This is a genomic window from Mycobacterium gallinarum (assembly GCF_010726765.1).
In the GTDB taxonomy this organism is placed as follows: domain Bacteria; phylum Actinomycetota; class Actinomycetes; order Mycobacteriales; family Mycobacteriaceae; genus Mycobacterium; species Mycobacterium gallinarum.
The window spans coordinates 5,745,611-5,802,530 of the sequence record NZ_AP022601.1 but is presented as its reverse complement, the minus strand read 5'-3'; the positions used below and the strand labels follow the sequence as shown (position 1 = coordinate 5,802,530).

54 protein-coding genes (2 of these 54 cut by a window edge) are annotated in these 56,920 nt (G+C 66.1%); 30 read left to right on the top strand and 24 right to left on the bottom strand.

From position 1 onward, the window contains the following. The 4 genes from G6N42_RS31010 to mbp1 form a co-directional block, all read left to right on the top strand. Positions 1-12, top strand: partial view of a hypothetical protein gene (locus G6N42_RS31010; RefSeq protein ID WP_174262188.1) — the end only. 156 nt of this gene lie to the left of the window's left edge; 12 of the gene's 168 nt are visible here — the last part of the coding sequence; the start codon falls outside the window, past its left edge; the stop codon is at positions 10-12. Between the two features lie 81 nt (positions 13-93). Beyond that, on the top strand, positions 94-1,110 hold the full coding sequence (locus G6N42_RS28650; protein ID WP_163736087.1) for a DNA topoisomerase IB: 1,017 nt from the start codon (positions 94-96) through the stop codon (positions 1,108-1,110). Between the two features lie 76 nt (positions 1,111-1,186). Then, on the top strand, positions 1,187-1,384 hold the full coding sequence (locus tag G6N42_RS28645) for a hypothetical protein (protein ID WP_163736084.1): 198 nt from the start codon (positions 1,187-1,189) through the stop codon (positions 1,382-1,384). Between the two features lie 103 nt (positions 1,385-1,487). After that, positions 1,488-1,724 carry a microaggregate-binding protein 1 gene (mbp1, locus tag G6N42_RS28640; RefSeq protein WP_163736082.1) on the top strand — a complete coding sequence of 79 codons (237 nt, stop codon included), beginning with the start codon at positions 1,488-1,490 and terminating at the stop codon, positions 1,722-1,724. A 63-nt stretch (positions 1,725-1,787) separates the two neighbouring features. Here mbp1 and usfY read toward each other — a convergent pair whose 3' ends face one another. Together usfY and G6N42_RS28625 are read right to left on the bottom strand one after the other, a co-directional pair. Next, positions 1,788-2,096 carry a protein UsfY gene (gene usfY / locus G6N42_RS28635; RefSeq protein ID WP_163736079.1) on the bottom strand — a complete coding sequence of 103 codons (309 nt, stop codon included), beginning with the start codon at positions 2,094-2,096 and terminating at the stop codon, positions 1,788-1,790. A gap of 184 nt (positions 2,097-2,280) precedes the next feature. Continuing rightward, a complete protein-coding gene (locus G6N42_RS28625) occupies positions 2,281-2,652 on the bottom strand; it encodes a hypothetical protein (protein WP_163736075.1) in 372 nt (123 codons plus the stop codon). 155 nt (positions 2,653-2,807) lie between these two features. Between G6N42_RS28625 and G6N42_RS28620 the strand changes: the two genes are divergently transcribed. Continuing rightward, positions 2,808-3,398, top strand: a complete 591-nt coding sequence (locus G6N42_RS28620; RefSeq protein WP_163736072.1) for a restriction endonuclease — start codon at positions 2,808-2,810, stop codon at positions 3,396-3,398. Here G6N42_RS28620 and lat read toward each other — a convergent pair. Both lat and G6N42_RS28610 read right to left on the bottom strand, forming a co-directional pair. Next, positions 3,395-4,744 (bottom strand): L-lysine 6-transaminase, encoded by a 1,350-nt coding sequence (gene lat / locus G6N42_RS28615; protein ID WP_163736069.1) that lies wholly within the window; start codon positions 4,742-4,744, stop codon positions 3,395-3,397. The two genes, G6N42_RS28620 and lat, sit on opposite strands and share 4 nt — an antisense overlap. 52 nt (positions 4,745-4,796) lie before the next feature. Next, positions 4,797-5,249: an Lrp/AsnC family transcriptional regulator gene (locus tag G6N42_RS28610; RefSeq protein WP_163736067.1), complete on the bottom strand. Its 453-nt coding sequence runs from the start codon at positions 5,247-5,249 to the stop codon at positions 4,797-4,799. A gap of 30 nt (positions 5,250-5,279) precedes the next feature. Here G6N42_RS28610 and hglS point away from each other — a divergent pair, with 30 nt between their 5' ends. The 5 genes from hglS to nei2 all read left to right on the top strand — a co-directional run bounded on the left by hglS (position 5,280) and on the right by nei2 (position 14,220). After that, a complete protein-coding gene (gene hglS / locus G6N42_RS28605) occupies positions 5,280-6,482 on the top strand; it encodes a 2-oxoadipate dioxygenase/decarboxylase (RefSeq protein ID WP_163736063.1) in 1,203 nt (400 codons plus the stop codon). Beyond that, on the top strand, positions 6,479-8,053 hold the full coding sequence (gene amaB / locus G6N42_RS28600; protein ID WP_163736060.1) for an L-piperidine-6-carboxylate dehydrogenase: 1,575 nt from the start codon (positions 6,479-6,481) through the stop codon (positions 8,051-8,053). Before hglS ends, amaB begins: the two co-directional genes overlap by 4 nt. 123 nt (positions 8,054-8,176) lie before the next feature. Next, positions 8,177-8,818, top strand: coding sequence for a TetR/AcrR family transcriptional regulator (locus G6N42_RS28595; protein ID WP_163736055.1), 642 nt, complete (start codon positions 8,177-8,179; stop codon positions 8,816-8,818). 32 nt (positions 8,819-8,850) lie between these two features. Further along, a complete protein-coding gene (locus tag G6N42_RS28590) occupies positions 8,851-13,455 on the top strand; it encodes an ATP-dependent helicase (RefSeq protein ID WP_163736051.1) in 4,605 nt (1,534 codons plus the stop codon). Positions 13,456-13,461: 6 nt separating this feature from the next. Then, positions 13,462-14,220, top strand: coding sequence for an endonuclease VIII Nei2 (gene nei2, locus G6N42_RS28585; protein WP_163736048.1), 759 nt, complete (start codon positions 13,462-13,464; stop codon positions 14,218-14,220). A gap of 3 nt (positions 14,221-14,223) precedes the next feature. On the opposite strand, the gene G6N42_RS28580 is transcribed toward nei2, so the two are convergent. Together G6N42_RS28580 and G6N42_RS28575 are read right to left on the bottom strand one after the other, a co-directional pair. Then, positions 14,224-15,327: a fatty acid desaturase family protein gene (locus G6N42_RS28580; protein ID WP_163736045.1), complete on the bottom strand. Its 1,104-nt coding sequence runs from the start codon at positions 15,325-15,327 to the stop codon at positions 14,224-14,226. 28 nt (positions 15,328-15,355) lie between these two features. Next, a complete protein-coding gene (locus G6N42_RS28575) occupies positions 15,356-16,405 on the bottom strand; it encodes a ferredoxin reductase (protein WP_163736042.1) in 1,050 nt (349 codons plus the stop codon). 69 nt (positions 16,406-16,474) lie between these two features. Here G6N42_RS28575 and G6N42_RS28570 point away from each other — a divergent pair, with 69 nt between their 5' ends. Further along, positions 16,475-17,158, top strand: coding sequence for a TetR family transcriptional regulator (locus G6N42_RS28570; protein WP_163736039.1), 684 nt, complete (start codon positions 16,475-16,477; stop codon positions 17,156-17,158). 30 nt (positions 17,159-17,188) lie between these two features. Beyond that, positions 17,189-17,974, top strand: coding sequence for an enoyl-CoA hydratase/isomerase family protein (locus G6N42_RS28565; RefSeq protein WP_163736036.1), 786 nt, complete (start codon positions 17,189-17,191; stop codon positions 17,972-17,974). Here the strand turns inward: G6N42_RS28565 and G6N42_RS28560 are convergent. The 3 genes from G6N42_RS28560 to G6N42_RS31515 are packed head-to-tail and all read right to left on the bottom strand — an operon-like array spanning position 17,943 to position 19,988. After that, complete coding sequence (locus G6N42_RS28560) at positions 17,943-18,713, bottom strand: SDR family NAD(P)-dependent oxidoreductase (RefSeq protein WP_163736033.1); 771 nt, start codon at positions 18,711-18,713, stop codon at positions 17,943-17,945. The two genes, G6N42_RS28565 and G6N42_RS28560, sit on opposite strands and share 32 nt — an antisense overlap. Before the next feature lie 4 nt (positions 18,714-18,717). After that, positions 18,718-19,614, bottom strand: a complete 897-nt coding sequence (locus G6N42_RS28555) for an NAD(P)H-binding protein (protein ID WP_163736029.1) — start codon at positions 19,612-19,614, stop codon at positions 18,718-18,720. Between the two features lie 29 nt (positions 19,615-19,643). Continuing rightward, on the bottom strand, positions 19,644-19,988 hold the full coding sequence (locus tag G6N42_RS31515; protein ID WP_163736026.1) for an RNA-binding protein: 345 nt from the start codon (positions 19,986-19,988) through the stop codon (positions 19,644-19,646). A gap of 552 nt (positions 19,989-20,540) precedes the next feature. Here G6N42_RS31515 and G6N42_RS28545 point away from each other — a divergent pair. Next, positions 20,541-22,397, top strand: a complete 1,857-nt coding sequence (locus G6N42_RS28545) for a glycoside hydrolase family 2 protein (RefSeq protein WP_163736022.1) — start codon at positions 20,541-20,543, stop codon at positions 22,395-22,397. Here the strand turns inward: G6N42_RS28545 and G6N42_RS28540 are convergent. The 3 genes from G6N42_RS28540 to G6N42_RS28530 are packed head-to-tail and all read right to left on the bottom strand — an operon-like array spanning position 22,389 to position 26,484. Continuing rightward, positions 22,389-23,249: a pseudouridine synthase gene (locus G6N42_RS28540; protein ID WP_163736019.1), complete on the bottom strand. Its 861-nt coding sequence runs from the start codon at positions 23,247-23,249 to the stop codon at positions 22,389-22,391. The genes G6N42_RS28545 and G6N42_RS28540 overlap by 9 nt on opposite strands. Further along, positions 23,246-24,985: a glycerol-3-phosphate dehydrogenase/oxidase gene (locus tag G6N42_RS28535; protein ID WP_163736016.1), complete on the bottom strand. Its 1,740-nt coding sequence runs from the start codon at positions 24,983-24,985 to the stop codon at positions 23,246-23,248. Before G6N42_RS28535 ends, G6N42_RS28540 begins: the two co-directional genes overlap by 4 nt. 56 nt (positions 24,986-25,041) lie before the next feature. Continuing rightward, positions 25,042-26,484, bottom strand: coding sequence for an NAD(P)H-quinone dehydrogenase (locus tag G6N42_RS28530; protein WP_163736013.1), 1,443 nt, complete (start codon positions 26,482-26,484; stop codon positions 25,042-25,044). 79 nt (positions 26,485-26,563) lie between these two features. Here G6N42_RS28530 and G6N42_RS28525 point away from each other — a divergent pair, with 79 nt between their 5' ends. Beyond that, positions 26,564-27,037, top strand: a complete 474-nt coding sequence (locus G6N42_RS28525; protein WP_163736009.1) for a gamma-glutamylcyclotransferase family protein — start codon at positions 26,564-26,566, stop codon at positions 27,035-27,037. 91 nt (positions 27,038-27,128) lie between these two features. Here G6N42_RS28525 and G6N42_RS28520 read toward each other — a convergent pair whose 3' ends face one another. From G6N42_RS28520 to G6N42_RS28510, 3 genes are all read right to left on the bottom strand, one after another. Further along, complete coding sequence (locus G6N42_RS28520; protein WP_163736006.1) at positions 27,129-28,016, bottom strand: type IV toxin-antitoxin system AbiEi family antitoxin domain-containing protein; 888 nt, start codon at positions 28,014-28,016, stop codon at positions 27,129-27,131. Between the two features lie 189 nt (positions 28,017-28,205). Then, on the bottom strand, positions 28,206-29,375 hold the full coding sequence (locus G6N42_RS28515; protein WP_163736003.1) for a M20 family metallopeptidase: 1,170 nt from the start codon (positions 29,373-29,375) through the stop codon (positions 28,206-28,208). Next, positions 29,372-30,553 (bottom strand): M20 family metallopeptidase, encoded by a 1,182-nt coding sequence (locus G6N42_RS28510; protein WP_163736000.1) that lies wholly within the window; start codon positions 30,551-30,553, stop codon positions 29,372-29,374. The genes G6N42_RS28515 and G6N42_RS28510 overlap by 4 nt, the downstream gene beginning before the upstream one ends. A gap of 56 nt (positions 30,554-30,609) precedes the next feature. Between G6N42_RS28510 and G6N42_RS28505 the strand changes: the two genes are divergently transcribed. Beyond that, entirely contained in the window at positions 30,610-31,404 is a 795-nt protein-coding gene (locus G6N42_RS28505) for a purine-nucleoside phosphorylase (protein ID WP_163735997.1), read from the top strand. Here the strand turns inward: G6N42_RS28505 and G6N42_RS28500 are convergent. Continuing rightward, positions 31,350-32,468 (bottom strand): AbrB family transcriptional regulator, encoded by a 1,119-nt coding sequence (locus G6N42_RS28500; protein WP_174262187.1) that lies wholly within the window; start codon positions 32,466-32,468, stop codon positions 31,350-31,352. The two genes, G6N42_RS28505 and G6N42_RS28500, sit on opposite strands and share 55 nt — an antisense overlap. 88 nt (positions 32,469-32,556) lie before the next feature. On the opposite strand from G6N42_RS28500, the gene G6N42_RS28495 reads away from it, so the two are divergent. Together G6N42_RS28495 and G6N42_RS28490 are read left to right on the top strand one after the other, a co-directional pair. Further along, on the top strand, positions 32,557-33,021 hold the full coding sequence (locus G6N42_RS28495) for a MarR family winged helix-turn-helix transcriptional regulator (protein WP_163735993.1): 465 nt from the start codon (positions 32,557-32,559) through the stop codon (positions 33,019-33,021). After that, positions 33,018-34,658, top strand: a complete 1,641-nt coding sequence (locus G6N42_RS28490; protein WP_163735989.1) for a phospho-sugar mutase — start codon at positions 33,018-33,020, stop codon at positions 34,656-34,658. The genes G6N42_RS28495 and G6N42_RS28490 overlap by 4 nt, the downstream gene beginning before the upstream one ends. A gap of 13 nt (positions 34,659-34,671) precedes the next feature. On the opposite strand, the gene G6N42_RS28485 is transcribed toward G6N42_RS28490, so the two are convergent. Continuing rightward, the gene (locus tag G6N42_RS28485) at positions 34,672-35,550 is read right to left on the bottom strand and encodes an FAD-binding protein (protein ID WP_232076403.1); all 879 of its coding nucleotides are present in this window, start codon (positions 35,548-35,550) and stop codon (positions 34,672-34,674) included. A 672-nt stretch (positions 35,551-36,222) separates the two neighbouring features. After that, positions 36,223-36,846: a uracil phosphoribosyltransferase gene (gene upp / locus G6N42_RS28480; protein ID WP_163735985.1), complete on the bottom strand. Its 624-nt coding sequence runs from the start codon at positions 36,844-36,846 to the stop codon at positions 36,223-36,225. A gap of 48 nt (positions 36,847-36,894) precedes the next feature. Between upp and G6N42_RS28475 the strand changes: the two genes are divergently transcribed. Further along, a complete protein-coding gene (locus G6N42_RS28475; RefSeq protein ID WP_163735983.1) occupies positions 36,895-37,191 on the top strand; it encodes a hypothetical protein in 297 nt (98 codons plus the stop codon). Between the two features lie 2 nt (positions 37,192-37,193). Further along, complete coding sequence (locus G6N42_RS28470; RefSeq protein WP_163735979.1) at positions 37,194-38,288, top strand: C40 family peptidase; 1,095 nt, start codon at positions 37,194-37,196, stop codon at positions 38,286-38,288. 13 nt (positions 38,289-38,301) lie between these two features. On the opposite strand, the gene G6N42_RS28465 is transcribed toward G6N42_RS28470, so the two are convergent. After that, the gene (locus G6N42_RS28465; RefSeq protein WP_232076402.1) at positions 38,302-38,739 is read right to left on the bottom strand and encodes a hypothetical protein; all 438 of its coding nucleotides are present in this window, start codon (positions 38,737-38,739) and stop codon (positions 38,302-38,304) included. On the opposite strand from G6N42_RS28465, the gene G6N42_RS28460 reads away from it, so the two are divergent. From G6N42_RS28460 to satS, 3 genes are all read left to right on the top strand, one after another. Then, complete coding sequence (locus G6N42_RS28460; RefSeq protein WP_232076401.1) at positions 38,738-39,076, top strand: hypothetical protein; 339 nt, start codon at positions 38,738-38,740, stop codon at positions 39,074-39,076. The genes G6N42_RS28465 and G6N42_RS28460 overlap by 2 nt on opposite strands. A gap of 33 nt (positions 39,077-39,109) precedes the next feature. Beyond that, complete coding sequence (locus tag G6N42_RS28455) at positions 39,110-39,952, top strand: MlaE family ABC transporter permease (protein WP_163735971.1); 843 nt, start codon at positions 39,110-39,112, stop codon at positions 39,950-39,952. A gap of 110 nt (positions 39,953-40,062) precedes the next feature. Beyond that, positions 40,063-41,319, top strand: a complete 1,257-nt coding sequence (gene satS / locus G6N42_RS28450; protein ID WP_163735968.1) for a protein export chaperone SatS — start codon at positions 40,063-40,065, stop codon at positions 41,317-41,319. Positions 41,320-41,328: 9 nt separating this feature from the next. Here satS and G6N42_RS28445 read toward each other — a convergent pair whose 3' ends face one another. Genes G6N42_RS28445 through G6N42_RS28435 form a run of 3 tightly spaced genes read right to left on the bottom strand, consistent with a single transcriptional unit; the run spans position 41,329 to position 44,193 of the window. Further along, the gene (locus G6N42_RS28445) at positions 41,329-42,414 is read right to left on the bottom strand and encodes an adenosine deaminase (RefSeq protein ID WP_163735965.1); all 1,086 of its coding nucleotides are present in this window, start codon (positions 42,412-42,414) and stop codon (positions 41,329-41,331) included. Position 42,415: 1 nt separating this feature from the next. Beyond that, the gene (locus G6N42_RS28440; protein ID WP_163735961.1) at positions 42,416-43,732 is read right to left on the bottom strand and encodes a thymidine phosphorylase; all 1,317 of its coding nucleotides are present in this window, start codon (positions 43,730-43,732) and stop codon (positions 42,416-42,418) included. Between the two features lie 38 nt (positions 43,733-43,770). Next, positions 43,771-44,193: a cytidine deaminase gene (locus G6N42_RS28435; protein ID WP_163735958.1), complete on the bottom strand. Its 423-nt coding sequence runs from the start codon at positions 44,191-44,193 to the stop codon at positions 43,771-43,773. Positions 44,194-44,436: 243 nt separating this feature from the next. Here G6N42_RS28435 and sdhC point away from each other — a divergent pair, with 243 nt between their 5' ends. The 4 genes from sdhC (at position 44,437) to G6N42_RS28415 (ending at position 47,921) form a co-directional block, all read left to right on the top strand. Beyond that, on the top strand, positions 44,437-44,865 hold the full coding sequence (gene sdhC, locus G6N42_RS28430) for a succinate dehydrogenase, cytochrome b556 subunit (RefSeq protein ID WP_163735955.1): 429 nt from the start codon (positions 44,437-44,439) through the stop codon (positions 44,863-44,865). A gap of 68 nt (positions 44,866-44,933) precedes the next feature. Further along, positions 44,934-45,353 (top strand): succinate dehydrogenase hydrophobic membrane anchor subunit, encoded by a 420-nt coding sequence (locus G6N42_RS28425; protein ID WP_163690651.1) that lies wholly within the window; start codon positions 44,934-44,936, stop codon positions 45,351-45,353. A 22-nt stretch (positions 45,354-45,375) separates the two neighbouring features. Beyond that, positions 45,376-47,130 carry a succinate dehydrogenase flavoprotein subunit gene (sdhA, locus tag G6N42_RS28420; protein WP_163735951.1) on the top strand — a complete coding sequence of 585 codons (1,755 nt, stop codon included), beginning with the start codon at positions 45,376-45,378 and terminating at the stop codon, positions 47,128-47,130. Then, positions 47,130-47,921 carry a succinate dehydrogenase iron-sulfur subunit gene (locus G6N42_RS28415; RefSeq protein ID WP_163735947.1) on the top strand — a complete coding sequence of 264 codons (792 nt, stop codon included), beginning with the start codon at positions 47,130-47,132 and terminating at the stop codon, positions 47,919-47,921. Before sdhA ends, G6N42_RS28415 begins: the two co-directional genes overlap by 1 nt. Here the strand turns inward: G6N42_RS28415 and G6N42_RS28410 are convergent. Further along, positions 47,893-49,011 (bottom strand): AI-2E family transporter, encoded by a 1,119-nt coding sequence (locus G6N42_RS28410; protein ID WP_163735944.1) that lies wholly within the window; start codon positions 49,009-49,011, stop codon positions 47,893-47,895. The genes G6N42_RS28415 and G6N42_RS28410 overlap by 29 nt on opposite strands. Before the next feature lie 63 nt (positions 49,012-49,074). On the opposite strand from G6N42_RS28410, the gene G6N42_RS28405 reads away from it, so the two are divergent. Beyond that, positions 49,075-49,683, top strand: a complete 609-nt coding sequence (locus G6N42_RS28405; protein ID WP_163735941.1) for a carboxymuconolactone decarboxylase family protein — start codon at positions 49,075-49,077, stop codon at positions 49,681-49,683. Here the strand turns inward: G6N42_RS28405 and G6N42_RS28400 are convergent. Then, entirely contained in the window at positions 49,613-50,569 is a 957-nt protein-coding gene (locus G6N42_RS28400) for a sigma-70 family RNA polymerase sigma factor (RefSeq protein ID WP_163735938.1), read from the bottom strand. The genes G6N42_RS28405 and G6N42_RS28400 overlap by 71 nt on opposite strands. 113 nt (positions 50,570-50,682) lie before the next feature. Between G6N42_RS28400 and G6N42_RS28395 the strand changes: the two genes are divergently transcribed. The 3 genes from G6N42_RS28395 to G6N42_RS28385 form a co-directional block, all read left to right on the top strand. Next, complete coding sequence (locus G6N42_RS28395; RefSeq protein ID WP_163735936.1) at positions 50,683-52,191, top strand: APC family permease; 1,509 nt, start codon at positions 50,683-50,685, stop codon at positions 52,189-52,191. 8 nt (positions 52,192-52,199) lie between these two features. Further along, positions 52,200-53,063 carry a universal stress protein gene (locus tag G6N42_RS28390; RefSeq protein WP_163735933.1) on the top strand — a complete coding sequence of 288 codons (864 nt, stop codon included), beginning with the start codon at positions 52,200-52,202 and terminating at the stop codon, positions 53,061-53,063. A 164-nt stretch (positions 53,064-53,227) separates the two neighbouring features. Then, on the top strand, positions 53,228-56,920 hold the 5' portion of the coding sequence (locus tag G6N42_RS28385) for an Ig-like domain-containing protein (RefSeq protein ID WP_232076400.1). 657 nt of this gene lie beyond the right edge of the window; only the first 3,693 of its 4,350 coding nucleotides appear in the window; the start codon lies at positions 53,228-53,230; the stop codon falls past the right edge of the window.

Here is a 56,920-nt window from a genome sequence, read left to right as displayed (position 1 = left end):
ATGATGCAGTGATGCCGCAGATGAGCCTGTCCAGCGTGGTCGGTGATTCGCCATGGTCCACGTCCCTTACCCTCGCGTGGTCGTCCGCCAAACATGCGGCTTCGTCGTAGCGATCTCCGTGGCCCCGGACTGCGCCGAGTCCGGCGCGGCCGCGGGTTCTCCTTTTACGACGCCAACGGTGCGTCGATCACCGATGCCACGACGCTCGAGCGCATCAAAGGGCTTGTGATCCCTCCGGCTTGGAAGAGGGTGTGGATCTGCCCTCATCCCAACGGCCACATCCAGGCGGTGGGAACAGACGCCGCAGGCCGGCGCCAGTACCTCTACCACCAGAAGTGGCAGCAGGACCGGAACGAGGAGAAATTCGACCGGGCCCTGGACATGTCGGCGGCGCTACCCGACATGCGGCGCCAGATCGCATCGGACCTGAGCGGGCGGGGGCTCACCCGCGATCGGGTGATCGCTCTGGCGCTGCAACTGCTCGATCTCGGCTACTTCCGTTCGGGGTCAGAACAGTACGTCGAGGAGAACAACTCCTTTGGCCTCGCGACGTTGCTTTGCGAACATGTGACGCTGCAGAGTGGCGCGGTTGAGTTCGACTATCCGGCCAAGAGTGGCGTTCGCCGCACCCTGCTGATCGAGGATCCTGAGGTCGTCAGGTCGGTGCGTTCGCTGATGCGCAGACCGCATCGCGGCGAGCGGTTGCTGGTGTGCCGCAACGGTTCCGGGTGGACCGACCTGCACGCCGACGATCTCAACAGCCGGTTCAAGGAACTCGTCGGCGACGAGTACACCGTCAAGGATCTACGCACTTGGCACGGCACGGTGCTGGCGGCGGCGGCATTCGTGGACGCCGATCCGCCGGAGAACAAGTCCGTGATCAAGCGCGTGGAATCGGCGGTCATGAAAGAGGTCGCCGAGGAACTCGGCAATACCCCGGCGGTGGCGCGCCGCTCTTACGTGGATCCCCGCGTCGTCGAGGGGTATGAATCTGGCCTGACTATCGCGACCGCCGCCAAGCGCGCCGCGAAGACCCGAGCCCCAGCCAAGCGGCAAGAGATTCTGGACCGCAGCACCGCACGGCTGATCCGCAAGGTCGCAAAGAGCTAGCGCCGGGGCCGTAGGAGACCAAAAACTCAAGCACCAAATCGTTTTCGGATCCGGGACGAGGGTATCCTCGAGCATCATGCGCGACGATCAAGACCTCCCCTACGACATTCCCGATGCCGACGCCGCCGACCAACTACGGCCGGTGAGCGAGCCGGGTCTGGACGAGGAAGCAACTGCCGAGCCGCCAGGCGAATTGCCCCTCGAGGCCGCCGCCGCCGACTGGCAGGAACAGCTGGAAACGGTTGACATCGACCCCGAAGACGATCGCGTTTAGCGTCCACAGGCCCGGGTAACCCTTGGATCGCGGGGCGATCCCCGCGGCCCCACGCTCAAGAAGTGGGCTGGACCGATTCCACTACATAGCGGAAAGGCAACGTATGACTGAGAAGAACAGTGGCCCCGAAGAAGGCATCAAGGGCGTCGTCGAAGGCGTCAAGGGCAAGGCGAAGGAAGCTGTCGGCACCGTGACCGGCCGTGACGACATGGTCCGCGAGGGCGAAGCCCAGCAGGACAAGGCCGACGCCCAGCGGGACGCCGCCAAGAAGGAAGCCGAAGCTGAATCCGCACGCGGCGGAGCCAAGGCAGCCGAGGAGCGTCAGAAAGCCGAGCAGTAGCCTCAAATTCTCCACGGAAAAGGCCCCAGCCAACCGGCTGGGCCTTTTTCGCTTTCGTGCGTCCTAACTACTTGGTCGCTGACGCAGGGCATCGGGATGCTCTGCGTACCAACGGTCTTCGATTCGCCGCACCCTCAGGTGCTCGATCATCAGCCATCCGCCGCCGGCGACGAATCCGACGCCGGCGAAAGAAGCCAGCATCAGCCCGACGTCATGGTGCTTGGTGGCGAATGCCGCCAGGCATGAGACGAACAGCACCAGGGCCACTCCTATCAGGATGAGCCCCGGCATGATTTTGTTGTCTTTCATTGACTCCCCGGCATGCGGGCGTGTGGTTCGCGCATGGTCGACGGGATCCTTTGGGCCTTTCATCGGTACTCCTCTCTAGGCATACCTGTGGCCGCCCTAAATGGGCTGATTCAACGGTAGAACTACCCGGCTCCGCTGTGGGAGAAACGAACATCGCAGACATGCTCGGCCATCAACTCGCTGCTGGATGGTGCCGGGCTGGGCTTGAGGCTGCACACGAGTGCAACCGCCGTCAGCGGCTGATCCGTCATCCTCCGAACACCGCAGGTCCGGCCAGCGACGGCAGGCTCATGGTCAGCACCAACAGCATCATCGTCAGCAGGAGCCAGCCGACGCCCTGCCATGCCCACCACGTTTCCTGCCTGCGCCACGTCTGGTACGTGCGGAAGAAGGCGCGCAGCCCGCCGAACAGCAGGATGACGGGTGCCCCGAGGGCAAGCAGAGTTCGCTGGGGTGCCCCGCACGCAACCGTGTCAGCCGTCGCGCCGCTGCAGTTACTCACCCAGACGGCGGCGGTGAACAGGAACGCAATGCCTGCCACCGCGAAAGCCGCGCCGAAACGCACAGCATCACGCACGTTGGCGTCGTCTTGTCGCACACGCTCAGGGCTTTGGTACACGGCCGGACTCTCCCGAAAGTCACCGATGGGAACGGGTAGAAGATTCCCTGCGCGTTGAACTGGTAAACCCGAGATCCGGCGGATCTCGTCCCGGGTCGCGGCGACGGGATCGACGCTTTCGCATATCGGACTGCGTGCGGCGTGGCTGGTAACCGATGTCGGCGCGCGCCCCTACCATTCGCCGCGTGGCGCTGAAGTGGCAATTGCTCGCCGCGGGCTGCCTCGGCGTGGCCGCCTGGATGCTGGGCGTGACGCCGGGGTGGAGCCTGGTGGTCGCCGCGGCGGCTCCGTTGGTCATCGTCGCGGCGCCACACTTCATCCGCGGCGCGATCCACGGCATCAGTACCCCGCATCCACGCGAGGATGTGACAGCCGCGATGTCAGGAACGGAGTTCGAGGACTACGTTGCACGGATCGCGCGGTCCAGCGGGGCGCCGGTGATCATGACGTCGACCACCGGCGACTGGGGCGTCGACATCGTCGTCGGCTGGCGCCCCAATCGCGTTGCCATTCAATGCAAACGACAGGCGCGACCCGTCGGCGCGGGCGCGATCCAGGAGGTCGTCGCGGGTGCGCCGATGCACGACTGCGCCAGCACCATGGTGGTCACGAACCACGAATTCACCCCTGCCGCACGCAAACTGGCGGAGCTTCACGGTTGCGAACTGGTCGGCGGCTCCGATCTGCCCCGCCTGCGGGCGGTCATCCGACGCCTCACAGCGCCCACCACACCGACCGAGGTTTAGCGCAGCGCGTCGCGCACCGCGTCGACCGCGGTGTCGATCTCTGGGCGCGATACCGTCAGCGCGGGCCGGAACCGCACGCTGTCCGGTCCGCTGGCGAGCATGATCACGCCGCGGTCCCACAACTTGCCGATCAGCTCGTCGCGCAGCGCCGCGCTGGGCAGGCTGAAGGCGCACATCAGACCGCGTCCTCGAACGTCGAGCACCAAGTCTGGAAATTCCTCGGCGAGCTCAGCGAGCCGATCGAGCAGGTATCGACCCGCATGGGCGGCCCGGATCATCAGCTGGTCGGACTCGATGACCTCGAGGATGCGCCGAGAGCGCACCATGTCGACGAGGTTGCCGCCCCACGTCGAGTTGATCCGGGAGCTGACCGCGAACACGTTGTCGGGCACCTCGTCGACACGGCCGCCGGCCATGACGCCGCACACCTGCGTCTTCTTGCCGAATGCGACCACATCGGGCGCAACCCCCAATTGCTGGTACGCCCAAGGGGTTCCGGTCATTCCGCAGCCCGTCTGCACCTCGTCGAAGATCAACAGTGCGTCGAATTCGTCGCACAGGTCACGCATCGCTGCGAAGAACTGCGGCCGGAAATGGCGGTCACCGCCCTCACCCTGGATGGGCTCGGCGATGAAGCACGCGATGTCGTGCGGGTGGGCCTCGAACGCCGTTCGGGCCTGGCGAAGCGACTCCGCCTCGAGGGCATCCATGGCTTTATCGTCCAAGCCGGGCCGGGTAAACGGCGCGTCGATGCGCGGCCAGTCGAACTTCGGGAAACGGGCGACCTTGTTGGGGTCGGTGTTGGTCAGCGAGAGCGTGTAGCCGCTGCGGCCGTGGAAGGCGCCGCGCAGATGCAGCACCTTGGAACCGAGGGCGGGGTCGATCCCATTCGCCTCGTTGTGCCTGCTCTTCCAATCGAACGCGACCTTCAACGCGTTCTCGACGGCCAGCGCTCCCCCGTCGACGAAGAACAGGTGAGGCAGCGCCGGGTCGCCGAGCACGCGCGCGAAGGTCGACACGAAACGCGCCATCGGCACCGAGTAGATGTCGGAGTTGCTGGGTTTGTTGACCGCCGCCTGGGCGAGTTCGGCGCGGAAGTCCTCGTCATTCGCGAGCGCCGGATGGTTCATCCCGAGGGCCGACGACGCGAAGAACGTGAACATGTCGAGGTAGCGCTTGCCGGTACGGGCGTCGACCAGGTACGAGCCGGAAGAGCGGTCGATGTCGAGAACGAGGTCCATACCGTCGGCCAGGATGCTGCGGGCCAGCACGTTGTGGACGTCGTCCGGACGGACCAGCGAGGCCGCGGAGACATCTTGGGCAGAGTGCGTCAGGACAGCGGTCATAAGCCCATATTAACAGAAGTTTTACGGTCAAATGACCTATGAGCCGTAACTATTACGGCACGTAGTCGCGCCCGTCGTAAAAAGTCTGTAAGATGACGGTGCTTCGGGTACGTACGTTCGCCGCTGTGCGTATCTGTTGCAGTAAGTCTTCGAGCGCCCGCGGGGTCTCGACACGCACGAGCAGGATGTAGCTCTCCTCGCCGGCCACCGAATAGCACGACACGATCGCGTCGATGTGTTCGAGCCGCGCAGGAGCATCATCGGGTTGAGAGGGATCGAGAGGAGTGATGGCCACGAACGCCGACAGCATCTTCCCGACGGCTTCGGGGTTGATTCTCGCCGTGTATCCCGTCACAACGCCGCGCGACTCCAGTCTTCGGACACGGGACTGGACCGCCGACACCGAAAGTCCAGCGGTTTCCGCGAGGTGCGCCAGCGTTGCGCGTCCGTCGGCCACCAACTCACGCGCCAGCACACGGTCGATGTCGTCGAGCGGTTCGCTCATGGCGGCACTGTATCCGAGCAGAGCCGCAAAATGACGGCACGCGTTCAAACCTGGCAGTTGCGTGCGGAGTTCGCCGCCGCGCTCTCTCGGCTGTACGCCGCCGAGGTACCGATGTACTCGACTCTCGTCGAGGTCAGCGCCGAGGTGAACCGCGAACTGGACGCGACCGAACGGGTGATCGTCGAGCGTCACGGCGCGATCCGGGTCGGCAACCCGCGCGAACTCGCCGACGTCGCGGACCTGTTCGCCGCCTTCGGAATGTTCCCGGTCGGCTTCTATGACTTGCGCGACGCGGGGTCCCCCGTGCCGGTGGTATCGACGGCGTTTAGGCCGATCGATTCAGACGACTTGGAGCACAACCCATTTCGGGTGTTCACCTCGATGCTGGCCACAGCCGACGAAAGGTTCTTCGCCCCTGACCTGCGCATGCGTGTGGAGCGGTACCTCGCCGACAGGCAGCTGTTCGATCCCGCGCTGATCGCCGAGGCGCGGCGCATCGCGTCCGACGCAGGCACCGATCGCGACAGCGCCGACCGGTTCATCGCCGCCGCGGTCGACGCGTTCGCCCTGTCACGTGAGCCGATCGACCGGGCGTGGTACGACGAGTTGGCCCACGTATCCGCGGTCGCCGCCGACATCGCCGGGGTGCGAACCACACACATCAATCACCTGACGCCGCGGGTGCTCGACATCGACGAACTGTACGTACGAATGTCGCGGCGGGGCATCGAGATGATCGATGCGATTCAGGGCCCCCCGCGATGCGACGGGCCCGCCGTGCTGCTGCGGCAGACGTCTTTTCGCGCGCTTTCCGAACCGAGACGTTTCCGCGACGATGATGGGCAGGTATCCGAGGGCACGTTGCGCGTGCGCTTCGGGGAGGTCGAATCGCGCGGCGTCGCGTTGACCGCCGAGGGCAGACGACGCTACGACCAGGCGATGGCTGAAACCGACCCGGCAGCGATGTGGAACACGTACTTCCCCGCCACCGACGAGGCCATGGCAGCCTCGGGCCTGGCCTATTACCGCGGCGGAGATCCGTCGAAACCGGTTGCCTACGAGGATTTTCTACCCGCGTCAGCAGCCGGGATCTTCCGCTCCAACCTCGATTCCGATGCGCACGCCGCAGACGAGGCGGACAGTTCGCAGTACAGCCTGAGTTGGATGGCCGGACAGATCGGCCACCACATCCACGATCCGTACGAGCTCTACGAGAAAGCGGCATCACAATGACGACCATGCAGAAATCCCAGCTGCCAACGGCCGATGCGCTGCGCACCCGCGTACGCGAGGCACTGACGGCCGTGGGCTCACCCGCCGAATTAGGTGAGCCGGGCGGCCACGGAGCCGGGAGGCCGGCGACATCCAGCTCACGCCTGCAGGCCAGCACCCCGATCACCGGCGACGTGCTGTTCACGATCACCGAGACCAGCCTGGAACAGGCCGATGCGGCCATTGCCGAAGCCGCGCAGGCATTTACAACATGGCGGACGACGCCGGCGCCGGTCCGCGGCGCGTTGGTCGCACGCCTTGGCGAGCTGCTGGTCGAGCACAAGGCCGATGTCGCGGCGCTCGTCACTCTCGAGGCGGGCAAGATCACGTCCGAGGCGCTCGGTGAGGTGCAGGAGATGATCGACATCTGCCAGTTCGCCGTTGGACTCTCGCGTCAGCTCTACGGCAAGACCATCGCGTCCGAACGCCCGGGGCACCGGCTGATGGAGACCTGGCATCCGCTGGGCGTGGTCGGGGTCATCACCGCGTTCAACTTTCCGGTGGCGGTCTGGGCCTGGAACACGGCGATCGCACTGGTCTGTGGTGACACGGTGGTGTGGAAGCCTTCGGAGCTGACGCCGCTGACGGCGCTGGCGTGCCAGGCGCTGATCGAGCGCGCGGCCGACGATGTGGGTGCGCCGCGGGAGGTCAGCCGGCTGATCCAGGGTGGCCGCGAGGTCGGCGAGCGCCTGGTCGACGATCCCCGGGTGGCCCTGCTGTCGGCGACTGGTTCCGTGCGGATGGGTCAGCAGGTCGGGCCGCGGGTGGCTCAGCGATTCGGCAAGGTGTTGCTCGAGCTGGGCGGGAACAACGCCGCGATCGTCACGCCGTCGGCCGATCTGGATCTCGCGGTGCGCGGCATCGTGTTCTCCGCCGCGGGCACCGCCGGACAGCGATGCACGACGATGCGACGGCTGATCGTGCACTCGTCGGTCGCCGACGAACTCGTCGGCCGGATCGTGGCGGCCTACCGGCAGCTGCCGATCGGTGAGCCGACGGCCGACGGCACGTTGGTCGGTCCGCTGATCCACGAGACCGCCTACCGCGACATGGTCCGGGCACTCGAGCAGGCACGCGCCGACGGTGGCGAGGTGTTCGGGGGCGAGCGCCACGAACTGGGCGACGACAGCGCCTACTACGTCGCGCCGGCCGTCGTCCGCATGCCCGCGCAGACCGAGGTGGTGCACTCCGAGACGTTCGCTCCGATCCTCTATGTGCTGACCTACGACGAGTTGGACGACGCGATCGCGATGAACAATGCGGTGCCGCAAGGTCTTTCGTCGTCGATCTTCACGATGGACATGCGTGAGGCGGAACGCTTCATGGCCGCCGACGGTTCGGACTGCGGCATCGCCAACGTCAACATCGGCACGTCGGGCGCCGAGATCGGCGGCGCCTTCGGTGGCGAGAAGCAGACCGGCGGCGGGCGCGAGTCGGGCTCGGATTCGTGGAAGGCGTACATGCGTCGAGCCACCAATACCGTCAACTACTCGTCGGAGCTGCCGCTGGCCCAGGGTGTGCACTTCGGCTGAGGCGGCGGCCGCGCGCGAACGTGGGTTACCCGCACAAGAAAAGCGACATTGGCGTGACGCAAGCCCACTCTCGCGATGGCGGGGCTCATGCACTGTTGTACATATGTCAACTAAGATGGCCTGATGGCTGTACCCCGACGGCGGCTGTCTCCCGACGAGCGCCGCGCCGAACTTCTCACCTTGGGCGCCGAGGTGTTCGGGCAGCGACCCTATGACGACGTCCGCATCGACGAGATCGCCGAGAAGGCCGGCGTCTCCCGCGCGCTGATGTACCACTATTTCCCCGACAAGCGGGCATTCTTCGCCGCGGTGCTGCGCGCCGAGAGTGAACGGCTCTTCGAGGCGACGAACACACCGCCCAGCCCTGACCTCAGTCTGTTCAACCAGCTGCGGGAAGGCGTCATCGCCTACCTGCGCTACTACGAGCAGAACCCGAACGTCGCCTGGGCGGCCTACGTCGGCGCAGGCCGCTCCGACCCCGTCCTGCGCGGCATCGAGGACCTCGACAACGACCGCCAGGCCGACCGTATCGTCGCCGGCTTCGGAGGTGACCAGCTGGACTCCAAGGTCGAGCGCGACCTGCGTGTGGTGGTCTACGGGTGGTTGGCCTTCACTCTCGAAATGTGCAGGCAACGGATGATGGACCCCTCGATCGACATCGACGTCGTCGCCGACGCGTGTGCGCATGCCCTGCTCGATATGGTCGCCCGGGTTCCTGGGATTCCCGAAGCGCTGGCAGAAACCGTCGCGGCCGCACGTCCCTGACAGTTGTCGGTGCCCTGCTGCACGATGGCTAGATGAGCACCAGTCCCCTTGCCCGGTTCAGCGGGCTGACCCGCGACTGGTTCACGGGAACATTCGCCGAGCCGACCCCGGCGCAGACGCAGGCGTGGTCCGCCATCGCCGACGGCGACAACACACTGGTCATCGCCCCCACCGGCTCCGGCAAGACGCTCGCGGCGTTCCTGTGGGCGATCGACCGCCTCGCATCCTCAGAGCCCAGGCCCGCGTCAGCAGGCACGAGGGTCCTCTATGTATCGCCCCTCAAGGCGCTGGCCGTGGACGTGGAACGCAACCTGCGGACCCCGCTGACGGGCATCGGCCGCCTCGCCGAGCGCAGCGGGAGTCCCGCACCCCAGATCAGCGTCGGCGTTCGCTCCGGTGACACCACACCCGCCCAGCGCCGCGAGCTGATCACCCGGCCGCCGGACATCCTGATCACCACGCCGGAGTCGCTGTTCCTGATGCTCACCTCCGCGGCCCGCGAGACGCTCACCGAGGTGCAGACGGTCATCGTCGACGAAGTGCACGCCGTCGCGGCGACCAAGCGCGGCGCGCATCTGGCGCTGTCGCTGGAGCGGCTCGACCAGCTACTGAACCAGCCAGCGCAACGCATCGGATTGTCCGCCACGGTCCGCCCGCCCGAGGAGGTCGCGCGGTTCCTGTCCGGTCAGGCGCGCACCACCATCGTGGCGCCGCCCGCGGCCAAGACCTTCGACCTGACCGTGACGGTGCCCGTTCCCGATATGGCCAACCTCGAGAACAACACCATCTGGCCTGACGTCGAGGAACGCATCGTCGACCTGATCGAGACGCACAATTCGTCGATCGTCTTCGCCAACTCCCGGCGGCTAGCCGAGCGACTCACCTCGCGGCTCAACGAGATTCACGCCGAACGCACTGGCGCCGGCGTTTCCATGGAGCACAACCCGAAGGTGGGCGGCGGCTTCCCGGCACAGCTGATGGCCAGCGGCGCGTCGTTGGGCGCCCCGACACTGCTGGCCCGCGCGCACCACGGTTCGGTCAGCAAGGAGCAACGCGCACAGGTCGAGGACGATCTGAAGTCCGGCCGCCTGAAGGCCGTCGTCGCCACGTCCAGCCTGGAGTTGGGCATCGACATGGGCGCGGTTGATCTCGTGATCCAGGTCGAAGCACCGCCGTCGGTCGCCAGCGGGTTGCAGCGCATCGGCCGTGCGGGTCACCAGGTCGGCGAGATCTCCCAGGGTGTGCTGTTTCCCAAGCACCGCACGGATCTGATCGGATGTGCGGTCACCGTAAAGCGGATGCTCAGCGGCGACATCGAGACCATGCGGGTGCCGACCAATCCGCTCGACGTCCTCGCCCAGCACACCGTCGCGGCTTCGGCGCTCGAGCCGTTGGACGCCGACCGCTGGTTCGACGCGGTTCGCCGCAGCGCGCCCTTTGCGACGTTGCCGCGCAGCGCATTCGAGGCAACACTCGACTTGCTGTCCGGGAAGTATCCATCCACCGAGTTCGCCGAACTGCGTCCACGTCTGGTATACGACCGTGATGCGGGGACGTTGATCGCCCGGCCCGGTGCGCAGCGCCTGGCCGTGACGTCGGGCGGCGCGATCCCCGACCGCGGCCTGTTCACCGTCTATCTGGCCACCGATTCGGAAAAGCCCTCGCGGGTCGGTGAACTCGACGAGGAAATGGTCTACGAGTCGCGGCCCGGCGACATCATCTCTCTCGGTGCGACGAGCTGGCGCATCACCGAGATCACCCATGACCGGGTGCTGGTCGTTCCCGCGCCTGGGCAGCCCGCCCGGCTGCCGTTCTGGCGCGGCGACAGCGTCGGCAGACCGGCCGAACTCGGAGCGGCCGTCGGCGCGTTCACCGGTGAGCTGGCCCGACTCAGCCGTGATGAATTCGACGAGCGCTGCCAGACAATGGGTTTCGACGAGTACGCCGCCAACAATCTGTGGCAACTGCTCGACGAGCAGCGTCAGGCCACCACGGTGGTGCCGACGGACACGACGTTCGTGGTGGAGCGGTTCCGCGACGAACTGGGCGACTGGCGCGTCATCCTGCACTCCCCGTACGGATTGCGGGTGCACGGCCCACTCGCTTTGGCTGTCGCCCGGCGGTTGCGCGAACGCTACGGCATCGACGAGAAGCCGACCGCGTCCGACGACGGCATCATCGTGCGACTGCCCGATACCGAAGACACCGCGCCCGGTGCCGACCTCTTCGTCTTCGACGCCGACGAGATCGAACCCATCGTCACCGCGGAGGTCGGCGGCTCGGCACTGTTCGCATCGCGCTTTCGCGAATGTGCCGCCCGCGCACTGCTTCTCCCCCGCCGTCACCCCGGTAAGCGATCGCCCCTGTGGCACCAGCGGCAACGGGCCGCCCAGCTGCTGGACGTCGCACGCAAGTATCCGGACTTCCCGATCCTGCTGGAGGCGGTGCGCGAATGTCTGCAGGATGTGTACGACGTGCCGGCGCTGACGGAGCTGATGAACCGCGTCGCGCAGCGCCGGCTGCGGCTGGTCGAGGTCGAGACGACCACGCCGTCACCGTTCGCGGCGTCGCTGCTGTTCGGCTATGTCGGCGCATTCATGTACGAGGGCGACAGCCCGCTAGCCGAGCGGCGCGCCGCCGCGCTGTCCTTGGACAGCGTGCTGTTGGCCGAACTGCTCGGCCGGGTGGAGTTGCGCGAGCTGCTCGATCCGCAAGTCATCGCTTCGACCGCGAGGCAGTTGCAACATCTCAGCGACGACCGGCAGGCCCGCGACGCCGAAGGCGTGGCCGACCTGCTGCGGGTGTTGGGCCCACTCACGGAGGCCGAAATCGCCGAACGCTGCACCACGTCCGAGGTTGGCGGCTGGCTCGACGGGTTACTGGCCAGCAAGCGCGCGCTGAGGGTGACGTACGCCGACCAGACGTGGTGGGTGGCCGTCGAGGACATCGGGCTGCTGCGCGACGGGGTCGGGGTCGCCGTCCCGGTCGGGGTGCCGACGGCCTTCACCGAATCGGTCGACGATCCGCTGGGTGAACTGCTCGGCCGGTATGCCCGCACCCGCGGTCCGTTCACCACACATGACGCGGCGGCCCGGTTCGGTCTGGGCCTGCGGGTCACCGCGGATGTACTGGGCCGTATGGCGATCGACGGCAGGTTGATTCGCGGGGAGTTCACCGCCGGAGCCGCCCCGGCGGCGACATTCAACACAGCGTCCGATTCCAGCGAGTGGTGCGACTCCGACATCCTGAAAATCCTGCGCCGGCGATCGCTGGCCGCGCTGCGGGCGCAGGTCGAGCCGGTCAGTACCGCCGCCTATGGGCGCTTCCTGCCCGCGTGGCAGCAGGTCGGATCGACCCACAACAGCGGTGTCGACGGACTCGCGGCGGTCATCGATCAGTTGGCGGGAGTGCCGATTCCGGCCTCAGCGGTGGAGCCGTTGGTGTTCGGGCTGCGGGTGCGCGACTATCAGCCGGCGATGCTCGACGAGCTGCTGGCGTCCGGGGAGGTCACCTGGTCGGGTGCGGGACAGATCGGCGGCGGCGACGGGTGGATCGCCTTCCATCCGGCGGATTCGGCACCGATGACGCTCGCGGCGCCGACCGAAATCGAGTTCACGGACACGCACCGCCAGATCATGGAGACGCTTGGCGGCGGGGGCGCCTACTTTTTCCGCCAGCTATCCGATAACCCGGGCGACGAACTGAAACAGGCGCTGTGGGAACTGATCTGGGCCGGCTGGGTCAGCGGCGATACGTTCGCGCCGGTGCGGGCGATGCTGACGGGTCCCCGCCGCTCGTCGGGCCGCCGTGACTCACCGGCCCACCGCCAGCGTCAACGCCCGCCGCGGCTGAGTCGATACAGCGTCTCGCACGCGCAGACGCGCACCTCCGACCCCGTGGTGGCGGGCCGCTGGTCCGCGCTGCCGGCGGCCGAACCGGAGTCGACGGTGCGCGCACATTTTCAGGCCGACTTGCTGCTGGGCCGTCACGGCGTGCTGACCAAGGGCGCCGTCACATCCGAACAGGTGCCCGGCGGCTTTGCCATGCTGTACAAGGTGTTGACGGCATTCGAGGACGCCGGCCGGTGCCAGCGCGGGTACTTCGTCGAGTCCCTCGGGGGCGCCCAGTTCGCGGTGGCGTCGACGGTCGATAGATTGCGGTCCTACCTCGACGGCGTCGACCCCGATCACCGCGAATACCACGCGGTCGTGATGGCAGCCGCCGACCCGGCCAATCCGTACGGCGCAGCGCTGCCGTGGCCCACTCGCGCCACCTCTGACGAAGACGTCGCGCTGGGGGCACTCCCCTCGCAAGCTGGGGCCCCACCCGCTGGCGGGGGACGGCCGGGCCGTAAAGCCGGGGCGCTCGTCGCGCTGGTGGACGGTGAACTGGTGTGGTTCCTCGAACGCGGTGGACGCTCGCTGCTGAGCTTCACCGAGGATGCCGACGCGCACATCGCGGCCGCGGCCGCGCTGGCGGATCTGGTGAGCGCGGGGCGGGTGCAGTCGTTCCTCGTGGAAAAGGTGAACGGCGTGCCGGTGCTCGAACCGGGTGCGGGCGGTCAGCGGGGCGCCGTTCAGGATGCCCTGATCGGTGCCGGCTTCTCACGCACCCCGCGAGGACTCAGGTTGCGGTGACGGCCAATGCCTGAGGGTGACACCGTCTTTCGCGCTGCGACCAAGCTGCGGGAGGCGCTTGCCGGTAAGACACTCACACGGTGCGACGTGCGAGTTCCCAAGTTTGCGACGGTTGATCTGACGGGCTGCGTCGTGGACGAGGTGATCAGCAGGGGTAAGCATCTCTTCATCCGCGCCGGCGATGCGAGCATCCACTCGCACCTGAAAATGGACGGGGCCTGGCTGGTCGGCGGGCAGATCCGCCGTGTGCAGCCCCACAAGATCCGAATCATCCTGGAAACCGAGGATTCCCGCGCCGCAGGTATCGATCTCGGAGTGCTGGAGATTCTCAAACGCGACCATGACATGGACGTCGTCGCCCATCTCGGACCTGACCTGCTCGGCGACGACTGGGAACCGCGTATCGCTCGCGACAACCTGGTGGCCGACCCGCAGCGACCGCTCGCCGAGTCGCTGTTGGATCAGCGGGTGATGGCCGGCGTCGGCAACGTCTACGCCAACGAACTGTGCTTTGTCACCGGCTATCTGCCGACGACACCGGTGGGAGACGTCAAAGATCCGCTGCGCATGGTGCAACGGGCTCGTGACATGTTGTGGCTCAACCGCTCCCGGGTCAATCGCACCACGACCGGCGACACCCGAGGCGGTCGCGACCTCTGGGTCTATGGCCGGGTGGGACGTCCATGCCGGCGCTGCGGCACCCACATACAGTCGGACACCAGCGGAGACCGTGTCTCCTACTGGTGTCCGAACTGTCAGACGTAACGGCTAGCCCGGCAGTGCCAGCTTGAAGATCTTGCGCCAGACCGTAGCGATCTGCCGCGGCAGCGGTCCCGTGTTGTAGGGGATGCCGTAGCGCTTGCAGATCTCCTGCACCTCGGGCGCGATCTCGGCGTGACGGTGTGCCGGGATGTCAGGGAACAGATGGTGCTCGATCTGGAACGACAGGTTGCCGCTCAGGATGTGGAAGAGCTTGCCGCCGGTCAGGTTCGCAGATCCCAGGATCTGACGGAAGTACCACTGGCCACGCGTCTCGGCCTTGGTCTCCTCGATCGAGAACTCCTGCACGTCCTCGGGGAAGTGTCCGCAGAAGATGATCACATTGGACCAGACGTTGCGCATCAGGTTCGCCGTCATGTTCCCGGCGAACACCCATGGCGCGAACGGGCCGGCCAGCAGCGGGAACGCCACGTAGTCCTTGAGGGTCTGTTTCTTGGTCTTACGCCAGATCCCTTCGAGGATCTCGCGCTTGTCGGCGATCGAGATTTCGCCGGCGGTGATGCGTTCGGTCTCCAGTTCATGCAACGCGACGCCGTACTGGAACAGCACCATCAGCAGGAATGCCCACACGGGATTCCCGAGGAAGTACGGCTTCCACTTCTGGTCCTCGCTGATCCGCAGGATCCCGTAGCCCACATCGCGGTCCATGCCGACGATGTTGGTGTAGGTGTGGTGCATGTAGTTGTGCGAGTGCCGCCACTGGTCGGCCGGGCAGGCGGTGTCCCATTCGAAGTTCTTGCCCGCCAACGTCGGATCGCCGGTCCAGTCGTACTGGCCGTGCATGATGTTGTGGCCGATCTCCATGTTGTCGAGGATCTTCGAGATGCCCAGCATCGCTGTACCCGCGAGCCAGAACGGCGGGAAGATGCCGCCGAAGAGCATCGCACGGCCGGCGACCTCCAGACCGCGCTGCGCCTTGATGATCCGGCGGATGTAAGTGACGTCGCGCTCGCCGAGGTCGGCGATCACGCGGTCCTTCAGCGCGTCGAGTTCGCGGCCGAACGCGTCGGCCTGCTCTGGGGTCATGGTGACGGTCTTGCCGCCGACGGTTTTCGAGATGGTCTTCGGTTGTGCGGTGGTGGCTGTAGTCATGGCTTGTCCTTTCTTGTCCGTTTCGGATCTAAAGCGCGATGTCGACGTCGCCGACGGGGGCGGATACACAGATACGCACGTCTTCTGCTTCGCTACTGGATACGGTTCCGGTGATCAGGTTCTTGACGACGCCGCTGCTCTTGCGGCGGGTGCAGCTTCCGCAGATGCCCATCCGGCATCCGCTTTCCGGCGTGAGGCCTGCGGCCTCGGCCTGCTCGAGCAGTGGCCTGCCGTCGTCAGTCAGCTCGACACCGCTGTCGGTGAATGCGATTCGGCCGCCGGTATCGGCCGACGGGGTGAACACAGGTGGGACAAAGCTTTCGGACAACGCGTCCGGGAAGTGCGTCCGGACGGCATCTACGAGTGCCTGCGGACCGCACACGAAGACCGCGTCCGGCTCGGGCATCGCCGCGGCCAGATGGTCTGCGTCGAAATAGCCGGTGAGATCGCCCTGTCCGGCACGGGTGTAACCGTGCAAAACCCGAACGCCGGACATCGCGGCGAGCTCGTCTGCGTAGCAGGCTTCCTGCGCGTTGCGGGCGTAGTGGATGAAAGCGATCTCGCGATCCGATCCCTCGTTGCGCATCGTGCGCAGCATGGACATCACCGGGGTGATGCCGCTGCCGCCCGACACGAACAGAACGCGACGGGGCCGCACCGTCGGGAGCACGAAGTCCCCGCCCACGGAGTCCAGTCCGACGACCAAGCCCGGGCGGGCGTGGTCGCAGAGATAGGTGGACACCAGTCCGCCCTCGTGGCGGCCGACCGTGAGCTCGATATACGGGGAGCCTTCGGCACTGGCCGGAGAGTAGGGACGGGTGCGACGACGGCCGTCGATTTCGACGGTGAGGTTGATGTGCTGGCCGGCCTGAAAACCAGTGAACGCCTGATTCGGTTCCAGCGTCAGCGTGACGCTGCGGGGCGTCTGCCGACGCACCGAGATCACCTTGGCGCGGGCGTCTGACCGCGTCCAGGTCGGGTCGACCAGCTCGGTGTATCGATCCACGCCGTGGGGCCCGGTCAGCAACTCCAGAAGAGGCGACCGTCGCACGCGGCGTGTCAAAGTTTGAGTGAACATGTGTATACCGTGCGCCGTTCACAGGGGGCGCGTCAATAGATTCGTGCAGGTTGTGGTAGGTTTCACAAAGTGAACAACCGTACGCCCAGTTCACGAACGAGCCGTTCGAGCAGGTCAAGCAAGTCACGGTCCCGCGACACCCTCTCCAGGGAGGAGCGCAAGGAGGCCACCCGGCGGGCGATCGTCGCCGCTGCCCTGCGCCTACTGGAGCAGCGCAGCTTCGCGGCGCTCAGTCTGCGCGAGGTGACTCGTGAGGCGGGCATCGTGCCTGCGGCCTTCTACCGCCACTTCGAGTCGATGGAAGCGCTGGGCCTCGTGCTCATCGACGAATCGTTCCGCGCCCTTCGCGACATGCTGCGCGGTGCGCGGGCGGGCAAGCTCGATCCGAACCGGGTCATCGAGTCGTCGGTGGATATCTTGATCGAGGGCGTCAACGAACGTCGCGAACACTGGCGTTTCATCGGCCGTGAGCGCTCCAGCGGCGTGACCGTGCTGAGGTACGCCATCCGTACCGAGATCCGTCTGATCACGTCGGAACTGGCGATCGATCTCGCCCGCTTCCCCGGGCTCAATGCGTGGAGCGGCGAGGATCTCAACATCTTGGCCAGCCTGTTCGTCAACGCGATGATCTCGATCGCGGAGTCCATCGAGGACGCCACCGACTCGGTCGCGCTCGACGAGATCAGGCGCATTGCGGTCAAGCAGCTACGGATGATCGTTGTGGGCGTGACCGGCTGGCGCAGCACCGTCTGAGGCCATCCGGCACGGGGCTAACGTGTCGCCATGCCCCATCTCGAATTGACCTACCCCAGGCCCGACATCGCCGTCCTCACGCTGAACCGGCCGGAGAAGCTCAACGCTCTGTCCTACGAGTTGGTCGAGGACCTGCACACCGCCCTCGACGGGATCCGGGCGAACAACGACCTGCGCGTCGTCGTGCTGACCGGCGCCGGACGCGGGTTCTGCTCGGGCCTGGATTTGACCGACCCGAATCCCAACAAGGCCGGCGGAGGGACCGAGTTCCCGCGGTCCGGAATGCGATGGCAGGAAAGAATTGCCGACCTCACCGCGAAGATCCATCGCCTTCGGCAGCCGGTGATCGCAGCGGTCAACGGGGCGGCCTACGGCGGCGGCATGGGAATTGCACTGGCCTGCGATATCCGGATCGCCTCCGAATCCGCGCGGTTCTGCACGCAATTCATCAAGCTCGGCCTCGGCGGCTGCGACATCGGCGTCAGCTACACGCTGCCGCGGATAGTCGGGGCCGGCCCGGCGTTCGACCTGATCCTGACCGCGCGTGCGGTCGACGCCCAGGAGGCACTGCGGCTCGGTTTGGTGTCTCGCATCTCCGCGGACGGCTCAGTGCTCGATGACGCCCTGGCCATCGCCGAAACACTGTGTGGCTACGGCAAATTCGGCGTGGAGTCGACCAAGCAGGTGTTGTGGGCCAACCTGGACGCGTCAAGCCTCGAGGCGGCGTTACACCTGGAGAATCGCAGCCAGATCCTGGCGTCGACGGGCGGGGTGATGGCAGACGCTACCGAGGCGTTCCGCCACCGTCAGCGATGATCACCGTTCCGGTCAGGTAGCTCCCCGCGTCGGTCGCCAACAACAATGCGGCGCCGACCATCTCATCCGGTTTGGCAAGACGCTTCATCAGGTTGCTGTTGGCCATGCGGGCGATCGCCTCTGGCGGGTTGTTTCGCATCATGTCGGTGTCGACGGGCCCCGGTGCGATGGCATTCACCCGGATACCGGCCGAGGCGTACTCGGCGGCCATCGATCGGGTGAAGGACATCAACGCCGCCTTGTTCGACGAATAGATGGCTGTTCCCGGCGCGAAGTTGAACGCCCCTGTGGAGATCATGTTCACCACGGAAGCGTGTGAGCTGGCCTTCAGGTGCGGCAGGGCCGCCTGCACGAGAAGCACCGGTCCGCGGAGGTTCACCTCGTGCGACTTCGCCAGCGCATCGGCGGTCATCTCTCCGAGGGGCTGCGCCAGCGCGTTCGCGGCGTTGTTCACCAGGACGTCGATACCGCCGAACGCGTCGACTGTCTTGTCCACAAGGGCCTCGAGTGCGCCGACGTCTCCGAGGTGGGTAGGGACTCCGATGGCCTCACCACCGAGTCCGCGCAGGTGCTGTGCAGCCTGCTCACACGCGTCGGGCTTGCGGCTGGCGACCACCACCCGCGCACCCGCCAGGACAAAACCCTCGGCCAGGGCCAACCCGATGCCGCGAGTGCCGCCCGTGACGATGACGGTGCGATCGGTCAGGTCGAACAAGCGGTCGAACGCTGCGCGGTCCACGAAGTCAGTCAAACAGATCGCGATGAGTCGCTACATATTGCGCGACGGATTGCGCGGGTCGACCGATGATGCGCTCGACGTCGTCGGTGGAGCGGTTGTAGCGGTCCTCACGATGCAACCGTGCCATCGTCTCAATGTGGTGTCGCACATGGTCTGGCAGCGGCACCGAGTCCAACTGGCGGCGCTCGTCATCGGGTGTGAGATTCTCGGCGACGACCGGCCGACCGAGTGCGAGCGCGAACTGGGCCGCCAGACCGTCGATGTCGAGCGCCTCCGGGCCGGTCAGTCCGTACACCGCACCGATGCGATCCGCGGGCTCGAGCAGTATCGCCGCGACGACGGCAGCGACGTCCGCTGCCGCGATCGGTGACGTGCGACCAGCACCGAACGGCAACGCGAGCACCCCACGGTCCCTCACCGATTGTGCGCCCAGCATCGAGAAAAGTGGATTCTGCAGGAAAACCGTTGGGCGTACGTGGATTACCGGAAGGCCGGACCAATTGAGCACATGTTCTGCCAGCCAGTGCAAACGCTGGTGCTCCGATTCTGAAGTGCTGGTCAACGTCATCTGCGACACCGTCATCTGCGACATGTTGACCAGCGCATCGAGGTGCCCGCGCTCCATCGCCACCGCGCACACCTCAGCGGTCGCCAACAGGTAGTCCGCCGACACGCTCATGTTGAAGAACATCCGGCGAACACCTGCCAGCGCATCCAGGATGTCGGGGGCGCGCGTGAGATCGCCGACGACGACGTCGGCTCCCAACGCCCGAAGTTGTTGCGCCCGTTCGTCATCGCGGTGCACCATGGCGCGCACGCGCTCACCACTGCCTACTAACAACTCGACCACGGTGCGGCTGACGCTGCCGACCCCGCCGCCGGCGCCGGTGATCAGATACATCGAATCAACCGGGCTGAGGCGAGCTCACGCTAGATGCAACCACTGACGCTGACGCGTCGGCCCACGCTGGCGCAGACATCGACGTTCGGCGCCACCGGTGCGTAGTAGGGCGGCGGCGGTGGGGGTGGCGGTGGCGGGGGCGGAGGTGGAGGCGGAGGTGCGCCCGGCGGAGGCGGCGGCGGGGGCGGTGGTGGGGGCGGCGGAGGCGGGGGAAGTGCGTCATTGAGATAGGCCAACGGGTCGCTGCAGCCGGTCACGTCGACGAACCTGCCGCCGACGGATCCGCACAGTGTGGCATCGGCGGTGGGCGTGCCCACATTCACCAAACCGCCCACGAACAGCACCGCCGCGGCACAGAGCAATGTCTTGCGCACGTTCGCTCCTCTGAAACGGGCGCCGATAGGACGGCGCGCAAGAAATTGTCGCACCCGCACGCGCATCACGACCGGAAAGACCAGGGCGAGTTGACGGACAGGTGGATCGGCATCGGCCGAAAGTGTCACCCACCCGCCGCCACCCGTTTGCTGTGTGATATACGTCGCAACTGTTCACCGGCCCGCATCAGCGTCAGCCGGCCGGCAGGACCGCATGGCGGTTCGCTGAGAGCCGGGATCCACTCTTGGCGACCTTCGCAACTCGGATACCCGTCGACAATGCCCAGCTAGATAGCTTTTCCAGGCCTTATCGTCACGCCCCACACGCAGGATCGCGTCGGCATCGTGAACGCCTGCGTCACAGGATTCTTCGGAAATTGCCAGGCTCCCCCACTTCCGTCGGCGACCACTTCCCGCTATGTTTGCTGCGACGCATCGGTGTGCCGGGGGACCTTCGAGGTAGGCGCCGCACGTCAGGTCCTGATTCATTCGATCCTGGGGGATGTTCATGCCTGCTCGCGCCACCGGTCGTACCCGCCCGGCACCCACGCGATGACAAGGATTCGACTCGTCCGCATCACTTTGATTGTGGCGGTCGTACTGCTGGGCAGCCTCACGATCGCGACCACTCCGGCCCATGCGGCCGACGTCTGGCAGCCTAAGACGCCGCCGTTGTCGACGAGGTGGACCGGCTTGGTCGGGCCGAACAACGCGCTGCCCGAATATCCGCGCCCGCAACTCGCGCGGGAGAAATGGTTGAACCTCAACGGTTTGTGGGGTTACACCGGCAGGCCCGCCAAGGCCGGGGCGACCGCGCCGCCGCCGGAACGCGACTACCGCGAGCAGATCCTGGTGCCGTTTCCGACGGAGTCCGCGCTGTCGGGGATACAGCGCCACGACGATCAAATGTGGTACCGCAAGGTGTTTGAGATCCCTCGGGACTGGGACAACCAGCATGTGCTGCTTCACTTCGGCGCCGTCGACCAGATCGCCACTGTCTGGGTGAACAACAAGCAGGTGGCGCGTCACGAGGGTGGCTATACGGAGTTCAGCGCGGACGTCACCAGCGCGCTGCGCCCATCGGGACCGCAGGAGCTGACCGTGCGCGTCGAGGACCGCAACGAAAGGGGCGGCTTCGCCGTCGGCAAGCAGCGGTACAACCCCGCCGGACTGTTCTACACCGGAGCGTCGGGCATCTGGCAGACGGTGTGGATGGAGCCGGTGCCGGCCGCGCATATCGAGAAGCTCGACATCACGACGGATCTGACCAGTTTCACTGTGACGCCGCGCGTTTCGGGCGCGGGCGATCAGCGCGCCGAAGTCGTCGTCTCCAAACCCGGCGGCGAGGTCGTCGCGCGTGCGTCGGGAAAGCCGGGTGCCACACTGCGCCTTTTGGTGCCGTCCCCGCATCTGTGGACGCCCGAAGATCCGTACCTCTATGATCTTACGGCGCGGCTGGTGACCCGGTCGGGCAAGGTGGTCGACGAGGTGTCCAGCTACGGCGGCCTGCGCACGATCAGCACGATGAAGGACGCGCAGGGCCGAGCGCGGATGGCGCTGAACGGCAAGATCACGTTCCTGCACGGTCCGCTGGATCAGGGCTACTGGCCCGACGGGATCTACACCGCACCCACCGACGATGCGCTCAGGTTCGACCTCGAGCAGATCAAGGCGCTCGGCATGAACTTCGTCCGCAAGCACGCCAAGGTCGAACCCGCGCGGTGGTACTACTGGACCGACAAGCTGGGACTGCTGGTGTGGCAGGACATGCCGTCGCTGGACGTGTCGCTCGACATCCCGACGGGGCCGGCACCGACTCCGCGTCGGGACGCCCAGGCGCACTTCGAAAACGAGCTGTCCGAGATGGTCCATCAGCTGAGCAGTGTCACGTCGATCGTCGGCTGGGTGCCATTCAACGAGGGCTGGGGCGAGTACGACACGGCCAGGATCGCCAGGGCGGTGAAGGCCGTGGACCGCACCCGGATGGTGGTCCCGAACAGCGGGGCGAACTGCTGTAAGTCGCGCGGTGACAGCCGGACCGGCGACATCTTCGATGACCACACCTACGTGGGTCCGGGTCGGCCGATGGTGCGCGACGGCAGGGTGACCGTGAACGGCGAGTACGGGGGCCTGGGCCTGATCGAAGAGGCCAACCGGTGGCCCGGTCCGCCAATGGCCTACGAGATGACCGACAGCAAGGAACGACTGACCCAGCGCTATGTAGAGGTCAGCCTGGACGTCGAGCGGGTCATTCGCGAGATCGGCTTGTCAGGCGCGATCTACACGCAGACAACGGATGTCGAAAACGAGGTCAACGGCTACCTGACCTATGACCGGCAGATCATGAAGGTCGATCTGCCGGTGGTCGCGGGGCGCAACCGCGCGGTGATCGCCGCGGGTTCACGCTAGCGATCGTCGACTGACGAACACCCGCCGCTCACCGGAGAGCGGATCGTCGAACTCAAGCGTGTGGGCCAGCAGTTGCAGGGGCGTGGAGAAGTCGTCGGGCGCCACGTCAACCACCTCGGGGTACCACGGGTCACCGTCGATTGGCAGCCCCAGCGACGCCATGTGCACTCGTAACTGATGCGTGCGTCCGGTTCGCGGCGTCAACCGGTACAGGCCCTCGCCGAGATGTTCGATCCGTGTCTCAGCGTTCGGTTCTCCAGGCTCCTCGACCGCCTGTAACTGCCCACGGCGCTTGACGATCCGGCTGCGCAGCACCGTGGGCAGTGCGGCGTCCGGATCGACATCGGCGCGCGCCAGGTACGTCTTGTCGACGAGCCCCCGCGCGAACATCGTTTGATACGTACCGCGCACCTCGCGCCGCACCGTGAACAACAGCACGCCCGCCGTCAGCCGGTCCAATCGGTGCGCCGGCGACAGCTCGGGTAGGTCGAGTTCACGCCGCAAGCGCACCGTGGCGGTCTGCGCGACGTGCCTACCCCGCGGCATCGTCGCCAGGAAGTGCGGTTTGTCGACCACGACGATGTCCTCGTCGCGATACAGGATCGGTATGTCGAACGGCACCGGAATCTCTTCGCGCAGTTCACGATACAGATAGACGAAGGCACCGGGCGGCAGAACCGTTCCCACCCCGACGACGCTGCCGTCAGCGCACACCACCTCGCCCGCAAGCACTTTGGCCGCGGCACCCTCCCCAAACCGCGAGGCCAACTCGACGAGCACCGATCCGCCCCGCAACCGCACCCGTGCCGGGCCCAGTCCGTCGCGGACCGGCAACGGTGCGGGACGCCTCAATTGAGCGGTACCGGTTCGAGGATCTCGGCACGCGCCTCCGGCGCGGCGGCCCGCAGCGCGTCGGCGGACTCATCGTCGGGTTCCTGCTGGCTGCGCACCTCGGCCTCGACACGCGCCAGGTAAGTCGTCACCTCACGGTCGATGTCCTCGTCACTCCAACCCAGCACGGGCGCAACCACTTCGGCGACTTCGCGCGCACAGTCCACGCCGCGGTGCGGGTACTCGATCGAGATGCGCATCCGCCGCGCCAGGATGTCCTCCAGATGCAGCGCTCCTTCGGCCGCGGCCGCGTACCACGCCTCCACCTTCAGATACACCGGCGCCTCGGTGATCGGGGTGAGCAGGTCGGGGCGGCCCTCAGCCATCTGCAGTACCTCACCGATCAGCGAGCCGTACCGGTCGAGCAGATGCCGCACCCGATAGGGATGCAACTTGTAATGCACCCCGACGTGTTCGGTCTGGTTGATGAGCGCGAAGTAACCGTCGGCGCCCATCAGCGGCACCTTTTCGGTGATCGACGGCGCCACCCGGGCCGGAACGTATTCGGCCGCAGCGTCGATGGCATCGGCGGCCATCACCCGGTAGGTCGTGTACTTGCCGCCGGCGATCGCCACCAGGCCGGGCGCGGGAACCGCCACCGCATGCTCACGCGAGAGTTTGGACGTCTCCTCGCTCTCACCTGCCAGCAGCGGACGCAGACCGGCGTACACGCCGTCGATGTCGTCATGTGTCAACGGCGTCGCGAGCACGGTGTTGACGGTCTCGAGGATGTAGTCAATGTCCGCCTTGGTCGCCGCCGGATGGGCCAGGTCCAGGTTCCAGTCGGTGTCGGTGGTGCCGATGATCCAGTGCGTGCCCCACGGAATGACGAACAGCACCGACTGCTCGGTGCGCAGAATGATCGCCACCTCGCTCACGATGCGGTCGCGCGGAACGACGATGTGCACGCCCTTGGACGCCCGCACCCGAAATCGCCCGCGCTGCTTCGACAACGCCTGGATCTCGTCGGTCCACACGCCGGTGGCGTTGACGACGACGTGTCCGCGCACCTCAGTCACACGGCCATTTTCGGAGTCACGCACCTCGACGCCGACGACCCGGTCGCCCTCGCGCAGCAGCGCCACGACCTGCGTCGAGGTACGCACCACCGCTCCGTAGTGCGCCGCGGTGCGCGCGACGGTCATGGTGTGGCGCGCGTCGTCGACCACGGTGTCGTAGTAGCGAATACCGCCGATGAGCGACGACCGCTTCAGCCCGGGCGCCAACCGCAGTGCGCCGGATTTCGTCAGATGTTTTTGCGCCGGAACGGATTTCGCGCCACCCAACTGGTCATAGAGGAAGATCCCCGCCGCGATATAGGGCCGCTCCCACACCCGATTGGTCAGCGGGAACAGAAACGGCAGCGGCTTGACGAGATGCGGCGCCAGCGTGGTGAGCGAGAGCTCACGTTCGTGCAGCGCCTCGCGAACCAGCCCGAACTCCAGCTGCTCGAGGTAGCGCAGGCCGCCGTGGAACATCTTCGACGAGCGACTCGACGTGCCGGACGCGAAGTCGCGCGCCTCCACCAGGGCCACCTTGAGGCCGCGCGTCGCCGCATCCAGGGCGGCACCCGCGCCGACCACCCCACCACCGACGACGACGACGTCGAACTGCTCGCTGCCGAGGCGCTCCCAGGCCTCTGCGCGCTGCTCCGGACTCAGCAGTGTCTGCCCGTTCGCGGGGATCGGGTCGCTCACTGAAATGGCTCCTAGTTACTGGTCGGTACGTTCGCCCTGTCCCAGGTTACGTGGACTCAGTCCAGATCGTCGTGTGCCATCAGTCTGCGTGCGGCCTCGATGATCGATCCCGACAGCGAGGGGTACACCGAAAGCGTCTGCGCCAGGTCGGTGACGGTGAGGTTGTTCTGCACCGCCAGGGCGATGGGCAGGATCAGCTCGGAGGCGATCGGGGCGACGACGACGCCGCCGATGACCACCCCGGTCGCCGGGCGGCAGAAGATCTTCACGAAGCCCAGACGCAGCAGCGACATCTTGGCTCTGGCGTTGGTGTTGAGCGGCAGCATCAGCGTGCGCGCAGGCACACTGCCGCTGTCGATGGCCGTCTGCGGCACCCCGACCGCGGCGATCTCGGGCCTGGTGAACACCGCCGCGGAGACGGTGCGAAGCCGGATCGGCGTCACGCCCTCGCCCAACGCGTGGTACATCGCGATGCGTCCTTGCATGGCGGCCACCGAGGCCAGCGGCAGAAGACCGGTGCAGTCGCCCGCGGCGTAGATCCCCGACGCCGACGTCCGCGACACCCGGTCGACCTTCAAATAGTTGCCCGAATCCAGCTCGATACCGACGTTCTCCAGCCCCAGGCCCGAGGTGTTAGGCACCGAACCTACCGTCATCAGCGCGTGGCTGCCCTCGACGGTTCTGCCGTCGGCCATCGTGACCAGCACGCCGTCTTCTGCTTTTTGTCCTCCTCGCGTGCGGGAAGTCCGAGTCACCGAGTCGGCGCGGGCGTTCTTGACCAGCTTCACGCCGCGATCGGCGAACGCTTCCTCGAGCACGGCGGCCGCGTCGCGGTCCTCGTGCGGCAGGATCTGGTCGCGGCTGGCGACCACGGTGACCTGCACGCCGAGTTCGGTGTAGGCGTTGCAGAACTCGGCGCCGGTGACGCCGGACCCGACGATGATCAGATGCTCGGGCAGTTCGGTGAGGTCGTAGAGCTGGCGCCAGTTCAGGATCCGCTCACCGTCGGGCTTCGCGTTCGGCAGTACCCGCGGGCTGGCCCCCGTCGCGATCAGCACCACGTCGGCTTTGAGGGTGCCGACCCGGCCGCCTGCCGTGGTGACCTTGACCCGGTGATGGGCCATGCCCGAGGTGTCGTCGACCAGCTCGCCGCGTCCGTGGACGACGGTGACACCCTCGCGCAGCAGCTGATGACCGATGTCGGCGGATTGCGACTTCGCCAGCGTCTTGACGCGGTTGTGGATCTGGTCGAGCGAGATCTTGGCGTCCTCGATCGCGATGTCGAACCCGAGGCCCGAGGCGCGACGCAGCTCGGTGCGGACGCCAGTGGAGGCGATGAACGTCTTGGACGGGACACAGTCCCAGAGCACGCAGGCACCGCCGATTCCGTCGGCGTCGACCACGGTGACCTCGGCTACCTCGGGTCCGCGGGCGGCGGCCACCAGTGCGGCCTCGTAGCCGGCGGGGCCGCCGCCGATGATGACGATGCGCGTTGTCACGGGCTCAACGCTAGCCAAGCCGACCGTTGATCGCCCAGCCTGTCGGCGAAGCCGGCACGGTAAGCCTTAGAGTTTCCTGGTGCCGCTCTACGCCGCTTACGGATCCAACATGCATCCAGAGCAGATGTTGGAGCGGGCGCCTCATTCGCCGATGGCCGGAACCGGGTGGCTGCACGGCTGGCGGTTGACGTTCGGCGGCGAGGACATCGGCTGGGAGGGCGCGCTGGCCACCGTCGTCGAGGATCCCACGTCGAGCGTGTTCGTCGTGCTCTACGACATGACCAAGGACGACGAGCAGAACCTCGATCGCTGGGAGGGCTCAGAGCTCGGGATCCACAAGAAAATCCGATGTCGCGTGCATCGCACCGCGTCAGACACCAGCTTCGAGCCGGTGCTCGCGTGGCTGTACGTGGTCGACGCGTGGGAGGGCGGCCTGCCCTCGGCGCGCTATATCGGCGTCATGGCCGATGCCGCTGAAATTGCCGGTGCGCCAGAGGAATACGTGCACAGTCTGCGCACCCGCCCGGCCCGCAATATCGGGCCGGGTACCTAGCCGGCCGGTTTCCGCGTGGGCCCACACGTGAGTAGGGGATGACCGTGTCTGTACGCCGACACGCCGCAATTTGCGTGCATTCAGCGGTCCCTCACGCGGCCTCAGCGCGCCGCAACTGCGCGTAGATACGAGCCACGAACTCCTTGCTGCGATAGCGGACGTCCTCAAAGACGATCGCGATGACCGTCCAACCGGCGTCCAGCAGCGCCGCTGTGCGCCTACGATCGCGGCGCATGGCATCGGGCCCGCTGTGCCAATCGAGACCGTCGTATTCGACGGCAACTCGCTGCTCCGGCCACGCGAAATCGACGCGTCTGAGCTCGCCGTTTCCGTCGATGATCTCGTATTGCAGCTCGGGAATGGGCAGGCCACCGATGATCATCGCCAACCGCGCCTCGCTCTCCATGGGCGACTCCGCGCGCCCGTCAGCCAGCGGGATCAGGTCCCGGACGGCAACGATGCCTCGGCGCCCTGCCTGTTCAATCGCTGCTCGCCACATTTCTGGTCGCGCGCACGTACCGCTGCGCAGCGCGGCATCCAGCGTCGCCAAGGCACGCGGCCGCCACAGTGAGCGCGCCACATCGACCGCCGTCCAGGCGGGGGCCGTCGCCGGACGGCCGTCAACCACGTTCAGCGGCGCACCGTCACGACGATGCACCACCAGTCCATCGGCCGATCGCAGGTGCGAATTCGGCGGACTGAGCACATGAAGGTCGGCCGGCGCTTCGGTGTCGAAGCCGTACATCGCCGCGGCGGTGCCGAGACAGGCGGCGACCGTGGTTCCGCAGGACAGATCGAGTCCGCGTAGGCGCAGACCGTCGTCCGGTTCACCGAGACAATAGATGCCCTGCCAAATTCGCTCCAGGACACCGGAATCCACTGCAGACTCGAATGCACGCCTGGTCATGTACGTCAGGATCTGACGGCTCGTCGCTACGCCTCGTTGCCTATCGAACAGCAGCTGAAGTTCTGGATCCATGGGTCAACAGCATCGGATAGCGCACGCTCGAGCAGCAGGGCCTGGCGACCATCTGTGGATGGGTCGAGATTTGTGGACAGTGACAGGAGACGAGCGGCCCCGAAATGTACGCGGTTACCGGCGTGTCGGCGTACTGGGCCCACCGCTTGCGAGGGGAACACGGCCGCTCGCGGGGAGAGGGGACACCACCTAGAACTGCGCCGCTTGGTCGACGACGTTGACCAAGAACCGCACCCCGACTGCCATCGCGCGTTCGTCGAGGTCGAATGTCGGCTGGTGCAGATCCAACTGCGGCCCGCGACCCGACCACACCCCCAGCCTCGCCATCGCGCCGGGCACTTCCTCGAGATACCAGGAGAAGTCCTCACCGCCACCGGACTGGCGGGTGTCGCACAGCACGTCGGGACCGATCGCCTCGATCGCATGGGTGACGATGCGTGTCGAGATCTCCTCGTTGACCACCGGCGGCACCCCCCGCCGATACTGCACGCTGTGGTCGATGTTCAGCGGCGCCAAAAGCGATGTAATCGCCTCGTGCACAATATCTTCCAGCGTTTCCCAGGTATCCCGGCTTGCCGTGCGGATGGTGCCCGCCAAGGTGCCCGTCTGCGGAATCGCGTTGGCCGCGGTGCCCGAATTGACCGCACCCCACACCATCACCGTGCTGTTGCGCGGATCTATTCGCCGGGACAGGATCCCCGGGACGCCCGTGATCAGGGTGCCGATTCCGTAGACCAGGTCCCCGGTCAGATGCGGTCGCGATGTGTGCCCGCCGGGCGAGTGCAGCGTCACCTCGAGCTGATCGGCGGCCGAGGTGATCGGACCGGGCCGAACCGCGACCTTGCCGACGGCCAGCCGCGGATCGCAGTGCAGCGCGAAGATACGCGACACCCCCGACAACGCTCCCGCCGCAATGGCGTCGATCGCGCCGCCCGGCATCAGCTCCTCGGCGGCCTGGAAGATCAACCGCACGCCGACGGGTAGTTCCGGCACCGACGCCAGAGCCAGGGCGGTGCCCAACAAGATCGAGGTGTGCGCATCGTGTCCGCAGGCGTGGGTGACGTTGGGAACCACCGACGCGTACGGAGCGCCGGTGCGCTCGGCCATCGGCAGCGCGTCCATATCGGCGCGTAACGCAATCCTGGGTCCATGCTCGGGTCCGAAGTCACACGTCAGACCCGTGCCGCCGGGCAGCACCTTCGGGTTGAGGCCCGCGTCGGCCAGATGCGAGGCGACGAACTGGGTGGTGGCGAACTCCTGACGCCCCAACTCGGGGTGGGCGTGCATGTGGCGGCGCCATGCGACCAGGTCCGGGTAGTGGGCGTCGAGCCAGGTTTCGGTTGCGTCCTGCAGACTCATGCCGCTCGCCTCGCCTTCAGGTCCAGCACGCGATCTCGTTCGGCCGCTGTCTCGGCGAGCCTGACCACCGTACGAGCCAGCATGATCGCGCCCTCGACCACCGCCGTGTCCGCGCCGGGGCCTGCTGCCGCCGCCGCGAACGCCGGTTGGTGCACCGACGCACCGCCCGCGTCGATCCCAACGATCGGATGGATACCGGGCATCACCTGGGTGACATTGCCCATGTCGGTGCTGCCCAGCGGGAACGCCGCTTCGACCTCGGCCGGCACCGGCGTGCGGCCCACCCGCACCATCTCGTCGCGGAAGGTGTCGGCGAGCCAGGAATCGGGGTCCAGCTCGTCGTAGGGGGGCTCGGTCTCGGCCACCGTGTAGTCACAGCCCGTCGCGACGGCACCCGCGAGGAAGCAGTCGGACATCCGCTGCTCGAGTTCACGCAGCGAGGCGGCATCGTTGGCCCGCATTGTGTACTGCATCTGGGCGTGGCCCGGAATGATGTTGGTGGCCTGTCCGCCATCGGTGACGATGCCGTGCATCATCTGGCCGGGCGCGAGCTGTTGACGCAGCAGCCCTATCGCGACCTGCGAGACGGTGATCGCGTCGACGGCGTTGATGCCCAGGTACGGCGCCACGGCGGCGTGCGATTCTCGCCCGCGGTAGTCGACCGCGACCTGAGAAAGCGCCAGCGAACGCGCGGCCGCGATGTCCAGCGGACCGGGGTGCAGCATCACGGTGGCGACGATGTCGTCGAATGCTCCCGCGTTGAGCAGCAAGACTTTTCCACCGCCGGCCTCCTCGGCGGGAGTCCCGAGCAGCGCCACCGTCAACCCGAGCTCGTCAGCCACCTCGGCCAGCGCCAGCGCCGTGCCGACCGCCGATGCGGCAATGATGTTGTGGCCGCAGGCATGTCCGATGCCGGGCAGCGCGTCGTACTCGGCGCAGATCCCGATGACCAACGGCCCACTGCCGTAGTCGGCCCTGAAGGCGGTGTCCAGACCGCCGAGCCCCTTCGTGATCTCGAAACCGAAGTCGGCAACCAGCGCCTGCGTCTTCGCGCAGCTGCGGTGTTCGGCGAACGCGAGTTCCGGTTCGGCATGAATCGAGTGCGACAGCTCGACCAGATCACCGCGGCGTCGGTTGACGGCGTCCTCGACGCAACTCGACGCGGTGGCTCTGGGCATCCTCGCAGTATCTCACTGCACCGATGAATGCCGATTCGACGGTTAAGCTGCCCACCGTGACGACGCCGGATGCGGTTGCCGCCGAGTCGGCGGCACAGATCCGCGCGCGCACCGGCGTCAACCAGCACGACGTCGCGATTGTCTTGGGTTCGGGCTGGGCGCCCGCGGTCGACGAACTCGGCGATCCGGTCGCGGTGGTACCGGTCGCCGAGTTGACCGGATTCACTCCACCCACCGCCGAGGGGCACGGCGGCCAGATGCTGTCGCTGCGCGTCGGCGACCGTCGGGTGCTGGTGTTCGTCGGCAGAATCCACGCCTACGAAGGCCACGAACTGCGCCATGTTGTCCATCCCGTGCGCGCGGCGTGTGCGGCCGGTGCGCGCACGATCGTGCTGACCAATGCGGCGGGCAGCCTGCGTGAGGATTTCGCCGTCGGACAACCGGTGCTGATCAGCGACCACCTCAATCTGACGGGCCGGTCACCGCTGGTCGGCGCGCATTTCGTCGACCTGGTCGACGCCTATTCCCCCAGGCTGCGCGCCGTCGCCCGCGAGATCGACCCAACGCTCGCCGAGGGCGTCTATGCCGGTTTGAACGGACCCCAGTACGAGACGCCGGCCGAGATCCGGATGCTGCGCACGCTTGGGGCGGACCTCGTCGGGATGTCGACCGTGCACGAGACCGTCGCTGCGCGCGCCGCCGGCGCACAGGTGCTGGCGGTGTCGCTGGTGACCAACCTCGCGGCGGGTATGACGGGTCAGCCGCTGAGCCACGGCGAGGTGTTGGAGGCGGGCCGTCAGTCCGCGACGCTGATGGGCTCCCTGCTCGCCGGGGTCATCGCCCGGCTCTGACGCGTGAGCCGGGATTTCAGCCACACCATGCTGCGGGCCAACAGCGGCGCGGCGAACAGCATCAGCAGGATCCGCACCACCTGCGCGGCGATGATGAACGTGACGTTGGATCCCGTCTCGACGGCGGTGGCCAATACGGCGTAGACGCCTCCGGGACTGGTGGCCAGATAGCCCTCGAGGGGGGTGAGTCCTGCGAAGTGCGCCAACACGACGCCCAGCCCGGCCGTCGCGACGCTGAGCACGACGATGAGGCCGATGGCCGTCGGCAGTATGCGTCCCACCGCGCGCATCGACTCGCGGGTGAAGGCCAGCCCGGCCTGCCACCCGATCAACGCATAGCCCAGCTGCACCAGCACCATCGGCACCGACAAGCCGAAGTCCAGGCCGGTCACCTCGAGGAGCACCGTCAGCGCCAGCGGCCCCAGCAGCCCCGCGCCGGGCACCCGGATCAGCTTGCCGACGGTGGCGCCGACCAGGACGAGTGCGATGAGCATGCCGAGGCTCAGATACCAAGGAGCGGAGTCGGATTGGGTCATGGCGGCGCCGGGATGCGACCTGTCGGCGTGATACACCAGCGTCACCACCACGGGCATCGACGCGGTCACCAACGCCACGCGCAGGTATTGCACCACCGACACGACGCGGTCGTCACCGCCGAGCTCACGGGCGATCGCGACCAGTCCGGACGCGCCGCCGGCCACGAGCGCCAGTGACCCCGTCAGTGGAGTGACGTCGCGGTGCAACGACAGCAGCGCACCACACACGACGCTGAGCAACAGAGTGGCGACCGCTACGGCGATGACGATCGGCCAGTGCGGACCGAGCGCGTGAACGGCGTCCTGGTCGACCATCGTGCCGATGTACACGCCGAGTACGCCCTGCGCAGCGATGCCAGCCGGACGGGGTACCCGGGTGGGGGCCAGGGACGAAAGCGCCAATGCGATGCCGACGGCAAGCGCGGCGAACAGCGCTGCCGACGGCACCCCAACCAGGGTCAGCGGATAGGTGACAGCGACGGTCACCGCTACCAGCAGCGACCATCTGAGCAATGTTCTTATCACCATTGATTACAAATATCCTCTTACTAAGTCTACGACGCAACTTGCGATTACTGTCATGGACTACCGATAATTACCAAGGTATAACTTGTATATGGACGACTCTGAGCCCGCACGCAGATCTGCCGCCACCGAGCTGCGGGAATCGATCGTCGCCGTCAATCAGCAGATGCGCCGACACCGCCCGGATCACGGGCTGACGCTCAGCCAGATGCAGCTGCTCGCAGAGGTGAGCCGCGCCGGCGTGACCACCCCGGCCGAGCTCGGCGTCCGGCTGGGCGTCCGGGTGCAGTCGCTGACGGACAGCATCAACGCGCTGGAGAGCCGCGAGCTGATCGCGCGCAGACCCGATGAGGTCGATCGCCGCCGCCAACTCACCGAGATCACCCCCGCAGGCGCCGAACTACTCGAAGCCGATCGCGCCGAGCGCGACGCGTGGCTCCAAGCGACCATGCGCGACAATCTCTCGGAGCTCGAGTTCGACCTGGTGATGCTCGTGGCGCCGGTGCTGCGCAAGCTCGCATATGCCGACTCCAAAGTGGGCACACTGAACGAATGACAGCGCGAGAGTGGACCTCGACCGCCGCACAGGAGTGGATCGCACACGATCCCGACCCGAGCACCGTCGCCGAACTTCTCGAATGCACCGAGGCCGATCTCGACGAGCGGTTCGCGCATCCCCTGACGTTCGGGACCGCCGGACTGCGCGGGCCCTTGCGCGGAGGACCGAACGGGATGAACCTCGCGGTTGTGCTGCGCGCCACCTGGGCCCTCGCCAAGGTGCTCACCGACCGCGGCCTGCAGGGCCACGAAGTCGTGGTCGGCCGCGACGCCAGGCACGGCTCTGACGACTTCGCCCTCGCCGCCGCTGAAGTGCTTGCCGCTCACGGATTTTCCCCGCAATTGATGTTCACCGCGGTGCCCACTCCGATCGTCGCGTTCGCTGTCCGGCACGGCGGTGCGGTCGCGGGCATCCAGATCACGGCGTCACACAATCCCCCGACCGACAACGGCTACAAGGTCTACCTCGACGACGGGTTCCCCATCGTGCCGCCGGTCGACCGGGAGATCGAGCAGGCAATGGCCGACGCCCCGCACGCGGACCAGATTCGCCGGCAGGCGGTCACCCCCTCGGGCGTCGACGTCGTTCAGCGCTATGTCGAACGCGCGGCCCAGGTGCGACACACCCACGGATCGGTACGAGTAGCGCTCACGCCGTTGCACGGTGTCGGCGGGGAATTCGTGCTCGACGCGCTGGTTCGTGCCGGCTTCGACGACGTACACGTCGTCGACAGTCAGTTCGCCCCCGATCCGAACTTCCCCACGGTGGCGCTACCCAACCCCGAAGAACCGGGCGCCGTGGACGCTCTGCTGAAACTGGCCGCCGACAGCGACGCCGACATCGCGGTCGCGCTTGATCCCGATGCGGACCGATGCGCGGTCGGCGTACCCACACCCGATGGTTGGCGGATGCTCACCGGCGACGAAACTGGTTGGTTGCTAGGCGATTACATCCTCTCCCAGATCGAACCCGGCCCCGTCATGGCGGCCACTGTGGTGGCGAATTCGGTGGTGTCGTCGCGAATGCTCGCGGCCATCGCCGCCAGGCACGGCGCATGTCATGTGGAGACGTTGACCGGGTTCAAATGGCTGGCACGCGCCGACCTCGACCTGCCGGCCTCCACGCTGGTCTACGCGTACGAAGAGGCGATCGGGCACTGCGTCGATCCCGCGTCCGTACGCGACAAGGACGGCATCAGCGCTGCGGTGCTGATATGTGATCTGGTGGTCGCACTCCAGCGTCGGGGTCACACGGTGCTCGATGCGCTCGATGAGTTGGCTCGCCGCCACGGTGTGCACACCACGACCACGGTATCGCAGCAAGTCGCGAATTCCGTTGAGGCCGACGCGATGATGGACCGGCTGCGCACGGCGCCACCGGATGTACTCGCAGGGTTCGACGTGACGCTGACCGATCTCCGGCATGCGACCGGGCCGCTGCGCACCGACGCGGTGGTCTTTTCGGGCGAGGATGGACCGACCACGATCCGAGTGGTCGTGCGGCCGTCGGGAACAGAGCCGAAAGTAAAGTGCTACATCGAAGTTCGGTGCGGCGACGTCCACGATCTTGGTGCGGCGCGCTCACGCGCCGAGGCGCTGGCCGCACAGCTGCGGCATGAGGCGCAGCGGTGGTGAACCGCTCGTCAGGTCACGCCAGCTGACCCTGCGGTGCGCAGAGACTCATGCTCTCGGCAGTGGTCAGCAGTTCCAACCGGGCGAACCGACTCGCGCTCCTGCTCACCAGGGACAGCCTGCCCTCGCGCAGCACCGACGCCGGGTGCATGGCGAGCAGATCATCAGAGACCGAGTTGCCGGTGCCGAGCAGCACGCCATGGCGGGCCCGCACGTGGCGGACGCCGTCGGGTGTGTCGACCATGGCCCCGACGGGCTGGCCGTCGTTGAAGATCAGTTGCTGAATCGCGCTGGAACCGTGGATCTTTACGCCGCGCTCTTTGGCCACATCCCGCAGCCAATGGCGCAGGGTCAGCCCGGACCGCCGAGCCGAAGGAATGTCCGCGACGACGCTGGCCAGGATCGACGTGCCGTCCTGCAGTCGCATTTCGGACATCGACAACGCTGACAACCTGCTGAACACCAGACCGAACGGCGAGTTCAGGCAGTCGCGCGCCCAGTCCGCCAACGCGTGTCCATAGAACGGTGGCACCGGCGCCCGCCGGTCGGTGGCGGCTTCTCCGAAAGATCGCACGGCAGCGGTTGGCAGCTGGCCGGTGGCGTGGGTTCGGCGCGCCGGACCGAGCTCGTCTGTCAGCTCTCGGAGGTAGGCGGTGGTGGGTCCATCAAACTCGTTGGCGCCCCAGTACTTCTGCAGCTGCGCGGCCCAGGACTCCTCAGCTTCGGCGAGGGACCCGATCTGCGGTGTCCGTCGACGCGGTTCGGCCACGAAAACAGACTGGCCGGCGTCGGCGGCGGCGATGCCGGCGGCCAGGCAAGCGCTGCCCGATCCGATGCAGACGATGTCGACGAGTTCGCTGTTGAACATGGTCATGAGCTCTATCCGGGCACTCACGGCACGACCGCGACGCTGTCGACCACGACGCCGGCGCCCTGTGCAAAATCGACGCATCTGCACACTTTCAGCAACGCATTCCCCTACAGATTTAGTCACTAGCTGGCTACGCCGTTACCGCATCTCGTTTCTGAACAGAAACTGCGAGTCAGACAAATTCATTGCTATGCGCGGAGGCTAACACTTAGCCAGTCTTGTCGCACTGCGCTGTGACGAACTCAACTCGACCGCCCGGACGCCGTGGGTGACACACCTCGGCACCTCACGCGCGGACCAAGGTTAGCCCGGCCAGGAAATCGATGCAATACCGATGCGTCGGGAAAGCCGCGCGGCAATCTCTTATTTACGTGCAAGAATATTGCCATTGGTTACTGGCAGTTTCGATTTATCGCCGCTTGATCGCGTGCCATCGCCGAAGCCGATGTTAGCCACGGCCAAGCAGTACGCCTGTCACGCAAACATTGCTTCATACCGTGTCCAGCATGACGCAGCTACCGTAAGAGACGTCATAACGGATTTTTAGCAAAGCGAAATGGCACAAAATTCGAGATGCCGCAGTGCTGGGTCAGAATTCCCAAACGTGGGAAAGATTACGACTTTATAGCCAATTGTTTGTGACCGACGGTAAAGGCTTTCCGCTAACCCGCGGGGTCCGGCGCAGTTCGTGAGCGGCTACCGCGGCCCGAACTGTCGGTCCCCCGCGTCGCCGAGGCCGGGAACGATATAGGCGATGTCGTTGAGTCGTTCGTCGATCGTCGCGGTGAACAGACGCAGATCTGGGGCCACGCTTTCCAGCGCCGCGAGGCCCTCGGGTGCGACCACGACGCAGATCGCCGTCACGTCAACGACATTGCGAGCCTGTAGCAGTCCGATCGTGTGGGCCATCGACCCGCCGGTGGCCAGCATCGGGTCGAGCACGATGACGGGTTGGGTGCTCAGATCGTCGGGCAGCGACTCCAAATACGGCGTGGGCTGGTGTGTTGTCTCGTCGCGAGCGACGCCGACGAAGCCGACACGCGCCTCCGGGATCAACGCGTGTGCCTGGTCGACCATGCCGAGCCCGGCTCGCAACACGGGGACGAGCAGCGGCGGATTGGCCAGCCGGTGCCCGATGGTCTCCGCGAGCGGGGTGCGAACCGTGACGGTTTCGGCAGCGGAGTCACGGGTGGCCTCGTAGACCAACATGAGGGTGAGGTCACGCAGCGCCGCCCGGAATGCCGCGTTGTCGGTATTGGCGTCGCGCAGCGTGGTCAGCCTCGCCGCGGCGAGCGGATGGTCGATGACACGAACGTCCATGGGCGCACATTAGTGGAACCGATCAGTCCCGGAGTCCGTCATAAGCGCATGTTCGCCGATACCGATGCAATACGTGCGCTGGGATCCGCCAACTCGGCTCATGCCGACGACCTCGCCGACGTCGCCGCGACGCTGTCGTCACTGCCGATTGCGGCGTCCGGACGGTCTCTGGGACCCGTCGGCGCCGGTTTCCTGTCCGCCCTGACCGAGGCCGTGGCCGATGGATCCCGCGCGGCGGCCGCACTCAGCGAGCGACTGTGGGCGTCGAATGCCGCGGCGTACGCCGTTGCGTCCGCTTACGACTCGGCCGACAGCGCCGCGGGCATCCGCATCGCGGGCACCTAGCCGTGACCGGCGCTCTGGTCGCTGCGCTGACGGCACCACTGCGAGCGGTGCAGTCGATGGTCGGTCCGGGATGGTCCGGAGATACAGCTGCCGAGCCAGTGGCGGCGCTGGCCAGGGCGCGAGACGCGCTTTCCGGCATATCGGCGGCGACCGCGCGGTCGTGGCGTCAGACCGAATGGACCGGGGCGGGCGCCGACGGCGCAGCTGCCTTCATGGCGGTGACGCAGTCGGCCATCGACAGCCTGGCCGAACGTGCCGACCGGATGAATGCGGTGGCGAGCACCGTCGGGGCCGCCGTGACACGCGCGCATGAGCGGCTGCGCGACATCATCGAGGACTTCGAAACGCACGCCGCAGCTTTGGAGCCGTTCTTGGATTCACCCGAGGTCGTCGCGGCGCTGCGGGCCGAGGCGCAGCAGTCGCTCACCGACGCCCTCGCAGTCGTCGAGGAACTTCAGGCCGAGCTGGACGGGCACGCCTCGGCACTCGCTCGCCCGTCGGCTCCGCCACCGGCGTCAACGGCGCCGTCCGGGATCGGCTCGGCAATGCCGTCGATGGGCTCGGGGATGGGCTCGGGGATGGGCGGACTTGCACCGATGAGCCCTATGTCCGGTGGCGCCTCGGGTTCGGGTTTCGGTGATCTGGCTTCGCTGTTCAAGCCGGATCCGCCGGCATCGTTACCCGAAGCGGATGTCTTCGGCGACGGCGTCGCGATCCGGCTCCCCGATGGCAGTACCGCCACAGCGCCGAATGCGATGGCGGCCAGCGCGGTCCGGCATGCGCTGACACAGCTGGGAGTGCCTTACGACTGGGGCGGCACGACGCCGGGAGTCGGTTTGGACTGCAGCGGACTCACCCAGTGGGCGTATTCCGAAGCGGGACTGAGTCTTCCGCGACTGGCACAGGAGCAAGACGTCGGTGCGCCTGTCGAGGCAGGCAAGGTGCGGCCGGGCGACCTCGCCGTGTGGGATGGCCATGTCGCGATGATCGTCGGGAACGGGGTCATGATCGAGGCGGGCGATCCGGTCCAACTTTCGTCGGTTCGTACGACGAACGCCGGGCAAGGCTTTCAGGGGTTCTGGCGCCCGACTGGATGACAGCACGTCCAGTTCATCGAAAGGACATGATCGAGTGAATCGTGAGCTTTTGCGGCTGAGTTGGGTCTGAGGCGCCAACAGAAATTCCGCACCGTACTGCGCAAGGGATTCCCTCAACCAATCGCGCGTTCGTGACGCCCGTACGCGTTATCCGCCGCATGCGTAGCGCCGAGGCCTCTTTGACGGCCGCGTTGAACAATGACCGCACGCAATGTTCCTTGGCGCCTTCGAGCATGCGCACGAACATCTCATAGCCCTCGCTTTGATACTCGACGACAGGGTCGCGTTGGGCCAGCCGGCGCCGATCCGGGCAAGAAGCCGCAGCCTCCGATTTCACCGAAGTAGCCGAGTCCAGCGCACATACCTGGAGCCCAAAGACCCTTGTTGTGAAACTCCCTGGAAGCGGATTCTCGAGTGACCCACCGAAATCCGATCTCAGGAGCACGATCATGACAGAAGACGCCGGAACACCCTCGGCCACGAAGCCGGTCGACACCGCCGCGAGCACCGTCCAAACGGTGGTGGAGCGCGCCGCGGACTTGTCCGATGACGTGCTCAAGTCGGTCGAGGCCGGCCAGCGGGCCGCCATCGACGCGGTGCGCAAGTTCGTCGACACCGTCGACGAGGCGCTTCCCGCGAAGGACGACCACCCATCACGGCGAGAGACCGTGATCGACGCAGCCCTCGACATGGCCGACCGGCTCGTCACGACGCAGTACGAGTTCTTGCGCAGCGTGGTGCGCAGCGCGGACCGGACACTCCGCCCGCCCGACGAACCCGCCAAGTAACCCTTCCGGGCCCCTCCGCATGGCCGGCTGCCCGTGACGTCGCCCGACGCGCGGCGCTTGCGACGGGCTTTCAAATGGGCGCCGAAACTGGTCGGCGCTTTCGGCGAGCAGGCCTTGTTTTACGGCCAGTCACTGCACTCAATCCCCGTCGCTATCAGGCTCTATCGCCGGGAAACGGCCCGGCTGATCGCTGAGATGGCCCTCGGCACAGGCGCGCTGCTGGCCGTCGGGGGGACCGTCGGCGTGACCGCGTTGCTGACATTGGCGTCGGGCGGCGTCATCGCCGTGCAGGGCTACGCGTCACTCGGCGATATCGGTATCGAAGCGTTGACCGGCTTCCTTTCGGCGTTCATCAACATCCGGATCGTCGCGCCGGTGATCGCGGGTATCGCACTTGCGGCCACCATCGGCGCGGGGACCACGGCACAACTGGGTGCGATGCGCATTGCCGAAGAGATCGACGCACTAGAGGTGATGGCGGTGCGATCGTTGTCGTACCTGGTTGCGACGAGGATGATTGCGGGCATCATCGTGATCATCCCGATCTATTCGGTCGCCACGCTCGCGTCGTTTTTCTCCGCCCGCACCATCACCATCTATCTCAGTGGGCAGTCGAGAGGTCTCTACGACCATTACTTCAATACGTTCCTGATCCCGGTGGATCTGCTGTGGTCGTTCCTGCAGGCCATCGTCATGTCGATCGCGGTGATGCTGGTGCACACCTATTACGGCTACAACGCGGAGGGCGGGCCGGTCGGCGTGGGAGTCGCGACCGGCGACGCAGTCCGCACCTCGTTGATTGTCGTGGTCGTGATCACGTTGCTCATCTCTCTGTCGGTCTACGGCACATCCGGCAAATTCACCCTTTCCGGGTAGTGCGGCGACAGCGTCGTCGGCCGTGTCTGCGGCCGCAAGGGACGCGGTGCAGCACCACTGATGGCTGCTCGCCGACAGGACCGACGAACTCGGTGGCTATTCTGTGCGCCATGGCTGCTGACATCGTGCCCATCCGGCTTGGGCTGACCAAGGGCGACCTCTACACGCTGTGGGCGCCGCGGTGGCGCGACGAAGGCGACGAGTGGGAGGCGTTCCTCGGCAAGGACGAGGATCTCTATGCCTTTGAAACGGTGGCTGACCTGGTCGCGTTCGTCAGGACCAACAAGGACAACGACCTCGCCGACCATCCCGCCTGGGAGAAGCTCACCCAGGCCAATGCGCATCGGCTGAACCCCACCGAGGAGCGGGAATACGACGTCGTCGGTGTCCCGGAGCTGGCCGCAGAGAAGCCCAGCGACGAGACCGTGACGCAGTTGCACCGGTCGCTGGCCATCGCATCGTCCATCGGATCGGTGTGTGAGCTGCCCGCGATCAGCAAGTTCTTCAACGGCAACCCGGGGCTCAGCCAGCTCGGCGGCGGAGTCGACGCGTTCTCCGGCCGCACCGGCCGGAAGCGGTGGGCCGAGATCGAGTTGGCGATCGGTCGCAGCTGGGACAACGTCGTCGATGCCATCGACGAGCTCATCAGCACCCCCGATGTCGACGCCGCGGCTGCGAAGAAGGCTGCCGAGGAACTGGCCGAGGACGCTCCCGAACTCGAGGAGGAAGTTGTCGACGAGGACGACGAGGCCGGCGAGGACGACGTCGAGGAAACCGACGACCTCGAGGACCACGCCGGCGGCGCGGTGCTCGGCAGCGACGACGACTTCTGGGTCAAGGTCGGCATCGACCCGGTGCGGATCATGACCACCGGCGGTACGTACTACACCCTGCGGTGCTACCTCGACGATCAGCCGGTCTTCCTCGGTCGCAACGGCCGCATCAGCGTGTTCGGATCCGAGCGCGCATTGGCGCGGTATCTGGCCGACGAGCACGACCACGACATTTCGAACCTCGCCACATACGACGACATCCGGACGGCCGCCAACGACGGGTCACTGCGCGTGAACGTCGCCGACGAGAACGTGTACGTACTCACCGAGATCGTCGACTATCTCGCCGAGGGACCCGACGCGATCGACCGTGACCAGCTGGACCTGGCAATCGAATTGCTCAGGGACGTGGGCGACTACGCCGAGGACACCGTGGTCGAAGAGTCCCTGGATGCCGACCAGCCGCTAGGCAAGATCGTCTCGTACGTGCTGGATCCGGAGAATATCCGGAAACCGACACCCCCGTACGCCAAGGCGGTTGAACAGTGGGAGTCGCTGGAAGCCTTCCTCGAATCGCGCCTGCGCGCCGAATAAGGTTGCAGCTCAACCGATCAGGACCGCAAAACGTGGCTTGATCACGTCGTCGATGATGGATAGGCGCTCGTCGAACGAGATGAAGGCGGACTTCATCGCGTTGATCGTGAATCGCTGAAGGTCGCTCCACCCGTAACCGAACGCCTCGACGAGTCGCAGCATCTCCTGGCTCATCGTCGTGTCGCTGATCAGCCGGTTGTCGGTGTTGACGGTGACGCGGAACCGCAGCCGGGCGAGCAGATCGAACGGGTGCTCGCCGATGCTGCCGACCGCACCGGTCTGCACGTTGCTGCTGGGACACATCTCGAACGGAATCCTCTTGTCCCGCAACAACGACGCTAACCTGCCCAACTCCATCGTCCCGTCCGGCCGCTCGGTGATGTCGTCGACGATCCGCACCCCGTGACCGAGGCGGTCGGCGCCGCAGAACGCTATCGCCTCGTGGATGGACGGCAGTCCGAACGCCTCTCCAGCGTGAATCGTGAACCGGGCGTTGTTGCCCCGCATGTACTCGAACGCGTCGAGGTGTCGCGTCGGCGGATACCCGGCCTCGGCGCCCGCGATGTCGAAGCCCACGACGCCCTTATCACGGAACCGGATCGCCAACTCGGCGATCTCCAGCGACCGTGCCTGATGCCGCATCGCCGTGACCAGGCACCGCACCACAATCGAGCGGCCCTCGGCGCTGGCCGCTTTCTCACCATCGGCGAAACCGGCCAACACGGCATCGACGACCGCGTCCAAAGACAGGCCGGCGTCGATGTGAAGTTCAGGCGCGAAACGGATCTCGGCGTAGACCACGTTGTCGGCTGCAAGGTCCTCGACGCATTCGAAGGCCACCCGGTGCAGGGCCTCGGGTGTCTGCATCACCCCGACGGTGTGTGCGAAAGGCTCCAGATAGCGCACCAGCGATCCGCTGTGTGCCGCCGTACGGAAGAACGCGGCAAGTCCGTCGACGTCGGTAGCCGGCAGGTCGCTGTAGCCGTTCGCATCGGCGAGCTCGAGCACGGTGGCCGGTCGCAGCCCGCCGTCGAGGTGGTCGTGCAGCAGCGCCTTGGGCGCCTGCCGGATCGACTCCAACGTCAGTGCAGCCATGTCAACCTCCGTTCGTGATCCGATCGATGATCAGCGGGCGCACGGGCGGCGCATGGTCCCCCACGCGCCAGCCGCCGTCCAGTTCGGCCATCGCGGCCTCGAAACGCTCCGGTGTTTCGGTGTACAGCGTGAACAGCGGCTCACCGGGTGCCACAGGCTCGCCGGGACGGCGGTGGATACGCAGACCCGCACCGGACTGCACGCGCTCACCGGGCACAGAGCGACCCGCACCGAGCCGCCACACCGCAAGTCCAACCGCCATCGCATCGATGTTTTCCATGGTGCCACCGCGCGGCGCGGTGACGGTCTCGGTATAGGCGCCGATGGGCAACGTGTCCGGAGAGAGGGCGCCGAGATCGCCGCCCTGCGCGGCGACCAGCTTGCGGAACCGATCCATGGCGGTGCCGTCCCGCATCGTCTGAGCCGGATCGACACCGTCGATGCCTGCGGCGTCGAGCATTTCCGCGGCCAGCGCCAGCGTCAGCTCCACCACGTCTGACGGGCCTCCGCCGGCCAGCACCTCCAGGGACTCGGCGACCTCTATGGCGTTACCCACCGTGCGCCCCAGGGGCGTCGACATGTCGGTCAGCAGCACCCGGGTCACCAGCCCGGCTTCGGTGCCGAGATCGGCGAGCGTGTGGGCCAGTTCTCGGCACTCCTCCTCGGTGTCGAGAAACGCGCCCGAACCCACCTTGCAATCGAGCACCAGCGACGCGGTCCCTTCGGCGATCTTCTTGCTCATCACCGAGCTGGCGATCAACGGCAGTGACTCGGTGGTGCCCGTGACGTCGCGCAGCGCATAGATCTTTCGGTCCGCCGGCGCCAGCTCACCGGCGGCGAATATCGCGGCACCGATATCGCAAAGTTGTTGACGTATCTGGGCTTTCGGCAGCTCGGGGGTGAACCCGGGGATGGACTCCAGCTTGTCGAGGGTGCCGCCGGTATGGCCGAGCCCGCGCCCTGCCGCCTGTGGCACCGCGCCGCCGCACGCCATCACGACCGGCACGAGCGGGATGGTGATCTTGTCACCCACCCCGCCGGTGGAGTGCTTGTCCACCAACGCCAATGGCTTTCCATCGCGACGCAGATCTGTAAAGTCCATGCGCTCGCCGGAGGCCACCATCGCCGCCGTCCAGCGAGTGATCTCCGATCGCGTCATACCGCGGATGAAGATCGCCATCAACAGCGCCGACATCTGCGCATCGGCGACCCGGCCGTGGGTGTAGGCGTCGATCACCCAGTCGATCGCCGCGTCGGAGAGCGCGCCGCCGTCGCGCTTGGTCCTGATGATCGTCGGAGCATCAAACGGATGCGACATCCAGCCTCCGCGCATCGAATGTGAACTGCATCACCGGATTACGGTACTTCTTCCTGAGGCCCCTCACGCCGTGCCAGGTCCTGCGGCCCGAACGCGTCGGGGAGCAACTCGCCCAGCGGCCGTGGCCCCATGGGATGGTCGATCAGCATCTGAGGCCCGCCATGCTCGAGCAGCACCTGCCGGCACCGCCCGCATGGCATCAGCACCTCTCCCGCACGGTCCACGCACGACAGCGCGATGAGCCTTCCGCCCCCGCTGGAATGAAGGGCGCAGACCACTGAACACTCGGCACAGAGACCTAGGCCATATGAGACATTCTCCACATTGCAGCCGGACAGCATCCGGTGGTCGTCAACCAGCGCGGCAGCCCCGACGGAGAAGCCCGAATACGGCGCATACGCATGGATACTCGCCTCAGTTGCCTTGTGGCGCAGCATTTTCCAGTCGATTTCGGATGTCATGTCGCCCTTGCCTGGATCGATTCTGAATGCATTCCGAAGCTCCCGTCCGCGGTCGGCCAGTGACCAAGGTAACCCTAACTTTTCCCGTTTTACGTGCACCGACGGCTAAACGGTAGTTCGTTAGGGAGTAGAAGTGGGTTTAGAGTCGCCCCGAGGTTTGGGCAGCGGTTCGCAGCCACGGCCAGTGTCCGGCCGCCGTGGCGGCTCCGAGCCCAAGCGTCCACCGAAGGCGTTGGAGGCCAGATGAGTACTGCAACACCCGCGAGCACGGAGGTGCCTGCTCCGCGATCCGAACGGTCGCGCAGACGCACCCTCTATCGCGGTGACCCCGGGATGTGGTCCTGGGTGCTGCATCGCATCACCGGTGCCACCATCTTCTTCTTCCTGTTCGTCCACGTGCTCGACACCGCGCTCGTGCGGGTCAGCCCGCAGGCGTACAACGAGATCATCGAGACGTACAAGACACCGATCATCGGGCTGATGGAGATCGGGCTCGTGGTAGCGGTCCTCTACCACGCCCTGAACGGCATCCGGGTGATCCTCATCGACTTCTGGGCGAAGGGTCCCCGATATCAGAGGCAGATGCTGTGGGTCGTCATCGGTGTCTTTCTCGCCGTCTTCATTCCCGCCCTCGGCATGATCGGGATGCACATGGTGGAGCGGTTCCTGTGAGCACGCCAGAGGGGACGCCGGGAGGAGTTTGGACGCCGCATCACAAGGAGGGCCGTATCGCCCCGGTGATGGAGAAGGAGTACGACCGCCCGGCCAGCCTGGATCATCCTCGGGCGCCGCGGCGTCCGCGTGGCATCCCCTACTTCGAGAAGTACGCGTGGCTGTTCATGCGATTTTCTGGTGTCGCCCTTGTGTTTCTCGCGCTCGGCCACCTCTTCATCATGTTGATCTGGGACGGCGGCGTGTACCGCATCGACTTCAACTTCGTCGCGCAGCGGTGGGCCTCACCGTTCTGGCAGATCTGGGACATGGCCCTGCTGTGGCTGGCGATGATCCACGGCGCCAACGGCATGCGCACGATCATCGGCGACTACGCCCGCAAGAACACCACGAAGTTCTATTTGAACTCGCTGCTGTTGCTGGCGACCGGCTTCACCCTGGTGTTGGGCAGCTACGTGCTCGTCACCTTCGACGCGAGCATCGCATGACCTTCTACGGGAAGCTCACCTCATGATTCAAGAACATCGCTACGACGTGGTGATCGTCGGCGCAGGGGGCGCGGGTATGCGCGCCGCCGTCGAGGCCGGCCCACGGGCCCGTACCGCCGTGCTGACCAAGCTGTACCCGACGCGCAGCCACACCGGCGCCGCGCAGGGCGGCATGTGCGCTGCACTGGCCAACGTCGAAGAGGACAACTGGGAATGGCACACCTTCGACACCGTCAAGGGCGGCGACTACCTGGCCGACCAGGACGCCGTCGAGATCATGTGCAAGGAAGCCATCGACGCGGTGCTCGACCTCGAGAAGATGGGCATGCCGTTCAACCGCACCCCCGAGGGGCGCATCGATCAGCGCCGGTTCGGCGGGCACACCCGCGACCACGGCAAGGCGCCGGTGCGCCGGGCGTGCTACGCCGCCGACCGCACCGGCCACATGATCCTGCAGACGCTGTACCAAAACTGCGTCAAGCACGACGTCGAGTTCTTCAACGAGTACTACGCACTCGACATCGCGATCACCGAGACGCACTCTGGCCCCGTCGCCACCGGTGTCATCGCCTATGAGCTGGCCACCGGCGACATCCACGTCTTCCACGCCAAGGCGATCGTCTTCGCGACCGGTGGCTCGGGCCGCATGTACAAGACGACCTCGAACGCGCACACACTGACTGGAGACGGCCTGGGTATCGTGTTCCGTAAGGGACTTCCCTTGGAGGACATGGAGTTTCATCAATTCCACCCGACAGGTCTGGCCGGCCTCGGCATCCTAATCTCCGAGGCTGTGCGCGGTGAGGGCGGTCGGTTGCTCAACGGTGACGGCGAGCGCTTCATGGAGCGCTACGCGCCGACGATCGTCGACCTGGCGCCGCGCGACATCGTCGCCCGCTCGATGGTGCTCGAGGTGCTCGAAGGCCGCGGCGCCGGTCCCAACAAGGACTACGTGTACATCGACGTCCGGCACCTGGGCGCGGATGTGCTCGAGGCCAAGCTGCCCGACATCACCGAGTTCGCCCGCACCTACCTGGGCGTCGACCCCGTCACCGAACTGGTGCCGGTCTACCCGACGTGCCACTACGTCATGGGCGGTATCCCGACGACGATCAGCGGTCAGGTGCTGCGCGACAACACCACTCCCCTGCCGGGCCTGTACGCCGCCGGCGAGTGCGCATGCGTCTCGGTGCACGGCGCCAACCGACTGGGCACCAACTCGCTGCTGGACATCAACGTATTCGGCAGGCGCGCGGGGATCGCGGCGGCCAACTACGCGCTCGGTCACGACTTCGTCGACCTGCCCACGGACCCGGCGGGCATGGTCGTCAGCTGGGTCGGCGACATCCTGTCCGAGCGCGGCAACGAGCGCGTCGCCGACATCCGCGGCGCGCTGCAACAGTCGATGGACAACAACGCCGCGGTGTTCCGCACCGAAGAGACACTCAAGCAGGCGCTCACCGACATCCATGCGCTCAAGGAGCGCTATTCCCGAATCACCGTGCAGGACAAGGGAAAGCGTTACAACAGCGACCTGCTCGAAGCTATCGAGCTGGGCTTCCTTCTGGAGTTGGCCGAAGTCACCGTCGTCGGTGCGCTCAACCGCAAGGAATCCCGCGGCGGCCACGCCCGCGAGGACTACCCCAACCGTGACGACACCAACTACATGCGCCACACCATGGCGTACAAGGAAGGCACGGATCTGTTGAGCGACGTCCGGCTGGACTACAAGCCGGTGGTGCAGACCCGCTACGAGCCGATGGAACGGAAGTACTGATGACTATCGCTCCCGAAGTCTCGACGAAGGACTCAGAGCTGCCACCCGTGCCAGAGGGCGCGGTGATGGTGACGCTGAAGATCGCCCGGTTCAATCCTGAGGATCCCGACGCCCACGCCGATTCGGGGGGCTGGCAGAGCTATCGCGTGCCGTGCCTGCCATCGGACCGGCTGCTCAACCTGTTGCACTACGTGAAGTGGTATCTGGACGGCACTCTGACGTTCCGGCGCTCGTGCGCACACGGGGTGTGCGGCTCAGATGCGATGCGTATCAACGGCGTCAACCGCTTGGCGTGCAAGGTCCTGATGCGCGACATGCTTCCGAAGAAGGCGAGCAAGCAGCTCACCATCACCATCGAACCGATCCGCGGCCTGCCGGTGGAGAAGGACCTCGTGGTGAACATGGAGCCGTTCTTCGACGCCTACCGTGCGATCAAGCCGTACCTGATGACGTCCGGCAACGAGCCGACCCGCGAACGCATCCAGAGCCAGACCGACCGTCACCGCTACGACGACACCACCAAGTGCATCCTGTGTGCGTGCTGCACCACCAGCTGCCCGGTGTACTGGAGCGAGGGTAGCTATTTCGGGCCCGCCGCGATCGTCAACGCGCACCGGTTCATCTTCGACAGCCGTGACGAGGGCGCCGCCGAACGGCTCGACATCCTCAACGAGGTCGACGGGGTGTGGCGCTGCCGCACCACGTTCAACTGCACCGAGTCGTGCCCCCGTGGCATCCAGGTCACGCAGGCCATCCAGGAGGTCAAGCGGGCGCTGATGTTCGCGCGCTGACGCTTTCGCCTGTGCGCTCATCGACCTGTTCGCCGTAATAGCGGACCACCACCGCCGCTGCCGCAACGACCGGCACAGCCAGAAAAGCGCCGACGACACCGAAGGTGGACGCGCCAAGCGTCACCGCGAGCAAGACGATCACCGCGTGCAGCTGCATCGATTTCGATTGCAGCCACGGCTGCAACACGTTGCCCTCGAGCTGCTGCACCGCGACGATGATGGCCAGCACGATCAACGCGTCCACCGGCCCGTTGGAGACCAGCGCAATGAGCACAGCCAGACCACCGGCAACGAACGCCCCCACGATCGGGACGAACCCGGCGACGAATGTGATGATCGCCAGCGCATATGCCAGCGGCACTCCCATGATCACGAGGCCGACCCCAATGAGCACTGCGTCAATGAGGCTGACCAGAGCCTGAGTCCGGATGAAACCTCCCAGGGTCGACCAGACGCGTTCGAGTATCTCCGCAGCGTGCGGCGCAGCAGGACGACCCACGACTCCGCGCAGCCATGGTATGAACCGTGGGCCGTCCTTGAGGAGGAAGAACGCCACGACGATCGTGGTGAACAGGGTGACCAACGCCGACGTCGCTGCGCCCACCCCGGTGAACACGCCCGACGCGATCTGGGCGCTGCTCGAATTCAGTTGTTCGTTTATCGCGGTAACCGCTGAATCGAGTTGCGCCTCACTGATGTTCAGTGGGGGACCGCCCAGCCAGTCGCGCACCTGCACGACTCCGGCGGTCGCTTGTTCGGCCAACTCCGCGGATTGCTCGACGATTGCCGGCGCCACCGCCGCCACCACACCGGCGAGCACCGCCACCGCGACCAGGAGGACCGAGATGACCGCGACGGCGGGGGGCAGACGCTTGCCGAGGAGCCAGCGCACGGGCGGCCACAGCACGGTACACACGATCAACGCCAGGAAGACGGGCAGGATGATCACCCACGTCTTTCCCACCACCCACGCCAACACCCACAGCGCGGCGGCAACAGCGATGAATTGAACGGCAGCTACCGCAGCCGACCGAAGATGGGCGCTGTAGATCGTTCCGCGGACGGGAAGCGTTGTCGATTCGTCATTCACCGGACTTAGGTACCCGCGCGCTGACGGCTGTCACACTTCTGCGGGCCGCCTCGTCTAAGGGTTATGACTCAGACATCTCGCATCGAACCCGTATCCCCGAAGCACGCATCGCTGATGACCAAGGTCTTCTACCGGGTCGCCAAGCGCAAGTTCGGTGAGGTACCCGAACCCTTCGCCGTGGCGGCGCATCATCCACGGTTGATGCTGGCCAACGTGGTGCACGAGGGCATGCTGGGATCGGCGTCGAAGAAGCTGCCCAAGAACGTGCTCGAGCTGGCGGTGTTCTGGACCGCGCGCACCGTCGGTTGCTCGTGGTGTGTCGACTTCGGTTCGATGCTGCAGCGCCTCGACGGCCTGGACGTCGACCGACTCAAGCACATCGACGACTACGCCACGTCCCCGCTCTTCAACGACGACGAGCGCGCGGCCGTCGCCTACGCCGACGCCATGACCACCGACCCGCACACCATCACCGACGAGCAGGTCGCCGATCTGGTGCGCCGCTTCGGCAACGACGGCGTGATCGAGCTGAGCTACCAGATCGGTGTGGAGAACATGCGCGCGCGGATGTACTCGGCGCTGGGCATCACCGAGCAGGGCTTCAACTCCGGCGATGCGTGCCGGGTTCCGTGGGCGACCGAGGACGCCGGCGGCGCAGCGGCGAGCCGGTGAACTTGTCCGGATTGGCGATATCCCAGATGGCGCAAACCTTTCCGTCGCGCACTGTCATCGCCGTCACCCGCGGCATGACCTCCGGATAGCCGTCGTTCGCGGGCGAGCCGGCGAGGTACGTGCCCAGCTGGCCGTTGATGTTCGCCATCTGGCTCGACGACAGGAAACCCGGCCCGTAACGTGCGGCCAGCCCGAACAGGAAACGGGCCACCTTGTCCGGACCGTGGATGACGCGCGCGGCCGTCGGCGCCTTGCGGTTCGAGTCACCGGTGAACGTCACATCCGGATGTAGCAGGGCCACAACGGCTTTCATGTCACCGGCGGCGAGCGCGAGCATCAGCGCACCGGCGACCTCGGCGTGCACATCGTCGGAGACCGCGGGCGGTGCTGCCGCCACCGCGCGTCGCGCTCGCGATGCCAGCTGGCGTGCGGCCGCGTCGGAAACACCAAGCACCGAGGCGATCTCGCCGAACGGCACGGCGAACCCGTCGTGCAGCACGAACGCCACCCGCTGATCGGGGTTCAGCCGCTCCAGCACCACCATCGCGGCGAACCGGGCGTCCTCACCGGCTACCACGGCGGCCAGCGGATCGTTGCCGTCCAGCGCGGTCACGACGGGCTCGGGCAGCCATTCGCCGTAATACATCTCGCGGCGATGGGCGGCCGAACGCAGCCGGTCGAGCGCCAGCCGGCTGACGACCGTCGTCAACCACGCCCGCAGATCGGTGATCGCATCGGAGTCGGCACGATCCCATCGCAGCCACGCATCCTGGACGAGGTCTTCTGCGTCAGCGATCGTCCCGGTCAGCCGGTACGCTACCGACAGCAGGTGTGGCCGCAATTCCTCGAATTCATCGATGCGCGTCGTTCCCGAAAGCCGGGTCATGGCCCCAGTCTAGAACCGCTGAGTTGTGCACTGATTCCGTAGCCAAATCGCGTTTGTTCCTCGATTCCCGGTTAGGACCCGCGCAAAAACCGCGCAAACCGTATATTCCGCACATGGCAATCAAGGAACCCGACGCCCCCGCTGTCGGTGACAAGGGGCTGCAGGCAGGCGCCCTAGGTCTTGTCGGCAACATCGTCATCGGTCTCGCCGCGGTGGCTCCCGCTTACAGCCTGGCCGCCACCCTCGGCTACGTCGTCCTCGCGGTCGGCGACAAGGCACCGTCGATGTTCGTGCTCGCGTTCATCCCGATGCTCCTCGTCGCATTCGCCTACAAGGAACTGTCCCAGGACACCCCGGACTGCGGCACCACCTTCACCTGGGGCACCAAGGCGTTCGGGCCGTGGATCGGATGGATCGGCGGATGGGGCCTGGCCGTGTCGGCGATCATCGTGCTGGCCAACGTGGCCGAGATTGCGGCGATCTACCTGTTCAAGTTCCTCGGCCTCGACGACCTCGCCGAGAACATCCTGGCCAAGGTGCTGCTCGGCGCCTTCTTCATCATCGCAATGACCCTGATCAGTGCGCGAGGGATCGTGGTGTCCGAGCGGTTCCAGAACGTGTTGATCGCCATCCAGTTCGGCGTGCTGGTCATCGTCAGCATCATCGCGCTCATCCGCGTGTTCTCCGGAACCGCCGGAGCCCAGGCGATCACGCCCCAACTGTCCTGGCTCTGGCCGAGCGGTCTGGACATGTCCTCGATCGCCGCCGCGATCATCCTGTGCATCTTCATCTATTGGGGGTGGGACGCCTGTCTGGCGGTCGGTGAGGAAACCAAGGACCCCGGCCGTACGCCCGGCATCGCCGCCGTGATCACCACGCTGATCCTCGTGTGCACCTACGTCCTCGTCGCCTATGCGGTGCAGTCGTTCTCCGGGTTCAGCGAAGTGGGCATCGGCCTGAACAACCCGATGAACACCGACGATGTGCTGACCGTGCTCGGTAAGCCGGTCGCAGGAACCATCGCGGCCTCCCTGCTGCTGCTCACCGTCTCCGTCTCAGCGCTGTCGTCGACGCAGACGACCATCCTGCCCACTGCCCGCGGCACGTTGTCAATGGCGGTGTACGAGGCCATCCCCAAACGGTTCTCGAACGTGCATCCGCGCTACATGACCCCGGCCTTCGGCACCATCGTGATGGGGCTGGCGGCTCTGTTCTTCTACCTCTTGCTGACCTTCTTGTCGGAGAACGCACTCGCCGACTCGGTCGCTTCGCTTGGGCTCGCGGTCGCGTTCTACTACGGCATCACCGCGTTCGCGTGCGTCTGGTACTTCCGCAGGACGTTGTTCACCTCGGTACGAAACCTGTTCTTCCGGGGCGTCTTCCCGCTGATCGGCGGCCTCGCAATGGCGGCCGCGTTCGGCATCAGCGCCAAGGACATGATCGCCCCGGACTACGGCTACACCGCGTTCGGCCCGATCGGCGGCGTCTTCGTGCTCGGCGTCGGCATGCTCGTGCTCGGCATTCCGCTGATGTTGGCGTGCTTCGCATTCGGGACCAAGCGGTTCTTCCGCGGCGAGACTCTCAACGCGAACACCGAAGTCAAGGTCCCAGACGTCTTCTAGGAGAAGCAATGCATCTGACAGTCGGCTATCTGGCAACCCCGACCGGGGACGACGGCGTCGCGCTCGCGAGCGCTCTCGCCAGCACCTTTGACGCGCAGGTCGACGTCGTCCTCGTTGTGCGGCAAGAACTTCCCGACGGCCACCCCGGTCGCGTCGAGTACCAACAGCTGCTCGTCGAACGGGGAGAGGACTGGATCTCCCGGGCCATCGACCGGCTCACCGCCAACGGTGTCAGCGCATCGTCCACCGTGATGGTCGGTGAGTCGTTCGCCGAATCGCTCGTCGGCTTTGCCGAACAGAAGGATTCGGATCTGATCGTGGTCGGCGGTGCGCGCGACGGATTCTTCGGCGGCCACACCATCGGACCGGTGACCGGTTCCCTGCTGCACTCTTCGCCGATTCCGGTGGCGCTGGCTCCCCGCGGTTATGCCGACGATCCCGACGACGCCTTTGCTGCGGTGACGGCCGCCGTTCCGACCCGTCCGGGCGACGACAACCCGCTGCCGTTCGCGATCACCCTCGCCAGCGCGGGCAACATGGCCATTCGGATGCTGTCACTCGTATCCTCCGAGAATCTCTCCGAGGCCGCCAACGCACGAGAGGTACGCCAGCTCCAAAAGGCCGCCGCCGAAGAAAATCTCGCTGTCGCGGCGCGCGCACTTCCGGACGCACCCGAGATCGAATCGCGTGTCGCCGAAGGTATGACGCTGGAGTCCGCGCTGAAGAAGCTCCGGTGGAATGACGGTGATCTGCTTGTCGTCGGGTCCAGCAGGTTCGCGGCGCCGCGGCGGATCTTCCTAGGGTCGACTGCTGCGCGCATCCTGGCCGGCGTTGATGTCCCAGTGATCGTCGTCCCGAAGTCGGACGGCTAGCTGCCGGAGCCGCAGAGTAAGTAGTGGTCTGCTTTACGTCACAGAAAATTAATAGCGCGTTCAGCGTAAAGTTTGCTACTTCGTACGCCAGAATGGATTCATCATGCAGCGGGCCGCGAGGCGTCCGCACTGACGGACGGATTGCGATGGGGTATGCCCAGCATGTGGGTCGGGTTGGCGCGTTGGCGGTGGCACTTGGAGTCGGTGTCGCGGTGGTCACCGGCTACGGCGCCGCGGTGGCTTGCGCGGACGAGACCGGTACAACCGAGACCCCACCCGGTGTTACTCCAGATCCGCCATCACTGACGTCCGAGAACGACGAAGTGAGTCCTGCAACCGACTCCAACGATCCCGCCCCCGATCCGACCGAGGACGGCGCAGCGCACCCGGGTATGCAGGTGGGCAACTCCGGCGGCCAACACACCTCGATCAACGACCAGGGCCAATACACCGACACCAACGCCGACGACGGCACCGACAACGAGGCGAGGTTGGCGGACCCGCCATCCACGACGACGCCCGAACCGCCGGCACCTGAGATGCCGCCGGCAGCCGAGATCCCGCCCTCGCCGCCGGACCAAAGCCTGGATCAAAGCCTGCAGGATCAAGCACAAGACCACTCGGTCGCAACGACCGAAACGAGCCTGCAAGCTGTCGACCCCTCGGCCGGCGATCCCGACCTGGGCGACGTAAACGGCTCAACCGGCGATGGCGAGCTCACACAGATCGGTGTGTTCTCGGCCCTGGGCGCTCAAGACATCGGAGCACCGGGTAATGGGCGGATGATGGCAACCTTTGCCGGCAGCGAGATGCCTGGCCTCGTCACCACGACGGCATTGCCCGCGCCATTGGTGCCGCAGCCCTCCGGCCCGGTAGATGCAGTTTTGGGGCTGCCCGGCGTCGTGGCCAGTATCGCCACAACGGTCGTGGGCTTGATGGTGGCGCCGTTTTTGGCGCCCGGACCGGTCGCCCCGGCTCAGCCGCCGCTGCTGTTTGCGATGCTGGAGTTCGTCCGGCGGCAGATCCAACGCACCTTCTTCAACAGCACCCCCAAAGCTGGCGTCGATGACGTGACGACGTCTGAGGACGTCGCCACGACCATTCCGGTGCTCACCAATGACACCGATTCCGACGGGGATACCGTGACCGTGACCGCCTTGAGCCAGCCGCGCCACGGCATCACCGTCCTCAACTCCGACGGCACCATCACCTACACTCCGGATGCCGACTTCTCCGGCACTGACAGCTTCACCTATCGCATCTCCGATGCAGCGAGCCCGTGGCATATCCACGGCCTCGCAGGCTTTTTCGGCGGTGGCGGGCACACCGAGACAGTCACCGTGAACGTCGCCGTCACCGGAGTCAACGACCCGCCGCTGGCCGAACCCGACACCTACACCACCGTGGAAGACGTCGCGGTGATCGTTGATGCCCTGACCAACGACAGCGACCCCGAAGGCGATCCACTGGATCGCAAGCTCACCTCCGCTCCACGAAACGGCACCCTCGCCGAGATCAACCAAGGACCCAACGCCGGCGCATGGACCTACACCCCCAACCGCGACTTCCACGGCACCGACACCTTCACCTACCAGGCATTCGACGGATCCGAATTCAGCGACCCCGTGACCGTCACCATCACGGTGACCCCCGCCAACGACCCGCCCACCGCCGTCGGTAACACCGCCACGGTGGCCGAGGATTCCATCGCGAATCCGATCGACGTGCTGCCCGACGACTCCGACCCCGACGGCGACGCCCTGACCGTCACAACCGTCACCCAGGGTGCCAACGGGTCAGCGCATCTGGTCGACGGCTCAGTGACCTACACACCCAACGCGAACTTCCATGGCACCGATTCCTTCACCTACACCATCAGCGATGGCAACGGCGGAACCGCCACGGCCACCGTGAGCGTCACCGTCACCGGAGTCAACGACCCACCCAACGCAATCGGTGACACCGCCACCGTGACCGAGGATTCCGGCGCCAACACCATCGAAGTGCTCGCCGGCGACACCGACATCGACGGCGACACCCTGACCGTCATAGCCGTCACCCAGGGTGCCAACGGGTCAGTGCATCTGGTCGACGGCTCAGTCACCTACACACCCAACGCGAACTTCAGCGGCAGCGACTCGTTCACCTACACCATCAGCGACGGCAACGGCGGAACCGCCACCGCAACCGCAGCGGTCACCGTCACCGATGAGAACGACGACCCGACGGTGGCCAACCCGATTCCGGACCAGAACGCCACGGAGGGAGGAGCTTTCACCTACCAAATCCCGTCCAACGCCTTCGCCGACATCGATGGCGACGCGCTGACCTACACCACGGGCACCCTTCCCAACTGGTTGAGCTTCGACCCCGCTACCCGTACCTTCACCGGCACCCCGGCCCGTGCCGACGTCGGCACGGCAACGATCACGGTGACCGCCACCGACGCCGCGGGACAACGCGTCACCGACACGTTCGTCCTCACCGTCGTCGTCAGTCCGATCACCGCGAACGACGACGCCTACACGGTGGACGAGGGTACCTACACCGACCTCACCCCCGCATTGACGGCCAACGACACCACAACGTTGGGCAGCGCACTGGGCGCCGTGAAGGTCGTGACCGAGCCCACCAACGGTTTGCTGTTCGAGACCAACGGAGTGCTGAGCTATCGACCCAGGAACAACTTCACCGGAACCGACACCTTCACCTACACCGTCGCCGACAGCGCCAATCCCGACATCGTCTCCAACGTAGCCACGGTCACCGTCACCGTCGTCGGCCCGATCACCGCGAACGACGACGCCTACACGGTGGACGAGGGTACCTACACCGACCTCACCCCCGCACTCACGGCCAACGACACCAACAGATTCGGGAGTCCGTTGGGCACGATCACGATCGTCACCGAGCCCGCCAACGGCCTCGTGTTCCAGAGCGACGGTGTACTGACCTACCGACCTCGGAACGGCTTCACCGGAACCGACACCTTCACCTACACCGTCGCCGACAGGTTCAATCCGGACATCGTCTCCAACGTGGCCACAGTGACCGTCACCGTAGTCCCGTACAACCCCCTGAAGGCAGCCGACGACGCCTACACGATCCTGGGCAGGCCGACTGTGCTCACCCCGGCGATCACCGCCAACGACACCACCGACCTGGGCAGACCGCTAGGCGCTGTCACCGTCGTCAGTGGTCCCGCCCACGGCACCCTGAGCACGACGGGCGATGGGCTGACCTACACGCCCAATTCCGGCTACGTCGGCTCCGACAGCTTCACCTACACCGTGTCCGACAGCGTCGACCCCACGCAGAAGTCCGTTCCCGCCACCGTTGTCCTCAACGTCATCGCCTACAACCCCATCCTTGCGAACGCCGATGCCTACTCGATCCCGTTCGAAACACCCACTGTGCTGACGCCGGGCATCACCGCGAACGACACCACCGACCTGGGTCACCCGCTGGGCGCCGTCACGGTCGTCAAAGGGCCCGCCCACGGCACCCTCAGCGCGACGGGCGGCGCGCTGACCTACACACCTGACACCGGTTACGTCGGCTCCGACAGCTTCACCTACACCGTGGCCGACAGCGTCGACCCCACGCAGAAGTCCGTTCCCGCTACGGTTCAGCTCACGGTTCATCCGTACAGCCCGATCGTCGCACGCAACGACGTCTACACGGTGCTGTCCGGTACCTTCACCCCAATGCGGCCCGCGATCACCGCAAACGACACCACCACGGCTAACGGCCTCGGTCGGATCACGATCCTCACCGAGCCCACCCACGGGTACCTCACCGAGGAGAACGGCGAACTGACGTACCGGGCGGGCAACGGCTACACCGGGACCGACTCG

Coding starts and splice junctions, on each gene's coding strand:
- G6N42_RS28650 (WP_163736087.1), top strand. CDS start 94: ATGCGGCTTCGTCGTAGCGATCTCCGTGGCCCCGGACTGCGCCGAGTC.
- G6N42_RS28645 (WP_163736084.1), top strand. CDS start 1,187: ATGCGCGACGATCAAGACCTCCCCTACGACATTCCCGATGCCGACGCC.
- mbp1 (WP_163736082.1), top strand. CDS start 1,488: ATGACTGAGAAGAACAGTGGCCCCGAAGAAGGCATCAAGGGCGTCGTC.
- usfY (WP_163736079.1), bottom strand. CDS start 2,096: ATGAAAGGCCCAAAGGATCCCGTCGACCATGCGCGAACCACACGCCCG.
- G6N42_RS28620 (WP_163736072.1), top strand. CDS start 2,808: ATGTCGGCGCGCGCCCCTACCATTCGCCGCGTGGCGCTGAAGTGGCAA.
- lat (WP_163736069.1), bottom strand. CDS start 4,744: ATGACCGCTGTCCTGACGCACTCTGCCCAAGATGTCTCCGCGGCCTCG.
- G6N42_RS28610 (WP_163736067.1), bottom strand. CDS start 5,249: ATGAGCGAACCGCTCGACGACATCGACCGTGTGCTGGCGCGTGAGTTG.
- hglS (WP_163736063.1), top strand. CDS start 5,280: ATGACGGCACGCGTTCAAACCTGGCAGTTGCGTGCGGAGTTCGCCGCC.
- amaB (WP_163736060.1), top strand. CDS start 6,479: ATGACGACCATGCAGAAATCCCAGCTGCCAACGGCCGATGCGCTGCGC.
- G6N42_RS28595 (WP_163736055.1), top strand. CDS start 8,177: ATGGCTGTACCCCGACGGCGGCTGTCTCCCGACGAGCGCCGCGCCGAA.
- G6N42_RS28590 (WP_163736051.1), top strand. CDS start 8,851: ATGAGCACCAGTCCCCTTGCCCGGTTCAGCGGGCTGACCCGCGACTGG.
- nei2 (WP_163736048.1), top strand. CDS start 13,462: ATGCCTGAGGGTGACACCGTCTTTCGCGCTGCGACCAAGCTGCGGGAG.
- G6N42_RS28580 (WP_163736045.1), bottom strand. CDS start 15,327: ATGACTACAGCCACCACCGCACAACCGAAGACCATCTCGAAAACCGTC.
- G6N42_RS28575 (WP_163736042.1), bottom strand. CDS start 16,405: ATGTTCACTCAAACTTTGACACGCCGCGTGCGACGGTCGCCTCTTCTG.
- G6N42_RS28565 (WP_163736036.1), top strand. CDS start 17,189: ATGCCCCATCTCGAATTGACCTACCCCAGGCCCGACATCGCCGTCCTC.
- G6N42_RS28555 (WP_163736029.1), bottom strand. CDS start 19,614: ATGTATCTGATCACCGGCGCCGGCGGCGGGGTCGGCAGCGTCAGCCGC.
- G6N42_RS28545 (WP_163736022.1), top strand. CDS start 20,541: ATGACAAGGATTCGACTCGTCCGCATCACTTTGATTGTGGCGGTCGTA.
- G6N42_RS28520 (WP_163736006.1), bottom strand. CDS start 28,016: ATGGATCCAGAACTTCAGCTGCTGTTCGATAGGCAACGAGGCGTAGCG.
- G6N42_RS28515 (WP_163736003.1), bottom strand. CDS start 29,375: ATGAGTCTGCAGGACGCAACCGAAACCTGGCTCGACGCCCACTACCCG.
- G6N42_RS28510 (WP_163736000.1), bottom strand. CDS start 30,553: ATGCCCAGAGCCACCGCGTCGAGTTGCGTCGAGGACGCCGTCAACCGA.
- G6N42_RS28500 (WP_174262187.1), bottom strand. CDS start 32,468: ATGGTGATAAGAACATTGCTCAGATGGTCGCTGCTGGTAGCGGTGACC.
- G6N42_RS28495 (WP_163735993.1), top strand. CDS start 32,557: ATGGACGACTCTGAGCCCGCACGCAGATCTGCCGCCACCGAGCTGCGG.
- G6N42_RS28490 (WP_163735989.1), top strand. CDS start 33,018: ATGACAGCGCGAGAGTGGACCTCGACCGCCGCACAGGAGTGGATCGCA.
- upp (WP_163735985.1), bottom strand. CDS start 36,846: ATGGACGTTCGTGTCATCGACCATCCGCTCGCCGCGGCGAGGCTGACC.
- G6N42_RS28475 (WP_163735983.1), top strand. CDS start 36,895: ATGTTCGCCGATACCGATGCAATACGTGCGCTGGGATCCGCCAACTCG.
- G6N42_RS28460 (WP_232076401.1), top strand. CDS start 38,738: ATGACAGAAGACGCCGGAACACCCTCGGCCACGAAGCCGGTCGACACC.
- G6N42_RS28465 (WP_232076402.1), bottom strand. CDS start 38,739: ATGATCGTGCTCCTGAGATCGGATTTCGGTGGGTCACTCGAGAATCCG.
- satS (WP_163735968.1), top strand. CDS start 40,063: ATGGCTGCTGACATCGTGCCCATCCGGCTTGGGCTGACCAAGGGCGAC.
- G6N42_RS28445 (WP_163735965.1), bottom strand. CDS start 42,414: ATGGCTGCACTGACGTTGGAGTCGATCCGGCAGGCGCCCAAGGCGCTG.
- G6N42_RS28440 (WP_163735961.1), bottom strand. CDS start 43,732: ATGTCGCATCCGTTTGATGCTCCGACGATCATCAGGACCAAGCGCGAC.
- G6N42_RS28435 (WP_163735958.1), bottom strand. CDS start 44,193: ATGACATCCGAAATCGACTGGAAAATGCTGCGCCACAAGGCAACTGAG.
- sdhC (WP_163735955.1), top strand. CDS start 44,437: ATGAGTACTGCAACACCCGCGAGCACGGAGGTGCCTGCTCCGCGATCC.
- G6N42_RS28425 (WP_163690651.1), top strand. CDS start 44,934: ATGGAGAAGGAGTACGACCGCCCGGCCAGCCTGGATCATCCTCGGGCG.
- sdhA (WP_163735951.1), top strand. CDS start 45,376: ATGATTCAAGAACATCGCTACGACGTGGTGATCGTCGGCGCAGGGGGC.
- G6N42_RS28415 (WP_163735947.1), top strand. CDS start 47,130: ATGACTATCGCTCCCGAAGTCTCGACGAAGGACTCAGAGCTGCCACCC.
- G6N42_RS28405 (WP_163735941.1), top strand. CDS start 49,075: ATGACTCAGACATCTCGCATCGAACCCGTATCCCCGAAGCACGCATCG.
- G6N42_RS28400 (WP_163735938.1), bottom strand. CDS start 50,569: ATGACCCGGCTTTCGGGAACGACGCGCATCGATGAATTCGAGGAATTG.
- G6N42_RS28395 (WP_163735936.1), top strand. CDS start 50,683: ATGGCAATCAAGGAACCCGACGCCCCCGCTGTCGGTGACAAGGGGCTG.
- G6N42_RS28390 (WP_163735933.1), top strand. CDS start 52,200: ATGCATCTGACAGTCGGCTATCTGGCAACCCCGACCGGGGACGACGGC.